The 55,820-nt window shown below is 70.5% G+C and carries 54 protein-coding genes (2 of these 54 cut by a window edge); 25 read left to right on the top strand and 29 right to left on the bottom strand.

The window, feature by feature from the left end:
* Both JJ691_RS05025 and JJ691_RS05020 read left to right on the top strand, forming a co-directional pair.
* A protein-coding gene (locus JJ691_RS05025; protein WP_211767630.1) for an ArsR/SmtB family transcription factor crosses the window boundary here: on the top strand, positions 1-84 show its 3' end. Its footprint begins 906 nt before the window's first position; the window shows 84 of its 990 coding nt (coding positions 907-990); the start codon falls outside the window, past its left edge; the stop codon is at positions 82-84.
* A gap of 58 nt (positions 85-142) precedes the next feature.
* Positions 143-1,573, top strand: a complete 1,431-nt coding sequence (locus JJ691_RS05020; protein WP_211767629.1) for a helix-turn-helix transcriptional regulator — start codon at positions 143-145, stop codon at positions 1,571-1,573.
* Between the two features lie 84 nt (positions 1,574-1,657).
* Here the strand turns inward: JJ691_RS05020 and JJ691_RS05015 are convergent, their stop codons facing one another.
* Genes JJ691_RS05015 through JJ691_RS05000 form a run of 4 tightly spaced genes read right to left on the bottom strand, consistent with a single transcriptional unit; the run spans position 1,658 to position 7,003 of the window.
* The gene (locus JJ691_RS05015) at positions 1,658-2,743 is read right to left on the bottom strand and encodes a hypothetical protein (RefSeq protein ID WP_211767628.1); all 1,086 of its coding nucleotides are present in this window, start codon (positions 2,741-2,743) and stop codon (positions 1,658-1,660) included.
* A gap of 19 nt (positions 2,744-2,762) precedes the next feature.
* Complete coding sequence (locus tag JJ691_RS05010) at positions 2,763-4,202, bottom strand: dynamin family protein (protein ID WP_211767627.1); 1,440 nt, start codon at positions 4,200-4,202, stop codon at positions 2,763-2,765.
* Positions 4,199-5,968 carry a dynamin family protein gene (locus JJ691_RS05005; RefSeq protein WP_211767626.1) on the bottom strand — a complete coding sequence of 590 codons (1,770 nt, stop codon included), beginning with the start codon at positions 5,966-5,968 and terminating at the stop codon, positions 4,199-4,201. Before JJ691_RS05005 ends, JJ691_RS05010 begins: the two co-directional genes overlap by 4 nt.
* A 15-nt stretch (positions 5,969-5,983) precedes the next feature.
* A complete protein-coding gene (locus tag JJ691_RS05000; RefSeq protein ID WP_211767625.1) occupies positions 5,984-7,003 on the bottom strand; it encodes an IniB N-terminal domain-containing protein in 1,020 nt (339 codons plus the stop codon).
* A gap of 107 nt (positions 7,004-7,110) precedes the next feature.
* Between JJ691_RS05000 and JJ691_RS04995 the strand changes: the two genes are divergently transcribed.
* Entirely contained in the window at positions 7,111-8,919 is a 1,809-nt protein-coding gene (locus JJ691_RS04995) for an Hsp70 family protein (protein WP_249227689.1), read from the top strand.
* Here the strand turns inward: JJ691_RS04995 and JJ691_RS04990 are convergent.
* Positions 8,876-11,128 (bottom strand): XRE family transcriptional regulator, encoded by a 2,253-nt coding sequence (locus tag JJ691_RS04990; RefSeq protein ID WP_211767623.1) that lies wholly within the window; start codon positions 11,126-11,128, stop codon positions 8,876-8,878. The two genes, JJ691_RS04995 and JJ691_RS04990, sit on opposite strands and share 44 nt — an antisense overlap.
* A gap of 192 nt (positions 11,129-11,320) precedes the next feature.
* Between JJ691_RS04990 and JJ691_RS04985 the strand changes: the two genes are divergently transcribed.
* Complete coding sequence (locus JJ691_RS04985) at positions 11,321-11,599, top strand: hypothetical protein (RefSeq protein WP_211767622.1); 279 nt, start codon at positions 11,321-11,323, stop codon at positions 11,597-11,599.
* Positions 11,600-11,606: 7 nt separating this feature from the next.
* The gene (locus JJ691_RS04980; protein ID WP_211767621.1) at positions 11,607-12,422 is read left to right on the top strand and encodes a hypothetical protein; all 816 of its coding nucleotides are present in this window, start codon (positions 11,607-11,609) and stop codon (positions 12,420-12,422) included.
* Between the two features lies 1 nt (position 12,423).
* Here JJ691_RS04980 and JJ691_RS04975 read toward each other — a convergent pair whose 3' ends face one another.
* Positions 12,424-12,783 carry a hypothetical protein gene (locus JJ691_RS04975; protein WP_211767620.1) on the bottom strand — a complete coding sequence of 120 codons (360 nt, stop codon included), beginning with the start codon at positions 12,781-12,783 and terminating at the stop codon, positions 12,424-12,426.
* Between the two features lie 71 nt (positions 12,784-12,854).
* Here JJ691_RS04975 and JJ691_RS04970 point away from each other — a divergent pair, with 71 nt between their 5' ends.
* From JJ691_RS04970 to JJ691_RS04960, 3 genes are all read left to right on the top strand, one after another.
* A complete protein-coding gene (locus JJ691_RS04970; protein WP_249228188.1) occupies positions 12,855-13,625 on the top strand; it encodes an enoyl-CoA hydratase/isomerase family protein in 771 nt (256 codons plus the stop codon).
* A 70-nt stretch (positions 13,626-13,695) separates the two neighbouring features.
* Positions 13,696-14,469 (top strand): phosphotransferase family protein, encoded by a 774-nt coding sequence (locus tag JJ691_RS04965; RefSeq protein ID WP_211767618.1) that lies wholly within the window; start codon positions 13,696-13,698, stop codon positions 14,467-14,469.
* A complete protein-coding gene (locus JJ691_RS04960) occupies positions 14,466-14,759 on the top strand; it encodes a TFIIB-type zinc ribbon-containing protein (protein ID WP_211767617.1) in 294 nt (97 codons plus the stop codon). Before JJ691_RS04965 ends, JJ691_RS04960 begins: the two co-directional genes overlap by 4 nt.
* A 108-nt stretch (positions 14,760-14,867) precedes the next feature.
* Here JJ691_RS04960 and JJ691_RS04955 read toward each other — a convergent pair whose 3' ends face one another.
* From JJ691_RS04955 to JJ691_RS04945, 3 genes are all read right to left on the bottom strand, one after another.
* The gene (locus JJ691_RS04955) at positions 14,868-15,308 is read right to left on the bottom strand and encodes a hypothetical protein (protein WP_211767616.1); all 441 of its coding nucleotides are present in this window, start codon (positions 15,306-15,308) and stop codon (positions 14,868-14,870) included.
* Between the two features lie 135 nt (positions 15,309-15,443).
* Positions 15,444-16,169, bottom strand: a complete 726-nt coding sequence (locus JJ691_RS04950; RefSeq protein ID WP_211767615.1) for a hypothetical protein — start codon at positions 16,167-16,169, stop codon at positions 15,444-15,446.
* Positions 16,170-16,224: 55 nt separating this feature from the next.
* Positions 16,225-16,881 (bottom strand): HAD family hydrolase, encoded by a 657-nt coding sequence (locus tag JJ691_RS04945; protein ID WP_211767614.1) that lies wholly within the window; start codon positions 16,879-16,881, stop codon positions 16,225-16,227.
* Positions 16,882-17,022: 141 nt separating this feature from the next.
* Between JJ691_RS04945 and JJ691_RS04940 the strand changes: the two genes are divergently transcribed.
* On the top strand, positions 17,023-18,417 hold the full coding sequence (locus JJ691_RS04940; RefSeq protein ID WP_211767613.1) for a hypothetical protein: 1,395 nt from the start codon (positions 17,023-17,025) through the stop codon (positions 18,415-18,417).
* A gap of 55 nt (positions 18,418-18,472) precedes the next feature.
* Here JJ691_RS04940 and JJ691_RS04935 read toward each other — a convergent pair whose 3' ends face one another.
* Together JJ691_RS04935 and JJ691_RS04930 are read right to left on the bottom strand one after the other, a co-directional pair.
* Positions 18,473-19,234: a sulfite exporter TauE/SafE family protein gene (locus tag JJ691_RS04935; RefSeq protein ID WP_211767612.1), complete on the bottom strand. Its 762-nt coding sequence runs from the start codon at positions 19,232-19,234 to the stop codon at positions 18,473-18,475.
* 64 nt (positions 19,235-19,298) lie between these two features.
* A complete protein-coding gene (locus tag JJ691_RS04930) occupies positions 19,299-19,751 on the bottom strand; it encodes a molybdopterin-binding protein (protein ID WP_211767611.1) in 453 nt (150 codons plus the stop codon).
* A 90-nt stretch (positions 19,752-19,841) separates the two neighbouring features.
* Between JJ691_RS04930 and JJ691_RS04925 the strand changes: the two genes are divergently transcribed.
* Entirely contained in the window at positions 19,842-21,008 is a 1,167-nt protein-coding gene (locus JJ691_RS04925) for an alpha/beta hydrolase (protein WP_211767610.1), read from the top strand.
* Here the strand turns inward: JJ691_RS04925 and JJ691_RS04920 are convergent.
* Together JJ691_RS04920 and JJ691_RS04915 are read right to left on the bottom strand one after the other, a co-directional pair.
* Positions 20,959-21,450 (bottom strand): GNAT family N-acetyltransferase, encoded by a 492-nt coding sequence (locus tag JJ691_RS04920; protein ID WP_211767609.1) that lies wholly within the window; start codon positions 21,448-21,450, stop codon positions 20,959-20,961. The genes JJ691_RS04925 and JJ691_RS04920 overlap by 50 nt on opposite strands.
* Entirely contained in the window at positions 21,450-21,944 is a 495-nt protein-coding gene (locus tag JJ691_RS04915) for a histidine phosphatase family protein (RefSeq protein ID WP_211767608.1), read from the bottom strand. The genes JJ691_RS04920 and JJ691_RS04915 overlap by 1 nt, the downstream gene beginning before the upstream one ends.
* A gap of 112 nt (positions 21,945-22,056) precedes the next feature.
* On the opposite strand from JJ691_RS04915, the gene JJ691_RS04910 reads away from it, so the two are divergent.
* Complete coding sequence (locus tag JJ691_RS04910; RefSeq protein WP_249227688.1) at positions 22,057-23,556, top strand: glycoside hydrolase family 76 protein; 1,500 nt, start codon at positions 22,057-22,059, stop codon at positions 23,554-23,556.
* Between the two features lie 54 nt (positions 23,557-23,610).
* On the opposite strand, the gene JJ691_RS04905 is transcribed toward JJ691_RS04910, so the two are convergent.
* From JJ691_RS04905 to JJ691_RS04895, 3 genes are all read right to left on the bottom strand, one after another.
* Positions 23,611-23,814: a hypothetical protein gene (locus JJ691_RS04905; RefSeq protein WP_211767607.1), complete on the bottom strand. Its 204-nt coding sequence runs from the start codon at positions 23,812-23,814 to the stop codon at positions 23,611-23,613.
* 14 nt (positions 23,815-23,828) lie between these two features.
* Entirely contained in the window at positions 23,829-24,959 is a 1,131-nt protein-coding gene (locus tag JJ691_RS04900; RefSeq protein WP_211767606.1) for an inorganic phosphate transporter, read from the bottom strand.
* Positions 24,960-25,561: 602 nt separating this feature from the next.
* Positions 25,562-26,047: a hypothetical protein gene (locus JJ691_RS04895; RefSeq protein ID WP_211767605.1), complete on the bottom strand. Its 486-nt coding sequence runs from the start codon at positions 26,045-26,047 to the stop codon at positions 25,562-25,564.
* 137 nt (positions 26,048-26,184) lie between these two features.
* On the opposite strand from JJ691_RS04895, the gene JJ691_RS04890 reads away from it, so the two are divergent.
* Together JJ691_RS04890 and JJ691_RS04885 are read left to right on the top strand one after the other, a co-directional pair.
* Positions 26,185-27,078 carry a hypothetical protein gene (locus JJ691_RS04890; protein WP_211767604.1) on the top strand — a complete coding sequence of 298 codons (894 nt, stop codon included), beginning with the start codon at positions 26,185-26,187 and terminating at the stop codon, positions 27,076-27,078.
* Positions 27,079-27,328: 250 nt separating this feature from the next.
* Positions 27,329-28,474 carry a DUF222 domain-containing protein gene (locus JJ691_RS04885; RefSeq protein WP_211767603.1) on the top strand — a complete coding sequence of 382 codons (1,146 nt, stop codon included), beginning with the start codon at positions 27,329-27,331 and terminating at the stop codon, positions 28,472-28,474.
* A gap of 265 nt (positions 28,475-28,739) precedes the next feature.
* Here the strand turns inward: JJ691_RS04885 and JJ691_RS04880 are convergent, their stop codons facing one another.
* Positions 28,740-29,087 (bottom strand): hypothetical protein, encoded by a 348-nt coding sequence (locus JJ691_RS04880; RefSeq protein ID WP_211767602.1) that lies wholly within the window; start codon positions 29,085-29,087, stop codon positions 28,740-28,742.
* A 163-nt stretch (positions 29,088-29,250) separates the two neighbouring features.
* Between JJ691_RS04880 and JJ691_RS04875 the strand changes: the two genes are divergently transcribed.
* The 3 genes from JJ691_RS04875 to JJ691_RS04865 all read left to right on the top strand — a co-directional run bounded on the left by JJ691_RS04875 (position 29,251) and on the right by JJ691_RS04865 (position 35,577).
* On the top strand, positions 29,251-32,280 hold the full coding sequence (locus JJ691_RS04875; protein WP_249227687.1) for a type 2 lanthipeptide synthetase LanM family protein: 3,030 nt from the start codon (positions 29,251-29,253) through the stop codon (positions 32,278-32,280).
* Positions 32,281-32,314: 34 nt separating this feature from the next.
* Complete coding sequence (locus JJ691_RS04870) at positions 32,315-32,521, top strand: hypothetical protein (RefSeq protein ID WP_211767600.1); 207 nt, start codon at positions 32,315-32,317, stop codon at positions 32,519-32,521.
* A gap of 140 nt (positions 32,522-32,661) precedes the next feature.
* Positions 32,662-35,577, top strand: coding sequence for a helix-turn-helix transcriptional regulator (locus tag JJ691_RS04865; protein ID WP_211767599.1), 2,916 nt, complete (start codon positions 32,662-32,664; stop codon positions 35,575-35,577).
* Between the two features lie 3 nt (positions 35,578-35,580).
* Here JJ691_RS04865 and JJ691_RS04860 read toward each other — a convergent pair whose 3' ends face one another.
* Positions 35,581-36,543 carry a helix-turn-helix transcriptional regulator gene (locus JJ691_RS04860; RefSeq protein WP_211767598.1) on the bottom strand — a complete coding sequence of 321 codons (963 nt, stop codon included), beginning with the start codon at positions 36,541-36,543 and terminating at the stop codon, positions 35,581-35,583.
* A gap of 87 nt (positions 36,544-36,630) precedes the next feature.
* Here JJ691_RS04860 and JJ691_RS04855 point away from each other — a divergent pair, with 87 nt between their 5' ends.
* Positions 36,631-37,029 (top strand): VOC family protein, encoded by a 399-nt coding sequence (locus JJ691_RS04855; RefSeq protein WP_211767597.1) that lies wholly within the window; start codon positions 36,631-36,633, stop codon positions 37,027-37,029.
* A 202-nt stretch (positions 37,030-37,231) separates the two neighbouring features.
* Here JJ691_RS04855 and JJ691_RS04850 read toward each other — a convergent pair whose 3' ends face one another.
* Positions 37,232-38,092 carry an SDR family oxidoreductase gene (locus JJ691_RS04850; RefSeq protein ID WP_249227686.1) on the bottom strand — a complete coding sequence of 287 codons (861 nt, stop codon included), beginning with the start codon at positions 38,090-38,092 and terminating at the stop codon, positions 37,232-37,234.
* A 52-nt stretch (positions 38,093-38,144) separates the two neighbouring features.
* Here JJ691_RS04850 and JJ691_RS04845 point away from each other — a divergent pair, with 52 nt between their 5' ends.
* Entirely contained in the window at positions 38,145-38,798 is a 654-nt protein-coding gene (locus JJ691_RS04845) for a TetR/AcrR family transcriptional regulator (protein ID WP_211767595.1), read from the top strand.
* Here the strand turns inward: JJ691_RS04845 and JJ691_RS04840 are convergent.
* From JJ691_RS04840 to JJ691_RS04810, 7 genes are all read right to left on the bottom strand, one after another.
* On the bottom strand, positions 38,716-39,732 hold the full coding sequence (locus tag JJ691_RS04840; protein WP_211767594.1) for a phenylacetaldoxime dehydratase family protein: 1,017 nt from the start codon (positions 39,730-39,732) through the stop codon (positions 38,716-38,718). The genes JJ691_RS04845 and JJ691_RS04840 overlap by 83 nt on opposite strands.
* A gap of 4 nt (positions 39,733-39,736) precedes the next feature.
* Positions 39,737-40,741 (bottom strand): carbon-nitrogen hydrolase family protein, encoded by a 1,005-nt coding sequence (locus JJ691_RS04835; RefSeq protein ID WP_211767593.1) that lies wholly within the window; start codon positions 40,739-40,741, stop codon positions 39,737-39,739.
* Between the two features lie 82 nt (positions 40,742-40,823).
* On the bottom strand, positions 40,824-41,783 hold the full coding sequence (locus JJ691_RS04830; RefSeq protein WP_211767592.1) for an AraC family transcriptional regulator: 960 nt from the start codon (positions 41,781-41,783) through the stop codon (positions 40,824-40,826).
* Positions 41,784-41,876: 93 nt separating this feature from the next.
* Positions 41,877-43,178, bottom strand: coding sequence for a glucosaminidase domain-containing protein (locus JJ691_RS04825; RefSeq protein ID WP_211767591.1), 1,302 nt, complete (start codon positions 43,176-43,178; stop codon positions 41,877-41,879).
* Positions 43,179-43,260: 82 nt separating this feature from the next.
* A complete protein-coding gene (locus JJ691_RS04820) occupies positions 43,261-44,277 on the bottom strand; it encodes a family 43 glycosylhydrolase (protein WP_211767590.1) in 1,017 nt (338 codons plus the stop codon).
* Positions 44,278-44,449: 172 nt separating this feature from the next.
* A complete protein-coding gene (locus tag JJ691_RS04815) occupies positions 44,450-46,150 on the bottom strand; it encodes an AfsR/SARP family transcriptional regulator (RefSeq protein WP_211767589.1) in 1,701 nt (566 codons plus the stop codon).
* 24 nt (positions 46,151-46,174) lie between these two features.
* Complete coding sequence (locus JJ691_RS04810; protein WP_249228187.1) at positions 46,175-47,050, bottom strand: MurR/RpiR family transcriptional regulator; 876 nt, start codon at positions 47,048-47,050, stop codon at positions 46,175-46,177.
* A 108-nt stretch (positions 47,051-47,158) separates the two neighbouring features.
* On the opposite strand from JJ691_RS04810, the gene JJ691_RS04805 reads away from it, so the two are divergent.
* The 5 genes from JJ691_RS04805 to JJ691_RS04785 all read left to right on the top strand — a co-directional run bounded on the left by JJ691_RS04805 (position 47,159) and on the right by JJ691_RS04785 (position 50,721).
* Positions 47,159-47,923: a crotonase/enoyl-CoA hydratase family protein gene (locus tag JJ691_RS04805; protein ID WP_211767587.1), complete on the top strand. Its 765-nt coding sequence runs from the start codon at positions 47,159-47,161 to the stop codon at positions 47,921-47,923.
* Between the two features lie 156 nt (positions 47,924-48,079).
* Positions 48,080-48,925, top strand: a complete 846-nt coding sequence (locus tag JJ691_RS04800; RefSeq protein WP_211767586.1) for an NmrA family NAD(P)-binding protein — start codon at positions 48,080-48,082, stop codon at positions 48,923-48,925.
* Positions 48,922-49,290 (top strand): nuclear transport factor 2 family protein, encoded by a 369-nt coding sequence (locus JJ691_RS04795; RefSeq protein ID WP_211767585.1) that lies wholly within the window; start codon positions 48,922-48,924, stop codon positions 49,288-49,290. Before JJ691_RS04800 ends, JJ691_RS04795 begins: the two co-directional genes overlap by 4 nt.
* 10 nt (positions 49,291-49,300) lie before the next feature.
* A complete protein-coding gene (locus tag JJ691_RS04790; RefSeq protein ID WP_211767584.1) occupies positions 49,301-49,741 on the top strand; it encodes a MarR family winged helix-turn-helix transcriptional regulator in 441 nt (146 codons plus the stop codon).
* A gap of 104 nt (positions 49,742-49,845) precedes the next feature.
* On the top strand, positions 49,846-50,721 hold the full coding sequence (locus tag JJ691_RS04785; protein WP_442912767.1) for an acyl-CoA desaturase: 876 nt from the start codon (positions 49,846-49,848) through the stop codon (positions 50,719-50,721).
* Here JJ691_RS04785 and JJ691_RS04780 read toward each other — a convergent pair.
* Together JJ691_RS04780 and JJ691_RS04775 are read right to left on the bottom strand one after the other, a co-directional pair.
* Complete coding sequence (locus tag JJ691_RS04780) at positions 50,711-51,745, bottom strand: zinc-dependent alcohol dehydrogenase family protein (protein ID WP_211767582.1); 1,035 nt, start codon at positions 51,743-51,745, stop codon at positions 50,711-50,713. The two genes, JJ691_RS04785 and JJ691_RS04780, sit on opposite strands and share 11 nt — an antisense overlap.
* A 105-nt stretch (positions 51,746-51,850) precedes the next feature.
* Positions 51,851-52,267: a nitroreductase/quinone reductase family protein gene (locus JJ691_RS04775; protein ID WP_211767581.1), complete on the bottom strand. Its 417-nt coding sequence runs from the start codon at positions 52,265-52,267 to the stop codon at positions 51,851-51,853.
* A gap of 76 nt (positions 52,268-52,343) precedes the next feature.
* Here JJ691_RS04775 and JJ691_RS04770 point away from each other — a divergent pair, with 76 nt between their 5' ends.
* Positions 52,344-52,988, top strand: coding sequence for a TetR/AcrR family transcriptional regulator C-terminal domain-containing protein (locus tag JJ691_RS04770; RefSeq protein ID WP_211767580.1), 645 nt, complete (start codon positions 52,344-52,346; stop codon positions 52,986-52,988).
* A 37-nt stretch (positions 52,989-53,025) separates the two neighbouring features.
* On the opposite strand, the gene JJ691_RS04765 is transcribed toward JJ691_RS04770, so the two are convergent.
* Positions 53,026-54,252 (bottom strand): serine hydrolase domain-containing protein, encoded by a 1,227-nt coding sequence (locus tag JJ691_RS04765; RefSeq protein WP_211771274.1) that lies wholly within the window; start codon positions 54,250-54,252, stop codon positions 53,026-53,028.
* A 321-nt stretch (positions 54,253-54,573) separates the two neighbouring features.
* On the opposite strand from JJ691_RS04765, the gene gltB reads away from it, so the two are divergent.
* Positions 54,574-55,820, top strand: the beginning of a protein-coding gene (gene gltB, locus JJ691_RS04760; protein WP_211767579.1) for a glutamate synthase large subunit. Its footprint extends 3,253 nt past the window's final position; 1,247 of the gene's 4,500 nt are visible here — the first part of the coding sequence; its start codon is at positions 54,574-54,576; its stop codon lies beyond the right edge, outside the window.

The raw sequence follows: 55,820 nt of genomic DNA, 5'->3' as shown, positions 1-55,820 counted from the left end.
GGCTTCGTGGCCAGCCGCCGGGACGGACAGGCAGTGCGCCACTCCGTCACCCGAAAGGGTAGAGCCCTACTGGAGTCGAACTAACGAATCCGCCCGGCGGTACGACTATGCGTAGGTCCCAAAAGACAACGCCGGGAGAGAGATGACCCACGTGGTCGACGACGCCGTGGAGACCGCAACACTGTCCGGGCGGGCCGAGTCGGCGGCGCTCGACGGGGACCTGGACGCCGCTTCCCTACTCGCCGACCAGGCGATCCTCGAGGGAGACAAGCGGGGGGCGGAGGTCGCGGCAGCGGTGTTGGCGCAGCGCGGAATGCTCGGCGACAGCGTCGCGCTGTACCGGTGGGCGGAGAGTGTGGACGGTTCCGTCTCCGGTTTCGCGGTGGCGGCGCTGCTCGGCGTCGGCGATCTGTCGCAGGCTCAGGCCCAGTTGGCCGCCTTCGACACCGCGGTGCGCACGCCCACTTCGCTGTCCACTGTCGAATCCCTTGTGGCGCACGCGTTGTGCGAGTCGGTGACCGGATCACCGGTGGCCGCGCTGTCGCAGCTGGTGCAGGCCACCGCGGTGCTGGAACCCCACGCCGGCAAGGTGTTGCTGCCGGACACCCCGTCGGCGCTGGCCTGTCTGATCGCACTGCACCTGGGACAGCTGGACATGGCCGAGTCGGCCGTCGGCGACGACTCCATGCGTCACGCTCTGTTGCGGGCCTGGATTTCCTTGCAGCGTGGCGATCTCGCCGCCGCCGACGTGCCGACGCAGTGCCCGCGGCCCCGGGACGAGCTGTTCGCGGCGGCGATCGAGATCGGCGTGGCCCGACGGCGTTCCGACCTGGCTGCTCTGCTCGACGCGTGGCCACGGGCCCGGGACGCGGTGATCGCGCATCCGGTCGATCTGTTCGTGCTGCAAGCAGTTGGGGAGATCGCCGTCGCCGCCGCGCGCCTGCACGAGGACGAGTGGCTGGCGCCCAAGCTGGCCGAGGCCGACGAACTGCTGGCCCGGCTGGACCGGCCGGCGCTGTGGTCGGTGCCCTTGCACTGGTTCGGGTTGCAGGCCGCCGTCGCGGCCGAATCCCCCTCGGCCGCCGCGAAGCACGCCGCCGCCCTGTCCACGATGGCCCGCAGCTCTCGCTACGCCGCCGCGCTGGCCGGCTGCGCGCGGGCGTGGCTGCGGGTGCTGGCCGGCGACGTGCAGGTGGACCAGGTGGTGGCGGCCGCGCGGGAGCTGCGGGCGGTCGGGCTGGGCTGGGACGGCGCCCGACTGGCCGGGCAGGCCGCCATCCGCACCGCCGACCGCAACGAGATGACCAGCCTGCTCACCTGCGCCCGAGCGCTGCACGGGGTCCCGTACAGCGCCGACGAGTCCCCGGCGCCCCAGCTGTCGGCCCGCGAGATCGAGGTGGCCGAGCTGCTGGTCGGCGGCATGACGTACAAGCAGATCGGGGAACGCCTGTTCATCTCGGCCAAGACCGTCGAGCACCACGTGGCCCGGATTCGGCAACGCCTCGGCTCGACCTCCCGCCGCGAGCTGCTGGTCCGGCTGCGGGCCCTGGTCAGCGGGCTGCCGGACCGCTGAGCTCCCGGGCCGCCGCGCCGGTGGCGCCGAAGACAACACATCGCATGCCTTCGAGGGTGCTCCGGCGCCGCCGGTCTCGCAGCGCTACGCCACCATCGCGAAGCTGGAGTAGAACTCGGCGTTCTTGTCGCGGGCGGTGTTTCCCCGGGACGGGCTGACCTCGGCCCCGACCCAGCCCTGGAGCGCGCCGGAGTCGTCGATCACCTGCAACAACGGCCGCACATGGCTGTTGCCGGCGTAGCACTGGTCGTAGGACAGGCACTCGCACCACAACTCGATGCTGTTGCGCCGGCCGCCGCCCACGCCGGTCAGGTAGTAGAACCGCCGGTCCCCGGTGTCCTTGATCTTCTTGACGCAGGCGTCGTAGTTGGCGTCCTTGCGGCAGCAGGAGGTCGGGCTGCAACTGAACTTGGTCGGATCCGGATTGGTCTGCACGTAGCCGAGGCAGGAGCCGTCGTCGCAGGCGTTCCAGGCCGGGCCGACGGTGAAGGGGCCGCTGAGCGGGATGATCTGCCGCTGGTTCCACTCCTGGCCCTCGAGCCGATAGGTCCGCTGGGTGGCGCGGACCGTGCTCATCGGGACCTTGCTGGTCACGGCCAGCGAGGCGGTGCTGCCGTAGCCGATGCCGCTGGTGATCGAGTAGTTGTCAGCCACCAGCGCCATCCGGCCGAGGCCGGTCCCGTGCTCCGAGACCGCCCACGTCTCGACCAGGTTCACCGCCGTCGTGGTTCCGTTGACGGTGCTGCTGGTCCAGGTGATGACCACCTGGCCGCTGGCCGCGTTGTAGGCGTACTTGCCGGTGAAATGGCCGTTCGGGTCGCCCGTGAAGCCGGCCGCGGTGTGGATCGGGCACTTGTTTCGCGGATTCCCGGCCGCGTGCGAACAGTCGTAGACGTCGCCGCTGTTGACCGGCAGCGGGTAGTCCGTCTGGCTCCAGGTCCAGAAATTGTGCTGCACGGCGTCGCTGGCCGGGTCGAAGACCAGGTAGCCCAGCCGCATGTAGTTGTTGTAGTTGGCGGTGGTGTTGAAGCCGGCCAGGCTGACCACCCAGTTCTGCCGGCCCAGTGGCGTGGCCGCGTACGCGGAGCCGCCGAGCACGAGCGTCGAGGCCAGGACGGACAGGACAACGGCTGCGAATGCCGCCAAGCGGCGCAAAACCCCCATCTGCATGGTGGCAGGGTAGCGCCGTTCAGGCCAGTTCGGCGGCCATTCCCTCACAGGTGCGGACCACGACACGGGCGATGTCGGTGGTGGCCTTGCGGGACAGGGGGTTCTCGGCCTGGCGCTGCCAGCGAAACAGGGCGTCCAGGACGGCGGCGTGTTGTTCGGGACGGCCGGCGTCGGGGGTGAGGCCGAGGCGCGACCAGGGTTGGGCGCCGCCGGCGCCGAGGAGGCGTTCGGCCTCGTCGATGGCGGGCTCGCTGAGGTCGGCGAGGCCGGAGCGCAGGGCGCCGAGGACGCGGAGCTCGGTGAACTCGTGGGCCCCGGCCAGAATACGTTCGACCTCGTCGCGTAGGAGCTCGGTGCCAGGGCGATGGTCCTTGCGCAGCAAGGCGTCCACGGCGAGCAGGGCGGAGCGGGACTTGAGCAGGTCGCGGCGCTGGGTGAACTGGGCGGCGAAGACGGCCCGCAGTTCGTCGATGCCGCTGCGCCGGATGAGCTCGGCGGCGAGGCGGCCGGGATCGCCGAAGCCCTGGCGAATCAGGGCCAGCGACAGCCGCACGCCGAACAGCCCGAACCGTTCCAGGAGGCCGAACCCGCCGGCGTACTGGGCGAACCGGTCAGCCGAGAGCAGGGCCGACTCGACCTCGGCGCGGGGCTTCAGAGCCATGCCGGCCAGCAGGTCGAACTCATGCTGGTGCAGGGATCGGGCCGTCTCGGCGAGCAGTCCGGCGACCGGCACCACGCCCTGGCACAGCCGCCGCAGCCGCGGGTCGGTCCGGTACCGGCGGGCGATCCTGGTGGCCGACATGAGCGCGTCCACCCGGCCGACGCCGATCTCGTCGGCCCGGGACAGCACGGCGATGGTGTTGACCGGGTTGGCCCGGGCGATCCCGTTGTCGTGGAACGACTCCAGCAGTCGCAGGTCGGCGCTGTGCAGGTGCCGCATCAGGTACACCACGGCATCGGCCTCGCTGGGCTCGTCCTCGGGCACCAGGAAACCGTTGGCCCGCGCCGAAACGTCAGTGGACAGCGAGGCGATGCCGGGGGTGTCGATGAGGATGGTGTCGGCCAGGCCCCGGGTCGGCCAGTCCACGACCAGCCGCTCGACGTGCGCGGGGTTCAGGCCCTCCAGGTCGATGCGCAGCGCCCCGCCCTCGCGGTCGATGCGCAGCTGGCGCGGGCCGCCGGCCTGCGGATACGCGGAGACCCGAGGCCGGTGCCCCTGCCGGTACCAGGTGACGATCCGGGTGCACTCGCCGGCGTCGGTCGGGGCCAGCCGCTCCCCCACCAACGCGTTGAGCAGCGTGGACTTGCCGGCCTTGATCTGACCGGCGATCGCCACCCGCAGCGGCCCGTCGAGCCGGTCGAGGTGGTCCCGCAACGACTGCGCGATGTCCGGCGTCTCGCGGAAGACCTCGACGGCGTCCCGGAGCAGTGTGCGGACCTGCCCGCCGAGCCGGCTCATCGGGCCAGCTCCCGGGCCAGCGACGCCAGGTGCTCCACCCGGGCCAGCTCGGCCGTCACGTCCTTGATCCGGCCCTCGCGGCCGCCGGAGTCGGCCTTCACGGCCTGTTGCGCGGCGGCCAGCGCCTCCTGCACCGATCGGGACAGCTCCTGGGCGTGGGCGGTGAAGTGGTCCCGCAGGGTGCGCTGCAACTCCCGCAGCAGGTCCCGGGATTCCTTGCCCACCTGGAAGATCAGGTCGTCCACGAATCGTCGCGCGGCCGCCTTGGCCTCGCTCTGCCGCCGCTGCACCTGGCGCTTGCGCTCGTCCTTCACGGTCTTGCGGCCCAGCAGCACGCCGGCCGCCACCGACACCGGGTTGAGCAGGGTGAGCCCGGCGACGGTGCTCAGCATGCCGATCATGATCGTGCCGCCGTAGCCGCCGCGCATGCCGGTGATCACCTTCTGCCCCAGGCCGAAGTGCTCGGCTGTCGGCATCTCGAAGGTGCTGCTCGCGGTGGGGGCGCGCAGGCTCAGGTCGGGCAGGGCCTGGTCGCCGGCGTCGCCGAAGTGCTCGGCCACCTGCCGGGCCAGCCACTGGGCCCGCTGGTGGGTCCACACGAAGTTGGCCGACGCGGCGGCGGCGCCGCGCTGGTGCAGCCACAGCGTGAACTCATCGTCCACAGTGGCCGGATCGACCAGCTCCAGCTCCTCCTCGGCCTCCCGCATCAGGTGCCGCATCCGGTCGCGCAGGTCGTACTCGATGTCGGCGATCAGATCGCTGACGCCGTCGTTCAGCGTCTGCTGCCAGCGGGCGGATCTCTCCTTGAGCGCGTCGGCCCGGGCCCGGGCCCGGGTCAGCTCGGCGATCAGGTCGCCGGCGCGGTTGGGGTCGCGGTGGGCGGCCAGCTCGGCCTGCATCGAGGCGGACAGCTGGGTGGTCACCGAGAGCACGTCGTTGGCCACCGAACGATCGGCCAGCTCGGCCGCCGCGCCGAGAATGCCGTCACGCAGCCGGACGATCAACTCCGGGAAGCCGGACTCCTCGTTCAAGGCCGCGTCCTGGGTGCGAACGGCGTGCTGGCGCAGGGTCGAGGAGACGGGGATCAGGTCGGCGTCCACGTCGGCCGCGGCCAAGTGCCCGCGGTTGAGCTCGGCGATCCGCCGCCACTGCGGGTAGAGGTCCGTCTTGGTCAGTACACAAAGGACGTTCGGGCACATCTTCATGGCCTGCCGTAGGAAGTCCAGTTCCGGCTCGGTGTACTCCTGGGCCGCGTCGGACACCAGGATGACCGCGTCGGCGGTGGGCAGCACGGCCATGGTGCTGGCCCCGTGGGCCGAGTCCAGCCCGCCGACGCCGGGCGTGTCCACCAGGCAGAGACCGCCGGACAGCACACTGCGAGGAACCCCGACCTCCGCGTAGCGCAGGCGCTCGCGGTTGCCGGGGTTCCCCGCCTCCGAGACATGGTGTGCCAGCTGGTCGATCGGCACCGTCCGGCGCTGGTGCTCGTCGTCGCCGACGAGCACGACCGAAGGCTCCGGCGCGAACCGGACCAGGGTGGGCACCGCGGTCGCCAGGGCGTCGTCGACCGGGCAGACCGGGGCGTCCACCAGTGAGTTCACCAGCAGGCTCTTGCCCTGCTTGAACTCGCCGACCACGAGCACCCGGACCTCCGGGTCCCGCAGCCGGCGTTGCGCCAGCGCCAACCGCTCGCCGAGGTCCTCCCTGCGGTAGGCCGTGGTGGCCCGGATCGCGAGGGTGAGCAACTCGGCGGCGGTCGGCGGCATGGCGGCGGCTCCAGATCAGATGTGCAGCAGGTGGTCGTGCGTGTCGAGGTCGTTGTGGGACGCGATGTCGTTGTCCGAGGCGACCGTGGTGGTGTCGTGCGAGTCCAACTCGTTCAGGCTCGTGTTGTGCGAGTCGTTGCCCGAGCCGACCGCGGTGTTGTTGTCCGACGCCACCGTGTCGTGCGAGTCGGTGGTGTCGTGCGAGTCGGTCGGGTTGTTGGAGTCGGTCGTGTCGTGGGAGTCGTTCCCGGACCCGATCGCGGTGTTGTTGTGCGAGTCGTTGTGGGAGTCGGTGGTGTCGTGCGAGTCGTTGCCGGAGTCCACCGCGGTGTTGTTGTTGGACGCCGTGGTGTTGCCGGAGGCGATCGTGTCGTGCGAGTCAGTCGTGTTGTGGCTGTCGGTGGAGTTGTGGCTGTCCGTGCTGTTGTGCGAGTCGGTCTGCCCGGTGGTGCTGCCGTTGCTGGCCACGGCCACGTTGCCGCTGCCGTAGGCGTGCACGTCGGTGGAGTAGTCGTCGGCCGAGCCCGTGGCGCTACCTCCGACCGCCACCGCGCCGCCGTGGTCGGCGGTCACGTTGCCGTTGGTGACGTCGTTGCCGTCGCCCACGACGTTGTGGTCGCCGGTGGTGACGGTGGAGTGGTTGTCGAAGCTCTGGAAGACGTCGCGGGCCCAGATGTTCTGGTTCACCGAGTTGTCGACCACGGCGTTGTGGCTGTCCACGGTGCTCGTGTACGAGTAGTTCTGCGTGATGTAGCGGATCTGCTCGATGGCGTGCTCGACCCCGCCGTCGGCGTGCACCGGCGGGGGCGGCGGCGGGGTCACCACGTGGCTCGGGCCGCCCCCGTCGTAGGTTCGGTCGAACGACTGCGCGGCGTCGATCACCAGCGGAATCGCGTCGTGCACGTCCGCCGCGCACAGGTGGCTGAAGCCGTGGTCATCCAGCGACTGCTGGGGGTGGGCCTCGAACTGGTCGCGAGCGCCCTGGTCGCCCAGCAACTCCATGATGAAGTCCAGCAGGCTGATTCCGGTCGCCATCGGATCTCCTCCTCGGTTGGCGTGATGGCCATGACGCTAGGTAGCGATCACCGGTGGGGACATCGGGTGCGCTCCCCGGTCCTCGATCCCCGGCGTTGGGGGATTCGATGCGGGGGTCGATTGGGGGATTATTGGGGGATTCGAGCGCTAATGACCACGGACAGTGTGCCGATGCTTCTCGCGTGGGTTATCTGCTCGGCTTGGATCTCGGGACCACGTTCACCGCGGCTGCCATACGGCGTCGGGGCGGACCACCGGAAATGGTCACTCTCGGTAATAAGAGCACGTGTGTGCCCTCGGTGCTGCACATCGGCCGGGACGGCGCCATGCTCGTCGGCGACGCGGCCGAGCGGCGGGCCGCCGGCGACCCGTCGGGGGTGGCGCGGGAGTTCAAGCGGCGTATCGGCGACGAGACGCCGATCCTGCTGGGCGACGGCGGGCACACCGCGCACGAGCTGACCGCGAGGCTGGCCCGCTGGGTCGTGGACCTGGTGCGGTCCCGCGAGGGCGATGAGCCGGAGCAGATCTCCGTCACACACCCGGCCGGCTGGGGCGGGCACAAGACTTCCTTGCTGGGCACGGCATTGGCCGAGGTCGGCCTCGGTGACTCCCTGCTGCTCAGCGAGCCCGCCGCGGCGGCGATCGCCTACGCCGCGACCGAGCGGCTGGCCCCCGGCGCCACCGTCGGCGTCTACGACCTGGGCGGCGGCACCGTGGACATCGCGGTGCTGCGCAAGGATTCCATCGGCTCGTTCGAGCTGGTCGGCGAGCCGTCCGGGGACGACCACTTCGGCGGCGTGGACTTCGACGAGCTGCTGTTCGAACGGATCCGCAACCAGTTCCCGGAGCTGATGGCGAGTCTGCGGTCCGACGACATGCTGGCGTTGAGCGCGGTGGCCCGGCTGCGGCGGGAGATCACCGAGGCCAAGGAGGCCCTGTCGCTGGACACCGAGGCCGACATCCCGGTGCTGCTGCCGTCCGGGCAGCGGCAGTCCCGGCTGATCCGCGCCGAGTTCGAGGCGATGATCCGGCCGGCGCTGGAGGAGACCGTCGACCTGATGCGCCGGACCATCCACTCGGCCGGGCTGACCGAGGCCGATCTGGCGGCGGTGCTGCTGGTCGGCGGCTCGTCGCGGATTCCGCTGGTCACCGAACTGTTGTCGGCCGGGTTGGGCCGGCCGGTGGCGGTGGACGCCGATCCGAAGGCGACGGTGGCCATCGGCGCGGCGCTGTCGGCGTCGCTGGACACCGTGGTCGAGCCGGTGCCGGCCATGGTGGCCAGGACCGTGGTCGACATGACCGCCCCGCCGTCACGGCCGTCCGAGCCGGACATCCCGCTGCACCTGCCGATCCCGGCCGGCCGGCAGCGCCGGATCGTGCGGCCGAAGATGTTCGCCGGGGCGGCCGGGCTGGCCGTGGCCGCGATGGCCGGCGGCGCGCTGTTCTACAGCGCCCAGACCTCCGACCTCGGCCCTTCCCCGGCGCAGGCCGCGACGCCCGGCACCTCGCCGACGGTTGCCCAGCCGCCGGCCGCGGGCGGTCACGCGACGTCGTCGCACAAGCCGACCAAGACCACCGGGCGCAGCAGCACGACGACGCCCACCTCGAAGGCGTCCGGCGCCTCGTCCTCCACCGGCCCGGCCCCGACCCAGTCCTCCGGCCCGACGACCACGACCGACGGCGCCCGCGCCGGCGGGCCGATGATCGCGCCGTCCACCCCCGACTCGTCGCCGGCCGCCAGCACACCGCCGCCAACCGATTCGTCCACCACCGCGGCGAATCCGAAGAACGGTCCGCCGGCCGACCAACCGCCGGACACCACCGTGTCCTCGGCCCCGGCCGATCCGACGACGACGTCGTTCAGCGGGACGCTCACGGAGACGAGCGCCCCGGCCCCGACGGCGACCAACGTCTGACCTCACCGCCGAACGCCTCGCCGAGGTGGTCTTTCAGCCGGGCGTGCCGGAACTGGTAGACCGCCCCGGCCTGGCGCAGCACTCCCCGCTGGTAGGCGTCCCGTAGGAAGGTGACCGTGGCCCACGGCAGGCGGCCGGTCAGCGGCAGCCACACCCGGGACAGCACCACCCACTGCCCCCAGGCCGTGAACGCGAGGGCGTAGGACAGGGCTCCGCTGAGCCCGCCGACGATGCCGATGATCAGCGCGGCGTTCAGCGGCCACAGCAGCGGCCCCAGCGACGACTGGAGCAGGTCGACGACCACCGCGCCACCGAAGATGATCGTGACCGCGATCATCGGGGCCAGCATCAGCACCTGGCGGACCACGGTGGCGCGGTTGGTGTTCAGCAAACCGATCGGGGTCGCCGCGGAGCCGATGTCCAGCGGGGCCTCCAGCACCGCCATCAGCCCCAGCACCAGCGCCGCCGCCAGGCCGAAGACGATGCCCAGCACCACCGCGTTGACCAGCGTGACCCGCACCGCCACCAGCCCGCTGTACTGCGGATACAGGATCATCCGCTCCAGCGTGGTGGCGGAGGCGTAGCCGAGGCCGACCGCGAACCCGCCGAGCAGGCCGGCGGCGCATCGGGCGACCACGGTGCGGGCCAGCCGGTAGCCGGTGGTGCTGCGGTGGCCGAACAGCCGCAGCTGCACCCGTGACGGCTCGAACTCCAGGCCGCCGAACACGATCATCAGCCCGTAGAGCAGGCCGAACGCCAGGCCGACCACCGAACCGATGAGCAGGCCGTCCAGCAGCCAGCCGCCGAACCCGATCCCGGCCAGCTCACCGAACAGGTACAGCGGGGAGACGGTCAGCCAGTTGCACACCGCGGTGACCAGGGCGGCCGCCAGCAGCACGATCAGGATCCGCGACGACCGGCTCATCGAGTCGCCCAGCCGCCACCACGCCAGGTCCTGGCCGTCCTGGTCGTCGTGCTGGTCGACGTGCACGGCGAGGTAGCCCAGCCACCGCTGCACCCGCTCCGGATCCCAGCTGCGCCGCCAGGGCTGACGCCGGTAGACCGCCGGCACGAAGCTGGCCAGCAGGTGGTCCTCGATGGCGGCCGGCGTAGGGAACCGGTCGGCGTCCAGCAACTGGGCCGGATCCTGGTCGCGGTAGACCGTCCGCGCCAGCACCGCCATCAGCGGCGTGCGCAGCGCCTCGGCGACGGCGGCCGGCAGGCGTTTCAGGACCGGCAGCCAGCGCTGGCCCCGGGCCAGGTAGTCGACCAGGTCGGACGGCGTGAGATCGACGAGTTCGACGGCCGCCGCCCGGCTCAGCACACCGGGTTTCCTTACGGCAGCGCCGTATTCCTCGCACCGGCTGGTCAGCACCAACGGCTGCTCGGTCCGGTTCAGGGCGGTCAGCGCCGCCTCGTGCAGGCTCGGGGCGATCTCGTCGAAACCGTCCAGGACCGGCAGCACCCGGCCGGTGTTGATCAGCGCCGCGGCCAGTGTCGTCCCGCCGTGGGCCAGCGCGGCCAGGCCCGGGGAGTCGGGGAAGTCGCGCTGCAGCCGGTCGATCAGCCACTCCCGCAGCGTGCTGGCGTCCGGGTTCCACGAGCCCACACTGAAGATCACCGGCACCGGGTCGTCGCTGGTCCGGGTGCGCAGGTAGTCCAGCACGAACCGAAGGGTCAGCACCGTCTTGCCGGAGCCGGCCCGGCCCAGCACCACCAGCCGCCCGGCCGGGATCCGCCGGTAGACCTCGGCGATGTCGGCCAGCTCGCCGGACAGGTCCGCCGGGTCGTCGGCCAGCCCCACCGGCGCCGGCCGCCAGCGCACGGGCAGCGGCACCGGATCCTGGATCCCGCGCTGCTCCTCCTCGTCCAGCCAGCGGTCGTGCACCGCCTGGGCGAACTCGTCGGCCGCCCCGGCCAGCGCGTCCCAGGCCGGCGGTCGGGCCCGCCGCGGCGGCGGTGGGTCGGCGACCGTCTTGCCGCTGAAGGCGTCCAGCAGCCGCTGGCCGTCCTCGGCCGTGACCACCGGAGACTCGGCCAGGGCATCGGCCAGCGCGTGCACCGTGTCCACCCGCGGCTTGAACGGCTTGCCGGTCTCCAGCCGCCGAATCGTGCTCACGCTGACGCCCGCTCTGTGCGCCAGTTCTTCCTGCGTCCAGTCCGCTCGTTCCCTCAGCACGGACAGCAACTGCCCGAGCGGGCTCACCACCGCAGTTCCCCCTCACCACGGACGATCCCCCCTTGAGTGACGGTATCTCTCCCACCGGTCAGAAGTGACCGCTTTCCTGGCCTGGACCCCTGACCTGCGCCGACGCCACGATCAAAGCCATGGAGATCCGGTTCCGGTCAGGCCGTGCGAGGGGCGGCCCGACCGACAACCGTGACCAGGAGGGAAACGACCATGGCAGCCAACTACCGGTACTGGTGCGGGGAGTGCCACTACCGAACCTCATGGCTCACCGAATCGCAGGGAGCCGACCAGCAGGACCGGCACTACGCCGAGCGCCACCCGGGCATCGAGCCCGGCGGCCGGGTCGAGGTGCGCCGGGGATCGGGTGGCGGCCTGGGCTGTCTGGCCCTGGTCGGGCTGTTGTTCCTGGTGCTGCTGCTCGCCGCCACCTGCCAGGACAGCCAGTCCTCCGGCGCGCCCGCGCCCACCGCGACGTACCGCGCGCTTTGAGCGAGCCGTGGCGGAGCGGGAGAAGGAGACCCGGTGGGGCGTGATCGCCGGGGTGGTGGCCCCGGTGCTCAGCGTGCTCGCGTTCTTCGGGATCCACAATTCCGTGGAACTCGGGCACGCCCTGGGCTTCGACTCGCCGACGACCACAACTCCGTTCGCGCCGACGCGTCCGGCGCCACCGATCGTGCCGGAGCCGACAACGGCTGAGACGACCACGACGGTGGAGACGACCACTGCCACGACAACCGAGGAGACCACGCCAGCGTTCGACCCGCGCACCTTGGACAGCGCGGCCACCGATCGCACGCCGTTCACCGCGGCCGCGCTGTTGGCCCCGGGGTTCACCAGCAGCACATCGACCAAATTCGCGCTGGTCGCCTCCGGCGCGCATCCGTGCGGCCAGGCCTACGGCACGGACGGGACTGTCCACAGTGTACTGGTCGGTCACGGCTGCGGGGCCACCATGACCGGCGCGTACCTGGTGAACAGCCCGACGATCACCGCGACCAGCAATGTGCTGGTGTCGGTGCAGGTCATCCCGTTCGACACCGCAGCCGCGGCGACCGCGGCGTCGAACGACCTGCGAGCCAACCGGTCATGGGACTTCGGGATCTGGTGCCCGACCCAGGGCGCCGGGCAGAACACCTGCGGACCCGGCTACGCCAAGGCCCGCAAGTACGAGACCGAACGGCCGTGGCACCGGTACCTGATCGAGGCCACCGCCCTGTACGTCGACCAGGCCGCCGACCCCCGGGCCGACCAGTGGATCACCCCGGCCGCCCAGGAGGCCGGCCGGGTCTGCGGGCCGTCCGAGCAGCAGTGAGTCAGAGCTCGTCGACCTCTTCGGGGGCTTCCTCGATCTGCTCGGTGGCGCCGTAGACCGTGTGGATCTCCACCGAGCCCAGGCCGATGGTCACCAGGTACTCGCGGACCTGGGGCTCGGTGGCTCCGGCGAAGATCAGGTGCGTGGTCCAGGCCGGCCGGCCCGGCTGCTCGTCGAACTGGATGTAGTGCAGGATCCCGTGCGGCACCTCGCCGCGCTCGATCACCTGCCCCGACCGGCCGTACTCGGCCAGCAGCAGTTCCTCGTACTGCCCCTCGCCCCCGCCCAGCTGTGTGAACAGGACCGGATCGAGCAGTTTGACCTGCGGGTGCTCGCCGTTCCACGACGCTAACTCGGACACCCCGCAATGATGGGCGTGAGAGGGTGCGTAAAGCAAAGATCACGATGGACGGGAGCCGTGACGTGGAACTGCTGCGACTGGACCGGGAGGACGCCGGCCTGGCCGTGCTGACCATCGCCGCGCCGCCGCTGAACCTCTACACCGCCACCATGCAGGCGGAACTGGGCGAGGCGATCGGGCTGGTGGAGCGGGACCAGCCGCGGGCCCTGCTGGTCCGCGCCGAGGGCCGGGTGGTCAGCGGGGGCGTGGACGTTGCCCTTTTCGACGCCCAGCCGACCGCGGCGGCGGCCAAGGAGCTGTTCGACCAGATGCTGACCATCCCGGACCGCATCGCCGCGCTGCCGTTCCCGACCGTGTTCGCCGCGCACGCCCTGTGCCTGACCTGGGCCTTCGAGATCGCGGTGGCCTGCGACGTGCTGCTGGCCGCCGATCGGGCCTCGTTCGGGCTGGTGGAGAACGTGATCGGGCTGACCCCGACGATGGGCGGCACGCAGCGGCTGGCCGCCCGGGCCGGCGTCGGGCGGGCCAAGGAGTTCGTGATGACCGGCGACCGCTACTCGGCGGCCACCCTGGAACGCTGGAACGTGGTCAACAAGGTGCTGCCGGACGACGGGTTCGCCGAGGCGGCGCTGGCCTACGCGCGGCGGCTGGCCGCCGGCCCGACCCGGGCCCACGCCGCCACCAAGCAGGTGCTGCGGCACTTCGAGCACGGCGGCGTGCCCGAGGCCAACGCGCACGTCACCACCATCGCCGCCGACCTGTTCGACACCGAGGACCTGCGCTCGGCGGTGCGCTCGTTCCTGACCGACGGACCGGGCAAGGCCACTTTCTCAGGTCATTGACAGGTTTCCCGGGAACCCATCGTCCATTACCGACCGTTTACCCAGTGTTGGTGAGCGGAGGAGGTGGGAGATGGGGTCCGGGGTTGTCGTCAGCACCGTCGACGAAGTCGTCAAGGCGCATCACCACGGCGCCGACGGCCGTGCCCTCGCCGACCGGATGCGCCTGGCCGCGCATCCGGATCTGCGGGGAATCCTCTTGTCCCCCAAGGAATCCACGCCGACCGCGGTCGGCGACCGGTGGGTCAGCGTGTGGCCTCGGGGCCGTCCCGTCGCCGCCGACCCGCGGACCGCGCCGTGGGCCGAGGCCGGCGGCCTGCTGGCCCGGCTGCACCGGGTCGACCCGTCCCGGCTCGGCCCCATCCCGGTGGCCGGCACCCCGGCCCGGCTGGCCCGGGCCATCGCCCTGATGCCGGAAAATCCCGACGCCGCACCGGTTCTCGCCGCGTGGCGGACCGTGCCGGCGCTCGAACCCGGCTACCACCTCGTGCACGGCGACTGGCATCTCGGCCAGCTCGTGCACCATGAGGGCCGGTGGCAGCTGATCGACGTGGACGATCTCGGGCTCGGGGACCCGCGGTGGGACCTCGGGCGCATCGCCGCCGGCTACGCGATCGGGCTGATTCCCCAGCGGGGCTGGGAAAAGTTCCTGGCCGGCTACCGCGCCGGGCACGGGCCGGCCGTGCCCCGCGACGCCGATCCGTGGCCCGCCCTCGACGCCGTGGCCCGCGCCTTCGCGGTTTACACCGCCGCCGTGGCGCTGACCGCCGACCGACCGATGGACGACGTGGACCGGGCCATGCTCGCCGCGTGCCGCCGAATGACCGAACGTGAGGAGACCCGATGAACTGCCCCAAGTGCCCCGGCTCGATGCGCAGCTACGAACGCAACGGCGTGCACGTCGACCAGTGCGACACCTGCCGCGGCATCTTCCTGGACCACGGCGAACTGGAGGCGCTGACCCGCGCCGAGGCCCAGTGGTCCCAACAGCAACAGCAGCCGCGCTACGCGCCCGACCACGGCGGCTACGGCGGCGGTCATCACGGCGGTGGCTACGGCGGCCACCAGGGCGGCCCGGGCTGGGGCGACCGCCGCCAGCGCAAGGGCGGCTTCGGCCGTTTCCTCTTCTCGTCCTGACGAAACGGGTTGGGCTGATCGCCGCCAAGGTCCGACTCACGCCGTGAAAGCGGCCGAGGAAAAGTCCGGGCGTTTCCCGGCAGGCGCGTCACGCCTGCCGGGAAACAATCAAGCGGTGACCAGGGCGTCGCGGACAGCGACAAACGCCTCGTACTCGGCCTTCTGGTCGACCGGCAGCTGGTAAGCGGCGGCCATCAGCTTCGGCACCGACGGGATGACCAGGAGCTTGAACGTCTGGCCGTCGGTCGTCTTGATCACGGTGCGCCCCTGGAGGTCGCGCTTCTTCACGGACGCGCGGTTGGCGTCGGTGATGGTCAACGGGGCGCCGGCGGTGACCGCCCCGTTGTGCTCGTCGAGCGGCACGATGACCAGGTCGGTCCGCCCCGGCTTGAAGCCGACGGCGAAATTGCTGACGGTGGTCGTGCGGAACACCAGGTAGTTCTTCTGCTTGATTTCCGCGGCGTACACCTTGGTGTAGCCGGCCCCGTCAGCGACCACCGACTCGAAAGCCGAGTGGATGGCGGCCTTCAGCTCTTCCTTGCTTGGCACTGCTACCCCTCCGAAACATTTCGCTACCGCATTCGCGGCAGGTAATGAATACGGAGTGGCGGCCCCCGGCATCAAGGCACACAAGGGCAGGGCGACCAGGCAGAAGTCACGACCGGAATGTGGGTGATTCGACCGTCACGCCCGCACGACGGGCCCGAACGACGGCAGGTGCATGGGCACGGTGTCGGCGAACTCCAGGCGGGGCAGCACGGCGGTGTCGGACTCGCTCGCCAGTTCCTCCGGGGTTCGCCACACCTTGGCCTGCTGCCGGTAGGAGCTGACGGCGCGCAGCACGGAGCCGGGCTCGGTGAGGTCGTCGTCGTAGAGGTAGGGGCGGCGGAACCAGCCGGAGATCGGGTCGGTGCTCTCCTGCTCGGGCGGCGCCTCGGGCAGGGCGCTGAGCTGCTCCAGGTTGAACTCGGCGGCGCCGAATCCGTAGCCGCCGATCACGTCCACGTTGAACAGCGGGAGGTTCTCCTCGGGCGGCTCGACCGTGCTGATCAACCACTGCCGCACCTCGTCCTCGGTCATCTCGGCCCCGAGGGAGGCCAGCACCCGGCTCCACACGGTCTCGACCGAGTCGCCGAACGCGGAGATCACGTGGTCCAGCACCGCGCACGAGGCTGCCCGGCGGCCGCCGGGCAGCACCCGGCGCGGCTCGCGGCAGCGGGTGCAGCGGCCGTGCTCGTCGACCTCGTGCTCGTGCAACAGCGCGAGCAGGGCGGCGCACATGCGCAGCATCCAGTCACGCTCGTCACCGCTGCCGAACGCCCGCACGCTGTCGACCGCGCCGGTCTCCAGCCAGGCGACGACCCGGTCGAGCTCCATGATGGCGTGCTCACGCAGGGTCAACTTCCGCAAGCGGCCAGAATAGGGCCTCGGCGCGAGGAGTCGGGATAGGCCAACAGTCTAATTGTCACAGCGCTGACAAAAGATCAAGAATCACCGGCAGCTCACGCACGCCGGTGATCACTCTCGCGGCCCGGGCCACCACCGCCGGGTCCGGCGGGAAGTGCTCGTTGGGCACGGCCACCACGATCATGCCGGCGTTCAGCGCCGACCTGATCCCGTTGGTCGAGTCCTCCACGGCCACGCACCGCGCCGGGTCGACGCCCAGATCCTTGGCAGCGGCCAGATACACGTCCGGCGCGGGCTTGCCGGCCCCGGTCAGCTCACTGGACAGGGCGACCTTGACGACGTCGTCGAGGCCGGTGACCCGCAGCACCTCGGCGATCAACGCCGGCGGCGAGGAGCTGGCGATCGCCACCGGGCACCGCTGCGCGGTCGCCCGCACCGCCTCGACCGCGCCGGGCAGCAGGGGCGGGCCCTCGGCGTAGCGGCGGACCATGCCGTCGACCACCAGTTGGGCGATCTTGTCGGGCGACAGCCGCACGCCACGGTCCGTCGCCAGGTACTCCGCCCACTCCGGCGTGCTCATGCCCATCAGCGCCCGGGTGGTGTGCTCCCCGTCCCAGGTGCCGCCGTGCTCGGCCGTCACCGACCGGCGCACCTCGTCCCAGGTCCGCTCGGAGTCGACCAGCACGCCGTCGAGATCAAAAACCACCGCGTCCACATCGCCAGGGTATCGACCCGGGCGGTCCGGACCAGCCAGTGACGTCTCGGTGAAGTCAACATTGAATCGTTGATCCGGCTGCCGCAGCGGGGGATCCTCGTCCGGCGACATCCCCGAACCCTGCACCGGAGGTACGCGCCCATGCGCCCGCTCCCCGCGGCGGCGATCGCCGCCGCCCTGACCGCGGCCGTCTTACCCGGCCTCGCCGCGGTCTCGCACGCCGCCACCACGCACCGCGTGCTGTTCGACGCCAGCAAGGCCGAGACCGCCGGCAACGCGGACTGGATCATCAGCACCAGCCAGCCCGATCCGCTCAAGCAGAACGCGTCCCCCAGCAGCGACAAGGACTGGACCGGCGCGCTGTCCTCGTGGGGCATCGCCCTGCAGAAGACCGGCCAGTACACCCTGGACACGCTGCCGGCCGGCAACACCATCACCTACGGCACGTCCAGCGCGCTGGACCTGAAGAACTTCGACGAGTTCGTGCTGCCCGAGCCCAACATCCGCCTGTCCAGCGCCGAGAAGACGGCGCTGCTGACCTTCGTGCAGAACGGCGGCGGCCTGTTCCTGGTGTCCGACCACACCGGCAGCGACCGCAACAACGACGGCTGGGACTCGCCGAAGATCATCAACGACATCCTGACCAGCAACGGCGTCGACAACAACGACCCGTTCGGCTTCTCGGTGGACCTGAAGAACATCAGCTCCGACCACCCGGTGGCGATCAGCGACCCGTCCAACCCGGTGCTGAACGGCTCGTTCGGCAGCGTCAAGCACAGCCTGATCGCCAACGGCACCACGTTCACGCTCAAGCCGGCCGACAATCCCAACGTCAAGGGCCTGCTGTACCTGAGCACGGCGTCGCCGGGCAACAGCAACGCCTTCTTCGTGACCAGCACGTTCGGCCAGGGCCGGGTGGCGATCTGGGGCGACAGCTCCACCATCGACGACGGCACCGGCGAGTCCGGCAAGACCCTGTACAACGGCTGGACCGACCCGACCGCCGACAACGCCGCCCTGGCGTTGAACGCCACCGCGTGGCTGGCCCAGGGCTCCTCCGGCGGCGGGGGCGGTGGCGGCGGCGGGAACTGCGCCGCGCCCGGTCAGTTGCTGGCCAACCCCGGATTCGAGAGCGGCACCACGTCCTGGTCCGGCAACGCCACCATCGGCACCGGCCAGACCCCGCACTCCGGCACCCGGGACGCCGCCTTCGACGGCACCGGCACCACGACCACCAACACCCTGAGCCAGACCGTGTCCGTCCCGTCCGGCTGCTCGGCCAGCCTGAGCTTCTGGCTGCGCGTCTCCACCGCCGAGACCACCACCACCAGCAAGTACGACACCTTCACTGTGGCCGTCGGTGCCAGCACCGTGGCCAGCTTCTCCAACCTCGACGCCAGCTCCGGCTACGTCCAGCACACCGTCGACCTGTCGGCGTATGCCGGCCAGTCCGTGACGCTCAAGTTCACCGGGGCCGAGGACTACGAGAAGCAGACCACCTTCGTCCTCGACGACACCGCTCTGACCGCTTCCTGAGGCACGACGAAGGGGCCATTCCACGGCGGAATGGCCCCTTCGCTTTCCGCGGACCTCAGCCCCGCGCCGCGACGAACAGCAGCCACGCCGCCAGCCCGAATCCCGCGGCAGCGATAAGCACCCGCAGCTTCGCCACCGGGAGTCGCCGTACCACGGCCGGGCCGATGGCCCCGCCGACCAGAAATCCGATGGCCAGTGGGATCACCGCGCCCCACGGAACCGATCCGAACACGATGAAGCCGATGGCCACCACCACTTCCCCGGCGGCGAGCAGCACATTCTTGATGGCATTCGCGCGCGGCAGGTCGCCTTCGAGGGTGAAAATCAGCAACGCCAGCATCATGATTCCCGACCCGGCGCCGAAGTATCCGTTGTAGCCGGCCACCGCGAACAGCCCGAACCTCAGCACCGCATCGCGGTCCGACACCAGGTGCGCATGGCTGACGGACAGCTTCGGCTGCAGCAGGAGCGCGAGCGCGCCGCCCGCGATCAAGAACGGCACTATCCACTCGAAGATGCCGTTCGGCGTGATGAGCAGCAACGCCGCCCCCGTCGCCGCACCGACGGCCGCCACCACCGACAGCTTCCACAGCTGCCGGCCCGAGCCCTTGAGCTCAGGTCGCGAGGCCGGCGTGGATCCCACCCCGATGGCCACCGCCGCCACCGAGTTCGCGATGTTGGCCGGCACCGCGGGCAACCCAATAGCCAATAGCGCTGGATACGATATCAGCGAAGCGATGGCACCGGCCGATCCAGCCGTTCCGGCGACAATCCCCGCGACGAGAAGAAACAAACCCTGAACAACCTGCGACCCCATGATCGGATCCTACCGGCAAGGCGAGTCCACGGTCTTTTCTTTATTTCGCGAATGCGCAGATCCGTCAGAAGGTCTGGGCGGCCACGGGATGGACGACGTGGAGGCGGTGGACCTGGCGGACGAAGCGGCTGGCGCGGCGGTCGGCCGGCATGACGAGGGTGGGGCGGGCCAGGAGTTGGCCGTTGTGCCAGGTGGCGAGCAGTGCGCCACAGTCGCCGAACTCGGGGTGCAGCTCGGCGTACGAGACGAGAACGCCGTAGCCGTCGGCGCCCTCGGCGAGGACAGCGAGGCTGAGGTGGTCCATCTTGCGGGCGGGGTCGAGGGCGAGGCCGGCAGCGGCGAGGGCTTCGTAGAGGGTGACACCACGGACCTCGTGGCGTTCGGTGCGGCGCAGGGTCACGTAGTCGACAGTGATGGGCCGGCAGGCGCGGGCGTGCAGCGCCGAGGTGCACCACACCGTGCCCGGCGTGGCGACCTCGCCGGTGATGACCAGCTCATCGGGCCGCAGCGGCGTCACATCCGCCAGGATAGATCCGCATCTGCGGTTGTGTGATCGGTTTCACTCCTCAGCAGCAGCGTTCGCCGGAGTTTGCTTCGTTGAGTGATCGTGACGAGGACGGGGATCGCTCTGGCGGTGGCCGCGGGTGTCGGCGGCGTGGCGTTGAACGTGTTCGCGAGGCGAACGCCGTGGCGGCGGGCCCCGTGGCATCTGGCCGGCATGGCGGCGGGCGTGGTCGCCACCGAGCTGTCGGTGCCGGTGGCGGCGGCGCAACTGGGAGCAACCGGCGTGGCGGCGGCATTGGGGGCGGGCCGCAGCAAGATCGGCGCGGCGGCGCTGGCGGTGTCGGCCGGCGCGGCGGTGGGGCTGGCAGCGTTGCAGCGACCGGCGGCGGAGACAGGCCGGCATCTCCAGGGAGCGTTGGACGAGGTGCTCGGCCACGGCACGGTGACGCTGAACGCCCCGACCCCCGCGTGGCCGGGCAAGTTCCGGCGCGGGGAGTTCATCGCCGCCGAGGGCGTGGGCTACGGCAACGACCAGGTGCTGGACGTGTGGCGCAAGCCGGGGGTCACCGGCGCGCCGGTGCTGATCCAGGTGCACGGCGGCGCGTGGACCTCGGGCGACCGCCGGCAGCAGAACCTGCCGCTGCTGGCCCACCTCGCCGATCGCGGCTGGGTGTGCGTGGCCATCGACTACCGGTTGGGCCCGAAGAACCGCTGGCCGGCGCAGATCGTGGACGTGAAGCGGGCCATCGCCTGGGTCCGCGCCAACATCGAGCGCTACGGCGGCGACCCGTCGTTCATCGCGATCACCGGCGGCTCCGCCGGCGGGCACCTGGCCGCGCTGGCCGCGGTCACCGGCAACGATCCCGCCTTCCAGCCCGGTTTCGAGGACGCCGACACCTCGATCCAGGCCGGCGTGCCGCTGTACGGGGTCTACGACCTGGACGCCCGCAACGAGGACGGCTCCAGCGGGCTGCGCGACCACGTCCGCCGGGTGATGATCGACGAGGAGCGGGACGTCGCGGCGGCCTCCCCGATCCACCGGATAACCCCGGATTCGCCGCCGCTGCTGGTGGTGCACGGCAACCGGGACGAGGTCGTCTCGGTCAACCAGGCGCGCGAGTTCGCCACCCGGGCCCGGGAGCTCGGCGCGCCTATCGGCTACGCCGAGCTGCCCTACGCCCACCACGCCTTCGACTCGCTGCCCAGCGCCCGCACCGCGGCTACCGCGCACGCGGTGGAGCTGTTCCTGTCCCAGCTGGCCAAACACTGATCTCGTACTCCACCTCCCCGTGCTCGGAGCCGGGCAGCGGGTTCTCCCAGTCCACATGGAACGTTCGCACGTGCCGCAGGCCGAGCTTCTCCAGCACGCGGCGCGATCCCGTGTTGACGGCCATGGTCTGGGCGGTGACCCGCTCCCGGCCCTCGGCGAAGGCCTTGTCCAGCAGGGCCTTCGCCCCCTCGGTGGCGTAGCCCCGGCCCCACTTGTCGCGGCGGATCCGGTAGCCGAGCTCGTCGGCCAGCCCGAACCAGCCGACGAAGTCCCCACTGGCGCGCTCGATTCCCACCCAGTAGTCGGTCCGCCCGATCAGTTCCACCGAGCTCGCGCCGTCCGTGCCGAGGAAGCGCATCACCTCGGGGTCCGCGTCCAGCGCCCGCAGATCGTCCACATCGGACGGTTCGGCCGGGCGCAGCAGCAGGCGTTCGGTCTCCATCAGGTCAGATTGAGGGACACCAGCCGCCACCCGCCACTGAATTGCCACTCGGTCACGGAGGCGAAGTCGAAGTCGACGCGGGCGCCGGTGCCGGGACGCGGCACGCCGAACAAGGTCATGAACACCCACACCATGAAGCCGGCGTGGGTCACCGCCATGACCGTCTGACCGGCGTAGCGCTCCGGCCAGGTGGTCAGGACGTTGTCCACCCGAGACAGAAATCCGTTCCATGGCTCGTCGATGTCCACTTCGGCCAGGTCGCGGTCGATCTCCGTGCGCGGCGGCCGCAGCGCCGCGATCAGCTCGTCGGCGGTCTGCCGGGCCCGCGTCACCGGGCTGCGCACCAGCACATCGGGCCGGACATCGAGTCGTCGGCCCAGCTCACGGGCCTGGTCGAAGCCAACTGACGTGAGGCCGGGGCAATTGTCGTTGCTGACCGTCAGGTTGCGGGTCATGGCGAGGGACTCGGCGTGCCGAACGAGCAGCAGTCGCATACGTCAAAGCGTAATCGTTGACGGCAAGCTCACACGGACCTTACATTCGCCTTCGAGAGCGCTCTCACCAGCACGTTCCGACCGGTAAAACCCCTGCTGTCCGGGAGGTTCCATGCTCAGAGCCGCCGCTTTGTGCGCGCTCGTTCTCACCGTCGTGCTCGCTCCGGTCGCCGCCGCGTCGACCGGAGCGCCGCCGACGCCGGCGCCGACCACCGCCGCTCCTCCCCCGTCGACCGGCAACACCGTGAAGCCGATGGCCACCATCTGCGACAAGTACTGCGACGGCCGCGATCCGGCCCTGGCGCAGCAGAGCCGGCAAGGGACTGTGACGGCGGCCGGCAGCCGCCAGCTCTCGCTGTACCTCGACGACAACGACGACATGGGCTACGCGGCGATCACCAACAGCTCCCCCGGCGACGAACTGTGGATGGACCGGTCCTTCGACGCCGGCCGCAGCTGGGCGTCGGGTTCCAAGATCGGCGACACCCGCACGCCGTCCGGCTATCCGGGCTGGCGCACGCTGATGTTCAACGTCGACGACTGGAACAACAACGGCATCGGCCTGCTGCGGGCCTGCGCGCTGCCGGCCGGTTCCTCGACGATCACGTGCACCGACTGGCGCCGCACCACGTGGAACTCCTACGACCGGCGCACCGCCGCCGCCACCGCGTTGATGGAGGACTACAACAACACCACCGGCCTGTTCGACACGACCGGCTGGTGGAACTCGGCCAACGCGCTGACCGCCGTCATCGACAACATCCGGGTGGCCGGCATGGGCAGCTACGCCTACACCATCGCCAACACGTACAACAAGAATCTCTCGGCCCAGGGCGGCAACTTCACCAACCCGTACAACGACGACACACTCTGGTGGGGCCTGGCCTGGGTCGAGGCCTACGACCTGACCGGCGACAGCCGCTACCTCACCACCGCCCGCTTCGACGCCGACCACGTCTTCGCCTACTGGGACTCCACCTGCGGCGGCGGAGTGTGGTGGAGTTCGGCCAAGACGTACAAGAACGCCATCCCCAACTCGCTCTACATCGAGCTGAACGCCGCCCTGCACAACAGGATCCCCGGCGACACCACGTACCTGCAACGGGCGCAGGCCGGCTGGACCTGGTTCCGGAACAGCGGGATGATCAACGGGCAGAACCTGGTCAACGACGGACTGACCAGCACCTGCGCCAACAACAACCAGCCGACCTGGAGCTACAACCAGGGCGTGCCGCTGGCGGCGCTGACCGAGCTCTACCGGGCCACCGGCAACGGCTCCTACCTCACCCAGGCCCGCACCCTGGCCGACGCCTCGACGACCAGCGTTTCCCTCAACCCCAACGGAATCCTGCACGACCCGGGCGACCAGCCCGGTGGCGGCGGCGCGGACGGCCCGACCTTCAAGGGCGTCTACGCCCGGGGTCTGTCGGCGTTGAACGCGGCCCTGTCGGACCACCCGTACAGCACGTACCTGAACCGCCAGGCCGATTCGGCGTACGCCAGTGACCGCAACGGATTCGACCAGTACGGCCTGGTGTGGTCGGGCCCGTTCGACCAGTCCGACGCGGCCCGCCAGCAGAGCGCGCTGGACCTGATGAACGCGGCCGGCTGACATGACTGTGGCCCCCTTCGCGAAGAAAAGCGAAGGGGGCCACGGCTTTCGGCCTTACTTGTGGGCGATGGCGAAGATGCCGTAGCCGATGATCACGGCGCACAGCACGAAGCACCCGATCGCCAGCACGTTGTTCAGCACGGCCTCGCCGCGCCGGGTCCACGCGCCGATGCCGACCGAGAACAGGCCGACAAAAAGCACCGAGGCCACAATGGCGACGACGAAGACCTCGCCCAGGCCACCCCAATTGATGGTCATGGAGTTCTCCCTGCTCAGGCCGACGCGGTCGCCGGGGCGCTGGTGGACGGCATCTCGTTGACGTTGCCGGCGGACACCGGCTGCCGCCGGGACAGCAGGTAGGCGCCGACGGCCACGACCACCGCGGCGACAGCCACGATGACGGTGCCGACGTTGCCCAGCGACGCGGTCCGGCCGGCGATGGCGCCGACGATGGCCGCGGCCGGCAGGGTGAACAGCCACGCCAGGGCCATCCGGCCGGCGACGCCCCAGCGGACCTCGGACAGCCGCTTGCCGACGCCGGAGCCGATGATCGCGCCGGTGGCCACGTGCGTGGTGGACAGCGCGAAGCCGACCTGGGTGGAGGCCAGGATGGTGGCCGTGGCGCTGGCCTCGGCGGCGAAGCCCTGCGGGGTCTCGATCTCGGTCAGGCCCTTACCCAGGGTGCGGATGATCCGCCAGCCGCCGAGGAAGGTGCCCAGCGAGATGGCCAGGCCGGAGCCCAGGATGACCAGCAGCGGGGGGTTGGAGCCGGCCGGCAGCGTGCCGGCGGCGATCAGGGTCAGCGTGATCACGCCCATCGTCTTCTGCGCGTCGTTGGTGCCGTGGGCCAGCGAGACCAGCGAGGCCGACAGGATCTGGCCGGCCTTGAAGCCCTTGGCCCGCTCCGTTTTGTCGGATTTCTCGGTGATCTTGTAGGCGACCCAGGTGGCCAGGGTGGCGACCACGCCGGCGATGATCGGCGAGGCGAGGGCCGGCACGATCACCTTCTCGAGGACCGTCTCGAAGTGCACCGCGTCGGAGCCGGCGGCGATCCAGGTGGCCCCGATCAGGCCGCCGAACAGCGCGTGCGACGAGCTGGAGGGCAAGCCCAGCAGCCACGTCAGCAGGTTCCAGACGATGGCGCCGACCAGGCCGCCGAAGATGATGGCACTGTTGATCTTGGCCTCGTCCACGATGCCGCTGGAGATGGTCTTGGCCACCTGCACAGACAGGAACGCGCCGACGAGATTGAACACGGCCGAGACGCCGACCGCGACCCGAGGGCTGAGCGCCCCGGTGGCGATCGAAGTGGCCATGGCGTTGGCCGTGTCGTGGAAACCATTGGTGAAGTCGAAGGCCAGCGCGGTCACGATGACCACGATGACCAGGAGCGAGAGATCCATCCGCGCCTCCTGCCGCATCGGAGGACCGCAAGGTAAACGGTGTAGGCAAACGGGAGGTGAACCGAATCAGACCAACGTCAACTTGTGCCAGACAAGGTGCCGCAGAGGCCCGACTTCCTCCCGAACCGATGCGCGCTGGTCCGCGCGCCAACGGACGTCGGCCGCGACGGAAGACGTCGCCGACGAGGAATTCCGCAATAGCCCATTCGTTCGGGCGTGCGGCCAGACCTGGCCGACCGGCGGGATGAGACGTACGGCGATCGGATGCTCACGCGCCCGTTTGGCATAGATATGTCGGTGACCGAGGTATCGATGCCAAGCCGCCGGTAAATGCCGGCGGCGAAGATGAAGGCGACAATCTCGGCGGCCAACTCGTCCAGCGGCAGGAATGACCGCTCCGACCGGAACAGCGCCGCACCTTCACCCCTGCGACACGGTCAAGCTGCGGCGAGAATTCCCGGCACAGGCGGGGAGGTTCCACAGACCGCGACGGATGCTCACATAGGAACACCCACAAACACAGCCCCCGCCGGGAACTTCGCAAATCTGACCAGCTGATTTCCCGGGGACGGTTGTCGTCCCCATTCTCGTCTCCGCGGATCTCAGCCCCGGATGCCCATCTCCCGCACCCGGTCCACGACCCGGCCGGGGCCGTCGACCGGGACGACGGACTCGAAGTGGAGCTCGCCGAGGCCGCGGGCGGCGATCACCAGGCCGGCGTGCGAGGACTGGTGCGTGAACAGGTCCTCCAACCAGTCGGTCTCCTCCGGCTGGCCGGAGGTGCGCACGGCGGTCACCGCGGACAGCGGCAGCCCGAACGCGCCGCCGCTGCCGGGCAGGATCTTGCGCACCTCACCGAGGTGACGGGTCTCCGGCATGAAGATGAAGCGCTCTCCGGTGAGCACGAGTCCACATGCGACAGTCGCGCCGAAGGACCGGCGGGCGTGCACCACTTCCAGCAGACTCTCATCGTCGTCCAGGTAGCCGGCCAGCCGGGCGCCGTGCTCCAGCGCGATGGTGTCGGGCGGATACTTGAACCGGGACAGCTCCAGCAGCCGGTCGCCGAGCTCGGAGGCACGTCGGAACACCACGGGAGGCATATCGCGGACAGCCCATGTCCGTTACCGGACAGGAATCGCCTGCGCCACAACGATTACGCCGATTGCTCTGGCACCATGGTCCGGCCGCCACGATTCCACCCGCCGCTACGAACGGGGTTGACATCGTGCTCAGAACCTCCGCAGTTGTCCTGCTCGCCGCCCTGTCCCTACTGGTCCCGACCGTCCCCGCGCACGCGACCACGGCCACCGCCACGAACACGAAGTCGGCCGCCGCGCTGGACTCCTACTGGACTCCACAGCGTTTGGCCGCGGCCAAACCGATGCCGGCCCCGACGGCCGCGCGGAGCACCACCCAGGAGCAGGTGGGTGAGCCGAAGTTCGTCCACAGCACAGCACCGATTTCTTCAGGCCCATCCCGGTTTCAGCCCATGAGCAGCGTCTGGTCGACGATTGGCCGACTCGTGTTCTCGGTGCCGGGCAAGGGCGACTACCTGTGCACGGCCAACGTGGTGACCAGCAACAACCGCGATGTGATCGCCACCGCCCGGCACTGCGTGATGGACATCAGCACCGGCCAGACCTACAACAACTTCCGGTTCGCGCCCTCGTACAACCAGGGCAACGCCCCCTACGGCTGGTGGAACTGGCGCTCCATGGGCTGGCGTGTCGACGACACCAGCCCCGGCGGTGACAACGCGTTCATCGTGCTGAGCACCGGCGGCAACAACAACTCACACGTGCAGGACGCCATCGGCAGCTCCGGCATCGGCTTCAACCAGCCCAGCAACAGCTACGCGCACGGCATCGGCATCCCGGCCGACAAGGACTACGCCGTCTGGTGCGAGGGGCAGCCGTATGACGGGCCGCAGGGCGGCGTGCAGATCCCCAACTGCAACGGCCTGTCCGGCGGGGCCAGTGGCGGGGCGTTCATCGTGAACTATCAGGGTGATGGGACGGCGATGCAGACGGGGAGCTTCTTCGGGAGCTGGGGGGACTCTTACTTTGCTTACTATCGGGATGCGGCTTGGCAGGTTTACAACGGGGCACAGAATGCTTAGGGGTTAGCGGGTAGGTTTTTGGGTTGCTCCGGGTGGATTTTGCGTGGAGCCTCTGGGCGATGGCATCGAGGCAAAGAAGCGGGCAGGCTGCGCCCGCCTCGATCGCCGACAGCTTATGCCATCGCCCCCCTCCACGCAAAATCCACCCTCCGAGGTAAGGGGCGAGGGTCCTTGGGGTGAGCCGGTTAAGCCTGCCGAATTCACCCATTAGTGAGTCGAGTTCGATCATGTTTGCGAGTATTGTGGAGACATGAAGGAAATCGCCCGAGAGTTGGAGTCCATGGAACCCTCAGGGGTCATGGTGGACCTGCTCCTGGGTGTGGACGTGGAGAGTCTTACCGATGATCAGAAGCTCACTCTGCTTATCGTGACCCGTAAGGTGATGGCGGCTCTGCACTACGTTGAGCTCAGCCTGGTTCGGGGGATCGAGGACACGGCCGAGATCGCCATGGCGGTTCATGATCCGGAGCAGTCGGTGGTCCGTCAGAAGGAATACAGCGACGTCCTGGACCGCCTCCCCCAATGCGCGGAACTGCTACGGCGGGGCGAGATCGACCCCCGCCGGCTCAAGACCATTGACGACCGAGTGGTTCACCTGACCGACCCCGAGCTGGTCGCCCAAGTGGATGAGACCCTGGCGGAAGTAGCCCCTGGCCTGACTCGCACTCAACTGGCCCGCCGCGCCACCAAAGCAGTCGCCGAAGCCAACCCACTCGGCTACGACCAACGCCGCCTGAAAGCCCGGGAAGATCGACGGGTCGAGTTCACTCCCCTGCCCGATGGCATGGCCCAGCTCAGCATCATCCTGCCGGCCATCGACGCCCGCCAGGCCTACGACCTGCTCACGCAAGATGCCCGGGCTCTAGTCAAGGATGACCGCACCACCGACCAGAAACGCGCCGACGCCTTCCTTGACCGGTTCCTGGGCTACGGCGTCGACCGCACCGTCCAGGTCCACGTCACCATCCCGGTGGAGACCTTGATGGGATTGACCGAGGACCCCGGCCTTCTGGACGGCTACGGCCCCATCGCCGCCGACTCCGCCCGCGAACTGGCCATGCACGGCCCCTGGCGCGGCATCCTCCTCGACAACCGCCGCCACGCCGACGCCATGACCACCCACAAATACCGGGCCGACACCCGGACCCGCGAGTTCATCAAAGTCCGCGACGGCGGCACCTGCACCGCCCCCGGCTGCACCACCCCCATCCAAGAACTCGACCACACCACCCCCTGGCCGGTCGGCAAAACCACCGCCACCCAACTCAAGGGCTACTGCGCCCACCATCACCACCTCAAACACCGCGACTACACGGCAACCCTCGACGAAGACGGAACCCTGCACTGGCACACCCCGCAAGGCCGCCATTACACGACTCAGCCCCACCAGTACTGAGCGCCGGTTCTTTGACAACTCCACAGCGAAGCCAACACGGAATTCCCGAAGCATCCCTCACCCAAAACCTCGGAGGGTGGATTTTGCGTGGAGGGGGGCGATGGCATAAGCTGTCGGCGATCGAGGCAGGCGCAGCCTGCCCGCTTCTTTGCCTCGACTGCCATCACCCAGAGGCTCCACGCAAAATCCACCCGGAGAAACCTAAAAAATCCCACCCAAAAATCGCACCCCAAAGCCCACCCCCGGCCGAATTCCCCAAACCCCTCTAGAACTTGATCTCCTCACAAGCCCGCCCCATGGAGTTCAGCCGCCCCCCAGCATGTTCCCACCCCTCAGCGCACACCACCGCCCGATTCGGCAGATCCCGACCAACCCCCACCTTGTACACCTGGTGATACCCCCAAAACCCGGTGCCACTGTTCTGGTCGATCCCCCCACCCCAAATATGAAAGTGCCCGCTGAAGTCCCCGTTCCACGTCGTCGAGGCCGCGATGTAGTTGACGTGCAGCCCGCTGCCGTCGACCTCGACGCAGGTCCGTTTGTTGCAGCCGCGCGCCCCGCCGAATGCCGCCGGGGCACCGCCCGCCGCCAGCACCGCCACCGCGAGTGCCACGATCCCAGCCCGGATCACGTTTCCTCCCGCTGCTCCGTTTGCCCCATCGTCGCCCTCCCGCAACCCGTCCGCCCCCGCTGCCACCCCTCTGTGTGACGGCCTGGGAAATATGGGGGCCGTGCCCCCATGTGGCTGGGTGGGGTGCGGTGGCACGGTTCCGGCCGTGACCAAGTCGGCGACGTTCTGGTGGGCAGGGGGCCTGACCCTGCACGAGCGGCTGCCCCGCACGTCGCCGCAGCCGCGGACGGCGCAGCTGCTCGGCGGCACGGCGACCGCGCTGGCGCGGCTGGAGCGGTGGCGGCGGGCGCACGAGGAGCTGGCCCCGGACTGGTTCGAGCGGCGACTCGCGGCGGTGGGACTGGACGAGAAGCTGTTGACGGGCCTGCTGGCCGAGGCCCCGGACGCGCTGGCGCGGCGGGTGGCCCGGCCGGGTTGGGCCGACTTCGTGGACTCGGCGCTGACCACGCCCAGCGGCCGCCGCAAGGCGTTCGGCGACGACTGGATCGGCGTGCTGGCCGCGGGTTTGCGGCCGCTGGTGTCGGTGGCGGAAGAGGCAGTTGCCAGTGCCGCGTGCCCCGAGGTGACTGCCGGTTTCGCGCACCGGCTGGGCCGTCGGCTGGCCCGGCTGGCCGCCCGAACGCTGGTGCTGGAGCTGAATCTGGCCCGAACTCGGGGTGGGTTGGCCGGCCGCACCCCGCAGGAGCGGTTCGCGGAGTTCGCCGTCCGCCCCGACCTTGACGCGCTGTTCGCCGAATACCCGGTGTTGGCCCGCCTGCTGGCGCAGGCCTGCCAGCAGGCGGTGCTGGCCCACCTGGAGTTGTTGGAGCGCCTGGCATCCGACCGGGACACGATCATCGAGACGCTGCTCGACGGTCGTGACCCGGGAATGCTGGCCGCCATCGAGTCCACCGAGGGAGACGCCCATCAGCACGGGCGCTCGGTTGCCCTGCTGACGTTCGCCGACGGGCGCACCGTCGTCTACAAGCCGCGTCCACTGGACCTGCACGCCCACTTCAACGACATGCTGGACTGGCTCAACGGCCGCGTGCCGAGCCTCGGCCTGCGCAAGGTCACGCTGTTGGGCCGGGAGGGCTACGGCTGGCAGGAGTTCGTGGCCGCCGTTCCGTGTGACGAGGTGACCGGGCTGAGCCGGTTCTACCGTCGGCAGGGCGCGCTGCTGGCCCTGCTGTACGCCGTCGACGGCAGCGACATGCACTACGAGAACCTGATCGCCCACGGCGACCAGCCGGTGCTGATCGACGTGGAGACGCTGTGCCATCCGACGATGCGGGTGGACACCGCGGCCGGGCCCGACCCGGCCGCCCAGGAACTGGTGCGCTCGGTGTTCCGCACAGCCCTGCTGCCGCAGGTGATGCTGGGCGAGAACGGCTCGCTCGACATCTCCGGCCTGGGCGGTGACCAGGGCGTCTTCCCCACCGATGGGGTGGGTTGGGACGGCGCCGGCACCGACTCCATGCGGCTGGTGCGCCGGCCGGTGGCGATGCGAGGCGGGCGAAACCGGCCGCGGCTCGGCAGGCGGGAGGCCGAGCCGCGGGATTACCAGGCGGCGCTGCTGACCGGGTTCCAGGCGGGCTACGACGCGATCGTCGAGCACCGGGGCGAGCTGGTGGCCCTGCTGCGCGCGTGCGCCGACGACGAGCTGCGCTTCGTGGCCCGCCCGACCCAGCTGTATGCGACGCTGCTGGACGAGTCGACGCACCCGGACGTCCTGCGGGACGCGCTGGACCGGGACAGCGTGTTCGATCTGCTGTGGACGGACTCGCTGGACGACCCGATGCGCCGCCGTCTGGTGCCGCATGAGATCGCCGACCTGTGGGCCGGCGACGTGCCGATGTTCACCACCCGGGTGGGGACCCGGGATGTCTGGTCGGCCAACGGGGTTCGGCTGTCCGGGCTGCTCGCGGAGTCCGGTCTCGCCGCCGTGGAGGCGAAGCTGGCCGACATGGGCGAGGTGGACCGGCACAACCAGGAATGGCTGATCCGGGCTTCGTTCGCGACCCGGCCGCAGCCGGTCACGCACCGGGGCGCGGCCGTGCTGCCGGGGGCGGTGGCCTCGGTCGTGCCGGATCCGCAGCGGCTGGTGGCGGCGGCCTGCGGCATCGCCGACGAGCTCGTCGGCCGGGCCGTGCCGGGCCTTGACCGGACCAACTGGCTCGGTCTCGAACTCGTGGACGACCGGCAGTGGACGGTGCTGCCGATGGGCGCGGGACTGGCCAACGGCTATCCGGGGCTGGCGCTGTTCCTGGCCCAGTTGGCCGAGCTGACCGGCGCGCCCCGCTACGGCGACCTGGCGCGGCGGGCGATCCGGCCGATTCCGCGGCTGCTCGACGCGCTGGGCGACGACCTGGCGCTGGCCATGGACGTCGGCTCCGGCGGTTTCCACGGCCTGGGCGGCATCTGCTACGCGCTGGCCCGGCTGCACCGCCTGCTCGACGATGACGCCGAGGTGCTGGGCTGGCTGGCCCGGGCGGTCCGGTTGGCCACGGCGCTGGAGACCGAGGCCGGCGACGAGCCGGCCGACATCGCCGGTGGCCTGGCCGGCGGGCTGGCGGCGATGCTCGCCGTGCACGCCGAGACCGGCCTGGCCAGCGCCGGCACGCTGGCCATCCGCTACGCGGACCGGCTGGCCACCGGCCGGCACGCCACCACCGACACGGTCGGTTTCGCCCGCGGCCCGGCGGGCGTGGGGTGGGCGCTGCTGCGGCTGGCGTCGGCGATCGGCAGCGACCGGCACGAGGCCGTTGGCCTGGACTACCTTGCGGCGGAAGGGGATCCGGCCGCTCCGGGGGATTTCGGTTGGTGTGCCGGCCTTCCCGGGTCGATGCTGGCGCGGATCGGCCGTACGGACGAGCGCCTTGCCGGCTGGGTGGACGCCCTCGCGGGACGTTCTCCGCTGCGGGACCTGAGTCTGTGCCACGGTGAGCTCGGCGCGATGGAGGCGCTCATCGTGCTCGGCCGGGCCGGGGACGAGCGGGCCGCTGCGGCCGTCGTCCGCCGTGCCGGCCTCGTGCTCGGCTCGCTCGACCAGTACGGGGCGCGCTGCGGCACGCCCGGCGAGGTGCCCACGCCCGGCCTGCTCAGCGGGCTGGCCGGCATCGGCTACGGCCTGCTGCGGCTGGGTCTGCCCGGCCGGGTGCCGTCGGTGCTGCTGCTCGAACCGTCGGGCCACTGAATTTTCCGTTGTGCCACTGAGGGGAGTCACCGAAATGACCGAGATGACCGCACCCGAGAACGACGTCGAGTCCGCCACCGCCAGTGGCGAGAACCCGGCGGGGCAGATCGTGGTGAACGCAAGAACGCGTGCGGGGGCGCGAGCGCGGGCTCTGGCCGGCCTGACGTTGGGGATGAGCGCCTTCATGGCGATCACCGCCGTTCCGTCCACCACGGTCAGCGCGCCCGGTCAGTTGTTCTGACCGCGTGTCGGCCGGTTCCCTCATCCGGTGTGCCCGGATGGGGGAACCGGTCGACCCCTAGGGGCAGACCAGCCCGGTATTCGGCCATACCCGGGCACTTCTCATGGAATTCCGAGCGACCCGGCATAGGGTCTGGCACCATGCAGACCCGCGCGCCGCTCCTGGTCGGCCGGGATGCCGAGCTGGTCGAGCTGACGCGGGCGCTGTCGGGTGCGCGGGCCGGCCGGGGTGGGTCGGCGAACCTGGTCGGCGAGGCCGGCATCGGCAAGTCACGGCTGGCCGCGATGATCGCGGGCCGGGCGTTCGACACCGGCATGCGGGTGCTGCGCGGGCGGGGCAGCGCGATCGGGCCGATGGTGCCGTTCCGGCCGCTGGCCGAGGCCCTGCTATCGCTGTTCCGCGGCGGGGAGTCCTTTGCGGACAGTGAGCTCGGGCCGTACCGACCGGCGCTGGGCCGGCTGATCCCGGAGTGGGGCGGGGACGCGCCGGCCTCGCCGGCCTCGCTGGTGGTGCTGGCCGAGGCGGTGCTGCGACTGCTCGCGGTGGCCGGCCGCGACCGGGGATGCCTGCTGGTGCTGGAGGATCTGCACGACGCCGACGCCGAGACCCTGGCGGTCGTCGAGTACCTGACCGACAATCTGGAATTTCAGCCCATCATGCTGCTGGCCACCATTCGCAGCGAACCGGGCGCGGCGCTGGACCTGGCCCGGGCCGGCGAGCAGCGGCGCACCAGCCGGCTGCTGGAGCTGCGCCGGCTGGACCGGACCCAGGTGCGCGCGATGGCCGCTTCCTGCCTGGAGATTCCCGCACCCGACGTCGTCGACGACGTCGTGCAGCGGCTGTGGGCCGACAGCGCCGGCAACCCGTTCGTGGTCGAGGAACTGTTGCACGGCATGGTGAACAGCGGCCTGCTGGTGCCCAGTGAGGAAGGCTGGCAGGTGGTCGGCGCGCTGCGCACCGAGGTGCCGGCCGCGGTGGCCCGCAGCATCGCCAACCGGACGGATCGCCTTGGCCCGCAAGGGCGAATGGTGCTGTCGGTGGCCGCCGTGCTGGGGCACCGGTTCCCGCTCTCGGTGGTGCGCGAGGTCGCCGACATCGACGACCGCGGGCTGCTTTCCCATCTGCACGCCGGCGTGGCCGCCCAGCTGGTCACGCCGGACGAGCCGGCCCCGGACTGGTACGCGTTCCGACATCCGCTCACCGCCGAGGCCCTGCTGAGCCAGCTCACTCCGCTCGACCGGGCCGAGCTGTCGTCGAAGGCCGCGGATGCCGTGCTGGAGCTGCATCCTGAGCTGCCCGGACACTGGTGTCAGCTGGTGGCGTCGCTGCGGCTGGACGCCGGCGAGGACGCCGCCGCCGGGCGGCTGTTCGCCGAGGCCGGCCGGCGGGCGCTGCGCGACGGGGCCGCCGGGTCGGCGATCACGTTGCTGGACAAGGCCAACCGGCTGCTGACCCGACGGCTGGACGCCGGCATCCGGGCCGACATCCTGGAGTCGCTGCTGCCGGCACTGGCCGAGGCCGGGCACTTCGACCGGGCCTTCCAGCTCGCCGGCAAGCTGGCCGATCTCGACGGCGACGGCCTGGACGCGCGCCGGCGGGCAGCCCTGCACACCCGGCTGGCCAAGGTCGCCTACCTGGCCGGGCGGTCGGCCGACGGGGCCGAGCAGGTCGCGGCCGCGCGTGCGCTGCTCGGCCCGCTTCCGTCCGATGAGGACACTGCCCGGGTGGATGTCGTTGCGGCGTATGTGGAAATGGACATGCCCAGGCCCGATCGCCTCATCCGGGCCGAGGAGCTGGCCCTGCGGGCGGTGGCCGCCGCCGAGCGGTCCGAGCAGCCCGTCGTCGCCTGCGAGGCGTGGGAACTGCTCGGCATCATCACCCGTGAGCACGACATCTCGCGGGCTGTCGAATGTCTGGAGCGGGCCCGGCAGCTCGGCGAGCAGCACCAGCTTCCCCTGCAGCGGGCCTATGCCGTGATGCGGCTGGCCGGGATCGACTGGCTGTCCACTTCGGACACTCTGAGCCTGGAGCGGGCCCGCGAGGAGGCCTTGCGGATCGGCGCGATCACCATGGCCTACAACGCCGACGCCATTCTCGCCCTGCACACCGTGCTCGGCGGCGACTTCAGCCTGGCCGCCGAACGGATCGACGCCTGCGCCGAGTCCGCCACCCGGCTCCAGCTCGGATCGATGGTCCGGTACACCCTGATGGCCAAGGCCACCCTGGCCGGGCACCAGGGCCGTCGGCGGGAGATGGACGACGCGCTGGCCGAATTCCGCCAGTGGGGCGGGGAGAAGTCCCAGGAGATGCCGCTTTCCGTCGGCTTGGCCCGGGTCTTCTGCGCCCTGCTCGAGGAGAACCGGCCGCTGGCCCTGCGGGAGCTGGCCGAGGCGCTGGCCTTCGAGACCGCCACCCCCACCACCTTCCACCTCGCCGGCCGCCACGGTCTCGACCTCCTGCTCGGGGTGCTCGACCGCCGCTACGACTGGTCGCACTACCGGGAAGTCGCCGACACTCCCGCCGGCCGCATGCGCTGGAACCTGCAGTTCACCGAGCTCGCCGCCGCCGTCCTGCACGGCCGTGACGGCGACTCCGCCCAGGCCTGCGACGCCATGGCCAGTGCCCAACAGGCCGGTGCCGCCTTCCCGCTGGCCCGCCATCTCGGGCTCCGGCTCGTCGCCGAGTCCGCCCACGCCGACCGGTGGGGCGATCCCGTCGCTTGGCTGCGCCGGGCCGAGGAGTACTTCCACCACAACACCATCACCGGCGCCGCCAGCGCCTGCCGGGCCCTGCTCCGCCAGGTCGGTGTCTCCGTCCAGCAACGCCGCGTCGGCGCCGAGCAGGTCCCCACCGCGCTGCGTTCCCTCGGCGTCACCGTGCGGGAGTACGACGTCTTCCGTCTGCTCGTCGACCGCCTCGGCAACAAAGCCATCGCCACCCGCCTGCACATTTCCCCGCGCACGGTGGAAAAACACGTCGCCAGCCTCATCGCCAAGACCCAGCAGCCCGACCGCGAAGCCCTCAGCACCTACGCCAGCGCCATCCTCGCCCCGTAGGCCTCAGGCCTCGGCGTGGGCGGCCAGTCGAGTGGCCAGCGCCCGCACCAGATCGCGGAGGTCGTCGGGTCGTTCGATGACAAACGGCCGGTCGAGGGCGGCGAGCAGGGGTGCTATCCAGTCGAGCCGTTCGGCCCGGATCCGGGCCCGTACCCAGGAAGTGCCGGTGATCTCGGTCAGAACCGCCACGGAAGGCGGGAACGTGGCACGGATCTGATCGGGTGTCGCTTCAATGCGCACGGACACGTCGTGCTGGTGCGGCGCCTCGGCCAGCGCGGTGAGGACGTGCGGGCCGGGCGCGAAACCCGTTGGCACGTCGAAGGTTCCGGTGAGCGTCCGGACGGCGGTGATCCGGTCGATGCGGAACGTGCGCACCTGTCCGCTGATGGAGTCGAGGCCGGTCACGTACCAGCGTCCGGAATGGGCCACGACCCCGTACGGATGGACAACGCGTTCACTCGCGCCGCCGTGGCCGGCGAGGTAGGCGAGCTCGACGGGACGCCGGTCCCTTGCCGCTTCGGCCACGGTGAGCAGCACTTCGGCCTCCGCCGTGAGCGTCGACCGTGCCGGCGCAGTGAAGTCGGCGATCTCCAGCAACGCGTCGAGTCGGCGGCCCAGGTCCTCGGGCAGCACCCGCCGGACCTTCGCCACCGCGCTCTCGGCGGCCGCCACCGACGTGGTGACCAGCCCCGCGCGCCGGCCGGCGACCAGACCGAGCAGGACGGCCAGGGCCTCGTCGCCGGTGAGCATCAGCGGGGGCATCCGGTAGCCCGGAGCCAGGCGGTACCCGCCGTACCGGCCGCGCACCGAGCGGACCGGGATCTCGAGGTCAAGGAGGTGTTCGACGTAGCGGCGCACCGTGCGCTCGTCCACGTCCAGCCGCCCGGCGAGCTCCGCGACCGTCCGGGTGCCACCGCCCTGGAGGATCTCCAGCAGGGTCAGCACACGGGCGATCGGACGGGTCACGGAAAGATCGTGCCAATACCGGGCGGATCCTGTCCACTATTGCCCCTAGCGTGGCCGGCGTCCCCTCCAGAACCGGAAGGATCCGCCATGCGTTTCGCCTCAGTCCGCGTCATCACCGACGACGTCGCCCGCCTCGTCACGTTCTACGAGCAGGCCACTGGTCTCCAGGCCCGCTGGGCCACCGAGCAGTTCGCCGAGTTCGTCACCCCCTCCTGCACCCTGGCCATCGGCAGCGTCCAGACAATGGCCCTGTTCAGCCCGGGCGCAGCCGTACCCGAGGCCAACCGGACCGCGATCCTCGAGTTCCTCGTCGACGACGTCGACCGCGAGCACGACCGCCTGACCGGCCTCGCCCCCGAGATCGTGCAGCCGCCGACCACCATGCCGTGGGGCAACCGCTCCTTGCTGTTCCGCGACCCCGACGGCAACCTGGTCAACTTCTTCACCCCGGTCACGGAGCAGGCCCGCGCGAGGCTGGACCACTAGGCTGGCGTCCATGGGAATCGGGGGGTTCTTGAGGACCGCCTGAGGTCGATCACGATCCCGACGCTGGTCCTGGTGGCCGGCCGAAGCGTGATGCACGACCCGAAGGCCGCACATGCCCGCGCCCAAGCCCTGATCCCGCATGTCCAAGCCGAATTGTGGCCGGCGGCAACGCATTCGCTGCCGGTGGAGTCGCCGGACGAGGTCAACGACCAGCTGCTGCGCTTTGTCGGTAGTGGGGCCGAAGGCTGGCCGTGAGCATACGGTCCAGTAGCCGGTCGGGCAGCAGCCGTGAGAGACGGGTGATCAGGGCGGCGTCGCGGCCGATGGTGTAGCGGGTGCGAGGCCGACGGGCAGTGACGGCGGTGGCGATGACCTGGGCGGCGTCGGCGGCGGAGACGCCGTTGGGGGTGTGGGCGGCGGACTGGGCGTTGATGGCCCGGATCAGGTTGCCGTAGCGGTCACGGTGTTCGGGGGACATGGCGGCGGCGGCCTGGTTGGTGGCGGCGACAACGCGGGACGCCATGTCGGTGCGGATGGCGCCTGGCTCGATGACAACGACCGGCACGCCCAGCGGGGCGAGTTCCCGGCGCAGGGAGTCGCTGACGGCTTCGAGGGCGAACTTGGTACCGGCGTAGGGACCGTAGGTGGGCATGGCGACCCGCCCGCCGACGGAGCTGATGTTGATCACGCGGCCGGCGTGGCGCAGCAGCGCCGGCAGCAGGGCCTGGGTGACGGCGATGTGCCCGAACAGGTTGACCTCGAACAGCCGCCGCCACTCGTCCAGCGGCAGCGCCTCGACGGGGGCGTTGGTCTGCACGGCGGCGTTGTTGACCAGCGCCCGGAGCGGCGAGTCGATGCGGGCGGTCAGCGCGGCAATGTGGTCGGGCTCGGTGATGTCGAGGATGACGGGCTCGATGCGGTCGCCGCGAAGGGCGTCGGCGTCCCGGTCGCGGCGGACGCCGGCCAGGACGTGGAGGCCGCGGCGGGCCAGCTCGCGGGCGGTCGCCGCGCCGATGCCGGTCGAGGCCCCGGTCACGACGACGGTTTCGGATGACAATGTCACCTGAACGACGGTAGGCAGCTCAGATGACACTGTCAACTGTAAGCTCGCCGGCATGACCAGCCGCGCCGAATCAGCCGCCGCCACGCGACGGGCCCTGCTGGACGCGGCCGCCGACCTGCTGGACGGCGGCGGCCCGGACGCGGTGACGCTGCGCGAGGTCGGGGCGCGGGCGGGCGTCACCCGAGGTGCGCCCTACCGGCACTTCCCCGACAAGGACAGCCTGCTGACCACCATCGCCGCCGAGGCCCTGGACCGGCTCGCCGACCAGGTCCGGGCCATTCCCAAGACATCTCCGGCCGACATGCTGCGCCACGCCCTGGACGCCCTGATGACGATCGGCCGCCGCCAGCCGCACCTGTACCGGCTGATGTTCACCTACCCGGCCGGCGACCCGGCCGCGATCGACGCCGCCGCCCGGGCCGGCGACCGCGCCCAGGGCGAGTTCCTGGCCATCATCAGCGAACTGGTCGGTCCCGAGCACGCTCGTCGTTACGGCGCACTGCTGTTGACCAGCGCGCACGGGATCGCCGACATGGAGGTCAACGGACACCTGGCCCCGGACAAGTGGGACGTCACCGCCGAAGAACTCGTCACGATGCTGGTGTCCATGATCGACCGACAGGTCAACCCAGTGCCCGCAACAGCCCCGTCCTCGGATGGCAACCGACGTACTCGAACCGGGTCTGGTCCGGCTCCACGACGGTGACCTCGTGGTACAACCGCAGCCGCGCCGCCGGCCCCATGGTGGACAGATACTTCAACGCAGCACGGAAAATCGCGACGTGCGTGGGATGGGACTCGGACCACGTCTCAAGATCCTCCAGGCCGCGCCACCAGCTGAGCCCGAAGCTCTTGTCGGTGACGCCGCCGTCGGCGGCCAGCACCCGGAGGTAGCGGTTCGCATAGCAGCCGACGGAAAGCCCGTCGTCACGGAGAAAATCCATGCCGGCTCGGAGCACCGGCTCGACTTCCGTGAGGTACATCTGGCGCTCGTCACCGGCGGTCTCGGTCCACTCCTGGCCGGAGCGAATCAGGCACAGGTTGCCGTTGGGCACCACGGTCACGAGATCGCCGACAGTCCGCGCCGACACGTCACCGATCGGGGCGAGTAAATCGTTCTGGGCCAGGGGAATCCGGTCGCGGGCCCCGCCCCAGTAGCCGTGCTCCTGGATCTCGCCGCTCAACCCGTCGGCGGCGACGGCGACGCCCTCCAGACGGTCGTTGGAGAACAGGGTCTCGAACCGGGGCACGGTCGGCCGCACAACCTCCAGGAAGAAGCCGGCATCGGGAACGGCCGGCCAGGCGGTCCAGAAGTCGTTGTCCGCCAACCAGGACGAAAACTCGGCCGGGTCGGTCCAGTACCGAATCTCCACCGTGGTGTGGTATCCGGCCTCATCGACGTACTGCGCACGCTCACGGTTCACGCCACCACCAACAGAAGCCAGGTGTGCCAAAGCTTCCGAAACCACCGGCGGCGGGGTCGCCGATCGGTGCTGCACGCCGAAGTAGGCCATGACCACCTGCCGCACCGACGGGTCGAACCGGGCCGAGAAGGACGGATAGGGCGGCCGGAACGAGGTCGACTTGCGGGCCGGTCTGGTCCGCTCGACCGTCAGGTGCGCGGGAATCGCCGACTCCACGGCGTCACGCCCCGTCGGCGACGAGCTCGACGGCCTCGAACTCGGGCTCGGGCTGGCGCGCCGAACCGTGCACGATGCGCGGGTTGGCGCCGAGATTGACGTGCAGGCGGAAAACGTCGGGCCGCGAGTAGTGGCCGACTGGGTCGGCGGCGGACTTGGCGATGGCGATAAGCGAGAAGTCCAGGTCCGCGAACAGCAGTCCCTCCTCGGTCTCAGCCAGCGGCGTCGCCAGCTCACTGCCCTCGGGACCGTAGACCCGGGCGAAACCCCCGCCCCGCAACAGAAGCTGCTTCTTCACGTCGTCGTCGCAGAACACCGCCTGGGCCGCCTCGCCGACCACACCGCACGGCGCGAGCACAAAGGTCTGGCCCTCCACGGCGTACACGAGGCTGGCGGCGGTGTTGACCTCCGGGCCCAGGGCCTGAGCGCCACCGCGGTAGACCGAGAAGCTGGGCCACGAGCCGACGTGGATCTGCTCGCCCAGGCTGTACATCGTGTACTTGGTCAACGGCTGGAAGTGCTCCCAGCAGTTCAGCCCGCCGATGCGGCCGATGCTGGTCTCGTGCACCTGGAGGTCGCTGCCGTCGCCCTCGCCGAACACACTGCGCTCGACGTGGGTCGGCTTCAGCTTGCGGCGCACGGAGATCACGCGGCCGGTGTCGTCGATGAACGCCTGCGCCATGTACAGGCTGCCGCCGTCGTTCTCGCTGAAGCCGAGGACCACGTGCACGCCGTGCTCGGCCGCCGCGGCGGCGATCCGGGTCATCTCCGCGCCGTCGCGGGTCATCGAGTTCTGGGCGTAGCGAGGCACGAACTGCATGCCCCAGGCCGGCGAGCCGAGCCAGATCCACCACGGGTAGCCCGGCAGGAAGGTCTCCGGGAACGCCACCAGCCGGGCCCCGCCGGCGGCGGCGTCGGCGATCAGGCCGACCACCTGGTCGACCCCGGCCGCCAGGTCCAGCCACTTGGGCTCGACCTGGACAACGGCAACGCGAACCTGCTCTGTCATCGCACGCCTCCGCAGTGAGTCCTGACTACCGCCCCACTATCGGACGCTCACCACACGGCCCGGACCGACAGCGCGTGCCGCCTCACTGACCAGGCGTGCCACGGAACTGGCCGGGCGTCAGGCCGGTCTCCTGCCGGAACACCCGGTAGAACTGGCGCTCCCCGGCGAACCCACAGGCCAGCGCCACCGAGTCGTGCGGACGACCAGGATCGTTGCGTAGCAAGGCTTTCGCGTGCTCCACCCGGATACTCCGCAGCAGCGAGCCCACTCCGCCCGGGATGCCGTCGAACAGCCGGTACAGCGTCCGCCTGGAGATCAGGAACGCCTGGGCGACGTCGTCGACGCTCAACGCCGGGTCACCGTGATGGGTCCGTAGGAAGGCCTGGACGCGTTGCCGCGTAAGGACTTCGCTGTGCGGGACGCGGCCGGCGGCCAGGCTCAGCGCGGACGCCATCAGCCCCCGGCCCTGGGGTGCCAGCGCGGCCGCGCCGAGCGGATCCGTCTGCTGGAGACGGGAAAGGCTGTGGAAGAACTGGGCCACCACACCGGCGGTGCTGTTCGCGCCGAGCTTCACCGCCGTCACGGTCCGCGCGTCGCGCAGGCCCGTCTCGGCCAGCATCGCCCCCAGCGGCATCTGCACCACGACCTGCTCGAACGCGTCGTCGAAATGCAGGGTGTACGGACGGGTGCTGTCGTAGAGGGCCATCTCGCCCGGGCCCAGCTCGGCCACCCCGCCGCCCTGCTCAATCCGGCCGTGGCCGCGGGTCTGGATGCTGGCGAGCAGGTACTCCTCGTGCGTGCGGGCGATCAGCCGGGAGGTGCGGCGGACCCGCTGGCCGCCGGCGTGCACCGTCGTCACCTCGAAGTCCCCGAGATCGGCGTGCACCAGCCGGCCCTCGAACCGCCGCGAGGTCGTCGGCGTCGCCGAGAGCTGCACGAACGTGTCGCAGATCAGGTCCCGCCAGTACTCGAACGCGCGCGTCTCATCAACGGCCGAGGTGGACAGGACTTCGGCCGGACCGGCGGGCCCCGAGCCGCTCATCGCGTCATAGTGCGCCGACGCGGGTCAGCCGCGCAACGGCTGCGCGCGGAAAGGCGGCCCGCTCCCGGAGGAACGGGCCGCCCATGGTCACGGTCACTCGAAGTGGCCGACCACCGGGAGGTCGCCGCTGGCGCCGAAGAACACCTGCGTCAGCAGGCTGCCGTCCGACTTGCGGATGTAGTAGCTGGAGTTGGACGGCCGGTAGACGCCCAGGTTGTCGTAGCCGCTGTTCTCGAAGTGTCCGACCATCGGGATGTCGCCCTGCGCGCCGAACACGACCTGGGTCAGCAGGCTGCCGTCGGACTTGCGGATGTAGAAGGTGCTGTTGGACGGCCGGTACACCGCGAGGTTGTCGTACGCGCTGTCCTCGAAGTGCCCCACGACCGGGATGTCACCGGACGCGCCGAACACCACCTGGGTCAGCAGGCTGCCGTCGGACTTGCGGATGTAGAAGGTGCTGTTGGACGGCCGGTACACGGCCAGGTTGTCGTAGTTGCTGTTCTCGAAGTGGCCAACCAGCGGCAGGTCGCCGGTCTGCCCGAAGAACACCTGCGTCAACAGGGTGCCGTCGGCGGCCCGGATGTAGAAGCTGGCGTCGGACGGCCGCCACACGGCCAGGTTGTCGTACGCGCTGTCCTGGAAGTGGCCGGCCAGCGGGACGTCGCCCTGCGCGCCGAAGGCCTGCTGGGTGAGCACCGAGCCGTCGCTGTCCTTGCGCACGTAGAAGCTGGCGTTGGACGGCCGGTAGACCGCGTAGCTGGAGAACGGGTTGCTGATGGTGTTGAACCGGTAGAGGTTGTTGCTCTGCATGATGCTGATGACGGTGCTCGCGTAGTTCGGGTCGGTCGCGTAACCGGCGGCCGCGATCTCCTGGACGAACTGGTCGGCGTTGTTGGTGTAGCTGAAGGCGTTGTTGTAGCGGCTGTTCGTGCGCAGGAACAGGCCGTGGTCGCGGAACGAGTCGGTCATCGAGGCATAGGTGCGGAACGAGGCGATCACGGTGTGGCAGTCCGGCGTGCACTCGGTGGTGGGCAGGTCGGCGCAGCCGTTGGCGATCGGGCCGTGGTCGCCGCCCGAGCACTTGATGCCGAAGTAGTTGTTGTTCGGGGCCGCCGAGCCCCACGCCGACTCCACGATGGCCTGGGCGACGGTGACCGAGGCGGGCACGCCGTAGTCGGTCTGCGACCGCTGGGCGGCCGGGCCGGCGGCGTTGATGAAGTCGTCGTGGGTCTGCGTCGTGTCCGGGTGAATGGCGCCGGCCTTCACCGCGTCGGCGATGGACGACTGGCCGCTGGCCGCCGCGACCGCGTCGACCTGGTTCACGCCGGCGAGCACGACGCCGAGCGCGGTCAGCGCGGCCACGCCGAACCGTCGCGCCGATGAGATCCCGTTCATTGTTTCCCTTCCCCCTGCTCTCATTGGAATCAGCCGGCGACCGACGGGTCGCCGGTCTTGCGGATGGTGCGGCTGACCTCGGTCAACACGTCAGCGTGGGCAGCCCGGCGGCGCCGGTCGCGTTCATCGGTTCGAGGTGAATGGGCGCGTTGGTCTGGTTGTGCGCGCCGTCGGGACGCCACTGGTCGATCCATTCCACGAATCGCCCGTCAACAATGGAGAGGCTGCGCGGCTGGCCGGCGCAACTGGTGGTCGAGAGCTTGCCGCCCCGATACCAGGTGCCGAGCATGCCGTTGGTCGAGTAGAGATAACTGGTGCCCGTTCCCGAGCAGTAGCCGCAGTTCGGATCCGAATAGGTCAGATAGAGGTAGCCGCCGGAGCGGAACACCGCGGGCGCCTCGACGTCGCCGAGGCCGCCGATCGTGCTCAGGCCCTGCCCGACGCCATTGGTCCACCACTGGTCGAGCTGTTCGATGCGCATGGTCTGATTGGCCATCGTGCACGCGATGTACGCGGTTCCGCCGTCCTCGACGATGGAGAAGTCGCCGTTTCCGGAGCAGATCGACAGGGCCGGCTTGTGGGTGGTGCCGCCCGCGTACTGGTCGCCGCACGGGCCGGCCGGGCCGCGGCAGCCCAGCGCGTAGTAGGCGTTCGCGCCGGTCCGGCGGAAATCGTCGGGCGCGTTGAACCACAGGATCCAGACGCCGTCGCCGCGCTGTGTCATCCGCGGGTTGAAGCAGCCGCCGCCGAACACCGAAACGCAGGTGGCCTGCCAGCTCTCGCCCCGCCACGAATTGGTTCCGTTCGGGTCGAACAGCGGCGTCGGCGCGGACCAGTGCACCTTGTCGGTCGAGGTCCGCACGTCGAAGCCGCAGAACCGGGTGCTCGGATCCAGCCAGGAGAAACCGCAGGCGTACTCCGTGCCGTAGAGATAGTAGGTCGAGCCGACCTGGGTGATCATCCCGTCGTGCAGGTCCAGGCCGGAAATCGTCTGAGCAGTGGCCGGCGCCTCGGCGTCGGCCGGACCCGAAACCGCGAGCATCGAGAGCGCCGCCAGCACCACGGCCAGCAGCACACCGAACAACCGTGCCCGTTTCATCCGTTTCCCCCTCGTACTTCGTGACGAGGAAACAATGACACCTACCCCTTGAGAAAACCTCGGCGGCGGTTTTCAGGCCGTTTCCAGGTTTTTCAGGTTTTTTTGAGGAGCCGGCTCGCGAAAAAAGGGCGGCCCCACCGTTCGGTGGAGCCGCCCCGTGCGTCGCGGGAAATCAGGCGCTGACCGCGTGCCCGCGCCGGCCGGACAGGAAGACCCGCACGAGATGGCCGATGTGCCCGCCCGAGGCGGCCGCCTCCAGCAGGTGCCCGTCGGCGAGCCGATCCATCAGGTCCTCGGCCTCGAACCGCCGCAGCCCCAGCAGGGACGCGACCTTGGTCGGCGTCAGCGCGGTGTCGCCGATCGCGGCCAGCCGGGCCAGCGCCTGCCGGTCCGCCGCCGCCACCTGCCCGTACGACCAGTCGATGCCGTCAGCCACGGTGAGATCGCCGGCGACCAGTTCGGCCAGCGCCGACTCGGGCTCCCGCAGGCGCTCGGCCAGGCCGACCAGCCGCAGCAGCGGCCGGGCGACCAGCCGAGCGCCGGCGATCCGCACGGCCAGCGGCGAGCCACCGCACAGCCGGACGATCTCCAGGGCGGACTCCGGCTCGGCCCGAACCCGGTCCGGGCCGGCCACCCGGGCCAGCAGCTCGACGCCCGCGGGCGGGTCGAACGGGCGCACCGACAGCCGTCGCGCCGCGTACAGGCCGGCCAGCGGCGACCGGCTCGTCACCAGCACGGCGCTGCCCGGCCGGCCCGGCAGCAGGGGCCGCACCTGGCGCTCGCTCACCACGTCGTCCAGCACCACCAGCACCGGCCGGTCGGCGAGCACGCTGCGGTACAACCGGGCTCTCTCCTCGGCTTCGGCCGGAACGGGCACACCGAGCGCGCGTAGGAAACCGGCGAGCACGTCCGCCGGATCGGCGTCACCGACCCGCGCGTACAACTGGCCACCGGCGAACCGCGCCGACGCCCGGTGCGCCGCCCGCACCGCCAGGCACGACTTGCCGACGCCGGGCCGTCCCGTGATCAGCCCGACCGGCATCTCCTCGTCGGACCGCTCCAGCCAGGCGGCCAGCCGTCCGAGCTCCCCGGACCGGCCGGTGAAGTCGGCGAGGTCGGCCGGCAGCTGCCGGGGCCGGGGCAGCCCGCCCGACGGGCTGGCGCGCACTGTGTCCCGGGCAGCGCGCAGCCCGGCCCCGGGCGTGATGCCCAGCCGGTCGGCGAGATCGCCGCTGACCCGGTCGTAATAGGCCAGCGCCTCGTCCGACCGGCCGGCCCGGTGCATGGCCAGCACCACCAGCGACTGCAGGCGTTCGCGGGTCGGATGGGCGTCCGCGACCGCGGCCAGCTCGGGCAGCGCCACGGGCGCGTCGCCGGCGTCCAGCTCGGCGGCGAGCCGGTCCTCGAGGACCGCGAGCCGAAGCTCCTCGAACTCCTGCCGACGCCCACGGGCCCAGCTGCCGTCCAGGCCGCCGAGCCCGTCGCCCCGCCACAGCGCCAGCGCGGCGGCGAACCGGTCCGCTGCCGCGCGGTGGTCGCCGGCCGCGGCCAGGCGGCGGCCGTCCCGCGCGAGGTCGTTGAACGCGTGCACGTCGACCTCGCCGCGGTCCAGCGACAGCCGGTAGCCCGCGCCGCTGCGCACGATCGCCTCCGGCCGCAGCGCCCGGCGTAACGCGGAGATGTAGGTGTACAGGTTCTCCCGCCACTTCACCGGCGGTCTGTCCGCCCACACGACGTCGACCAGCTCATCGACGGCCACCGGGTCGCCAAGCCGCACCGCCAGCATCGCGGCGACCGCGAACACCTTGCGCCCCACCGGTTTGCTGCCGCCGGGCGAGGCCACGTCGATCGGGCCGAGCACGCGGATCCGCATATGTCTTCCCCCTGTGACAAGTGGTCAGCGCGCGTTGCTCCGCCGGGTCCGGACCGCGTCGGCGGTCACTTCCATGGACCGGGTGGTGCGGTCCAGCGCTGTGCGGGCCACCGTGATGTAGATCAGGTCCACGACCGCGAGCTGGGCGTGCCGCGCCAGCACGGCCTCGTGCTGGAAGCCGAGCTGGGACACACCGGTGACCAGCGCGATGTCGGCCAGTTCGGCCAGCGGCGAGCTGGGGTCGTTGGTGACGGCGATGGTGGTGGCCGGGCGCTTGCGGGCCTCGGTGGCCATCGCGACGGCTTCCTCGGTGCGGCCGCTGTGCGAGAACAGGATGAGCACGTCGCCGGGCTGGGACAGGGCGATGCCGGTGAGCGCCACGTGCGGGTCGGACCAGTCCCAGGCCGGCACGCCGATCCGGTACAGCCGCTGCTGGAGCTCGGAGGCGACCGTCGCGCTGCCGCCCACCCCGGAGACCAGGACCCGGCCGGCCGAGCCGGTCAGCTTGGCCGCCCGCTCCACGTCGGTGAGATCGAGATGGGCGATGGCCTCGGCGACGGTCCGGCCGATGTTGCGGGCGACCACCTCGGCGACGTGGTCGATGCCGTCCTCGGCGTCGATGCCGACCTCGCCGTCCCAGGTGCCGCGACGCGGGGCGTGTGGGTCGGAGGCCAGCGCGATGCGCAGCGCGGCGTACCCGCTCAGGCCCAACGCCCGGCACAACCGGGTGATACTCCCGGTGGAGACGCCGCAGCGTTCGGACAGGTCCAGGATCGTCGTCCTGGCGACCCCCGCTGGATCCACCAGGATGAGCTCCGCGAGCGTCCGCTGGGCCGCCGGCATGCCCGGCAACAGCTCCCTGATCCGCTCGACCGTCGACCCATCCCGCTGCCGCGGCATCCCCACCTGGCACCCCTCCCCGGCCTGCAAGGGTGAAATTATTCTCCGTTCACCACCCAGTCAAGGCACGAACGGCGACAAATTCTTCGCCCCCGTAGGGTGGAGATCATGTCCGACGTGGTGCTGACCGAGTTCACCGACGGCGTCGCCGTCATCACGATCAATCGCCCGACCGCGCGCAACGCCGTCGACCGGGCCGTCGCCGAGGGCCTGGCGGCCGCCGTCGACGAGCTGGACAGCCGTGACGACCTGGTCGTCGGCATCGTCACCGGGGCCGGCGGCACCTTCTGCGCCGGCATGGACCTCAAGGCGTTCGTGCGCGGCGAGTTCCCGGCCATCGAGGGCCGCGGCTTCGCCGGCATCACCCAGCGGCCGCCGCGCAAGCCGCTGATCGCCGCCGTCGAGGGCTACGCCCTGGCCGGTGGCATGGAGATCGCCCTGGCCTGCGACCTGGTGGTGGCCGCCAGCAACGCCCAGTTCGGCATCCCCGAGGTCAAGCGCGGCCTGGTCGCCGCCGGCGGCGGCGTGCTGCGACTGCCCGTTCGCCTGCCGTACCACGTCGCCATGGAGCTGGCCCTCACCGGCAACTTCCTCGACGCCGTCCGCGGCCACCACTTCGGCTTCGTCAACCGCCTCGCCTCTCCCGGCGAGGCCCTGACCGTCGCCCGCGAGCTGGCCGCCGAGATCGCCGCCAACGGTCCGCTGGCCGTACGGGCCACCAAGAAGGTCATCGTCGAGTCGGCCGACTGGCCCGCCGCCGAGGCCTTCGACCGCCAGCAGGCCATCACCGGCCCGGTCTTCTCCTCCGCCGACGCCCGCGAAGGCGCCCAGGCCTTCGCCGAGAAGCGCCCGCCCCGCTGGACTAGCCAGTAACCCCCGCCCCTCCCCTTCACCCCGCCTCCGCCCCACACCCCCGTTTTTCGCCACATGTGCGCCACAGTCGACTCCAGGAGCCACATGTGGACCACATGTAGCAAAAATAGGGGCAACACTTTGACATCTAACCCTTCGATGTCTAACCTTCACGGCATGATTCTGGTGACGGGAGCCACGGGGCATGTGGGGGCCGAGGTGGTGGCGCGGCTGGTGGCCCTCGGCCGGCCGGTGCGTGCCATGACGCGGAGGCCGGCGGCAGCGAGTGTTCCGGCCGAGGTCGAGGTGGTGGCCGGGGACTGTGACGAGCCGGCGAGTCTGGCGAAGGCGTTCGAGGGCGTGGAGCAGGCGTTCCTGATGACGGCACAGCCGACGGGGAGCCCGAACCTGCACACGGTGGTGCAGGTGGCGGCGGCGAAGGCAGCCGGCGTGAAACACCTGGTGAAGCTGTCGGTGGCGGACGGCGGTCGGCACGGCCATGAGCTGGTGGCGGCCTGGCATCAGCAGGACGAGGCAGCGGTGACGGAGAGCGGCATCGCCCACACGATGCTCAGGCCCGGGCGGTTCATGTCGAACACGTTGGCGTGGAAGCACATGCTGCGTCGAGGGGACACAGTGCAGGTGCCGTTCAGCACGAGGCGGACGTCGGCCATCGCGCCGGAGGACATCGCGGCGGTGGCGGTGGCGGCGTTCACCGATCCCCCGTCGACGAGCCGAACCCTGGAGCTGTCGGGGCCGGAAGCCCTTACGCCGGAACAGGAACTGGCGATCGTCGGGGAGATCCTGGGCCGCCGGCTCACCCTGGTGGAACCGACGACGGAGCAGACGATCGACGGCATGGCGCGCGGCGGCATGGACCGCGAGCTGGCGGCGAAGATGATCGAGCACGTGCTGGCCGGCGACTACGGCGCGGACATCTCCCCCGTGGTCGAACAGGTGTTGGGACGCAAGCCCACGACTTTCCGCGACTGGGCGGAGAAACACTTCAAGGAGGAGTCATGAGCACGATCCGAGAGCTGGAAACCCAATGGGCGCAGGCGGAGATCGCCGCCGACGTGTCCACACTGGACAAGCTGGCGACCGACGACTTCACGCTGGTCGGACCGTTCGGCTTCGTGCTGGACAAGGGGCAGTGGCTGGACCGCTACCGCAGCGGCGACCTCACGACGTCCGAACTGGACTGGCGCGACCTCCAGGTCCGGGAGATCGGCGACACCACACTGGTGATCGGCATCCACGATCAGAAGGCGGCCTACCGCGGCACGCCCTCGAACGGCCAGTTCCGCGCCACCCACATCTGGGTGCGCACGGCTGAGGGCTGGCGGCTGGCCGGCACGCAGCTCAGCCCCATCGGCCGCCCCGCCTAAGCTCACCGGCATGGGCCGACCACAGCAGCCACCGGTAGGACTCGCGGTCGCCCGCGTCGCGCGCACCCTGAGCCGGGCGTTCGAGGACGCGCTGGCGGCGGCCGGCGGCTCCCAGTCGGTGTGGCTCGTGCTGCTCCAGCTCAAGATCAACCCCGGCGCCACCCAGCGGGACCTGGCCGAGGCCCTGGAGCTGCGGGAGGCCACCATGACGCACCACCTGTCGGGCATGGAGCGGGACGGCCTGCTGACCCGCCGCCGGGACCCGGCCAACCGCCGGGTGCACCAGATCGAGCTGACCGAGCAAGGCGAGCAGGCCTTCCACCGGCTGCGCCGGGCGGCCACCGAGTTCGACGAGCGGCTGCGGGCCGGCATCCCACCCGAACGCCTCACCGAACTGGGTGACACGCTGGCGATGTTGGCGGCAAACGTGCAGCACGCGGCCAGCCATTAGACATCGCGACGTCACCATCAGCACTCACCCTCGGCGGCATGACGAGCCTGGCGAACGCCGAGGACACCCGTCGGATGACCACGCTGGTCGACGGCAAGCGCAAGATGCCGGCGCAAGTGGCCGTGTACATCTTCGCGATCGTGCCGGCGATCGCCCTGATCGCCGCGATCCCGGTGCTGTGGGGATGGGGTGTCGGCTGGGCCGACCTGATCTCCGCGGCGTTCTTCTACACGGTCAGTTGCCTCGGCGTGACCGTCGGGTTCCACCGCTACTTCACCCACGGCTCGTTCAAGGCCGGCCGGGCGATGCGGATCGCGCTGGCGGTGGCCGGCAGCCTCTCGGTGCAGGGTCCGATCCTGCACTGGGTCGCCGACCACCGCCGGCACCACGCCTTCTCCGACCGGGACGGCGACCCGCACTCCCCGTGGACGTTCGGCACCTCGCCGGCGGCGCTGCTGCGTGGTTTCTGGCACGCCCACATGGGCTGGATCTTCGACCGGGACCTGACCAACCGCCAGCGGTTCGCGCCGGACATGGACGCCGACCCGGACATGCGGCTGGTGCACCGCCTGTTCGGCCCGCTGACCCTGGCCACGCTGCTGCTGCCGGCGGTGGTCGGCGGCCTGGTCACCTGGTCCTGGTGGGGCGCGCTGACCGGATTCTTCTGGGCCGGGGTGGTGCGGGTGGCGTTCCTGCACCACGTGACGTGGTCGGTGAACTCGATCTGCCACATGATCGGCGAGCGGCCGTTCGCCGCCCGCGACCGGTCGGCCAACTTCTGGCCGCTGGCCATCCTCAGCATGGGTGAGGCCTGGCACAACCTGCACCACGCCGACCCGACCTCGGCGCGGCACGGGGTGCTGCCGGGGCAGGTCGACGTGTCGGCCCGGCTGATCTGGATCTTCGAGCGGTTGGGCTGGGTGCACGACGTGCGCTGGCCCAGCCCCCGCCGACTGACCCGGCTGCGCGCTACGGCTTGATCAGGACCTTGAGCGCCTGCCGGTCGTTCATCGCCCGGTAGGCCTCGGGGATCTCGGCCAGCGGCATGGTCCGGTCGAACACCCGGCCCGGCTGGACCGCCCCGGACAGGACGTCCGGCAGCAGCTCCTCGATGTAGGCCCGGGCCGGGGCGACGCCACCGGTGAGGGTGACGTTGCGTCCGAACAGGACTCGGCCGACCGGCCCGTCGGTGTACTGCGGCACGCCGACACGGCTGATCGCGCCGCCGGGCCGGACCACGCCCAGCGCCGTCTCGTACGCGCCCAACGTGCCCACGCACTCCAGCACGTGGAACGCGCCGTCGCCGTTGGTCAGCTCCTTGGCCTTGGCGATGGCCTCGTCGCCGCGCTCCGGCACCACGTCGGTGGCGCCGAACTCGAGGCCCAGGTCGGTGCGGGCCTTGTGCCGGCCCAGCAGCACGATCTGCTCGGCGCCCAGCCGCTTGGCCGCCAGCACCGCCGACAGGCCGACCGCGCCGTCGCCGATCACGATGACCGTGCTGCCCTTCTCCACCCGCGCCGTGCGGGCCGCGTGGTGGCCGGTGCTGAACACATCGGACAGCGTCAGCAGCGACGGCATCAGCTCGTCGTCCTCGCCGACCGGCAGCTTCACCAGCGTGCCGTCGGCCTGCGGCACACGCACCCACTCACCCTGGCCGCCGTCGACGCCGTTGAAACCCCAGCCGCCGCCGTTGCGGCAGGACGTGTTCAGGCCGGCCCGGCAGTAGTCACACGTGTTGTCGCACCACAGGAACGGGGCCACCACCACGTCGCCCTTGGCCAGGGTGGCCACGTCCGCGCCGGTCTCCTCGACCACGCCGATGAACTCGTGCCCGATCCGCCGCCCGGCCTCGACCTCCGGCGCGCTCTGGTACGGCCACAGGTCGCTGCCGCACACACAGGACCGGGTCACCCGGACCAGGACGTCGGTCGGCTGCTGGATCTTCGGGTCCGGCACCTCCTCGACGCGGATGTCGCCCTTTCCGTAGAGCAAGGTCGCTCGCATCGTCACCTCATGTTCGGGAAATTCGGGAACTCCCTGAATCTAGCTGTTCGACATGCGCGCTGTCGCATGCGTCCCGACCCTGGAGTTGGTCCAGCACCAGGGGTTTCACTCTCCCGTGGGTACCAGCCGCACCAAAGGAAACGTCCGGTCGGTGTTCTGTTCGTACTTGTCGCGGGCGTCCGGCCAGTATTCGACGAATCGGGAATAAAGCGCGTCGCGCTCGGCTCCCTCGCGCAGGACAACGGGTTTCGCGGTGATCGTGCGCTCCCCCACCTCGATCCGCACGGTGTCGGCCGCCTCGACGTTGCCGAACCACAGCGGCTCGCGCGGCGCCCCGCCGTTGGAGCCGAGCAGCACGTAGTCGTCGCCGTCGGCCAGGTAGAGCAGCGGCGTCACCAGGTCCCGGCCGGTGCGCCGGCCCTTCACGTGCAGCAGCAACACGGTGGCGTTGGCGAAGAAGCCGCCGACCACGCCCTTGTTGGCGCGGAACTCGGCGATGACGGCGTCGTTGAACTCGCTCATCGAGCCCCCTTGAACGGTAATCAGGGTTTCCTGAACATCGTTAAGGTTGGCCCGCACGGTGTTAAGCTGTCAAGCCGTGAGGCTGACCCCCGACCTGATCGCCAGGACGGCGCTGTCCGTGTTGGACGAGACCGGCCTGGACGGCCTGTCGATGCGACTGGTGGCGACCCGGCTGGACGTCCAGCCGGCCGCGCTGTACTGGCATCTCAAGAACAAGCAGCAGCTGCTGGCGGCGATGGCCGGCGTGATCTTCAACGCGGCGGTGGACGGACTGGAGGCGCCCCGCGCCGGCGAGAGCTGGCAGGACTGGCTCGCCGACTACGCGCGGGCGCTGCGCCGAGCCATGCTGGGATACCGGGACGGGGCGCTGGTGTTCGCCGGCAGCAACGTAAGTGAGCACAACCTGTTCCGTGCCACCGAATTGGCGCTGCGCACACTGCAGGACGCCGGCTTCGCGGTACGGCGGGCGGCCCGCAGCATGAGCGCCTTGGTGCACTACACCGTCGGCTTCACCGTCGAGGAGCAGGTGCACACCAGCGCCGGCGAGGCCGGGCACGTCGACGCGGCCCGGTTCCCGCTGACCGCCCAGGCCTACCTGGACGACAACCTCTTCGACCCGGACACCGACGACTGCTTCGAGTTCGGCCTCCAGATCATCCTCGCCGGCATGCACACGACCCGCGAGTCCCGCTCTCAGGCCACTGAAACACAAGTTCCGTAACCTGCATTTCGCTTGCCCGAGAGCGGGACTCGCGAGATTACGACACGAGGGCCTGGTAGGTGAGGGTGCGGAACTGGGGGCGCAGCGGGTAGGTGCTGGACGGCAGGAGCTGGGTGAAGAACATGGCGGTCAGCTCGTTGGCCGGGTCCACCCAGAACGCGGTGCTGGCCGCGCCGCCCCAGGCGAACTCCCCCGCCGCGCCGAGGGACTTGCCGGCGACCGGGTTCAGCTCCACCGAGAAGCCGAGCCCGAAGCCCACTCCCGCGTAGGACGTCTCGGAGAACAGCGGGCGGCCGAAGGCCTCCAGATCGGCGTTGCCGGGCAGGTGGTTGCTGGCCATCAGGTCGACGGTTCGCGGCGCCAGCAGCCGCACGCCGTCAAGTTCACCGCGGCGCAACAACATCTGCGTGAACCGGTGGTAGTCCCCGGCGGTGGACACGAGTCCGCCGCCGCCGGACAGGACCTTCGGCGGCTTGGTCGCCGCCGCGCCCATGAGGTCGTTGCGCAGCAGCCGACCCGTGCCGGGCTCGGGTGAGTAGAGGGCGGCCAGCTCGGGGCTGTCGGTCCAGAAACCGGTGTCCGCCATGCCCAACGGCCCGAAGACGTGCTCGGCGAGGAAGGCGTCCAGCGACTGCCCGGAGACGACCTCGACCAGCCGGCCCAGCACATCGGTGGCCACGGAGTAGTTCCACTCGGCCCCGGGCTGGTGCACCAGCGGCATTGAGGCGTAGGCCTCGACGGTGCCGGCGAGGTCCACGTCGGACGGCCAGCCCCACTCGTAGCCGTTACGGCGGTAGATCTCGTCCACGGCGTGGGCATGGTGGAAGCCGTAGGTCAGGCCGGCGGTGTGGGTGAGCAGGTGCCAGACCCGGATCGGCTCGACCGCCGGCACGGTGCCGGGCGCGGTGGCGGCGCCCTTCACGTACACCCGCGGCGCGGCGAACTCGGGCAGCCAGCGGGAGATCGGGTCGGTCAGCTCGAACTCGCCCCGCTCGAACAGGATCATGGCGGCAACCGAGGTGACCGGCTTGGTCATGGAGTAGATCCGCCAGCGGGTGTCCGGCGTGACCGGGGCACCGGCCTCCACGTCGCGCTGGCCGCCGTGGCCGACGTGCACGACCTCGCCGCGCCGGGTGACGACCGCGAGATAGCCAGGCAGCTTGCCCTCGTCGACGTAGCGGTCGAAGCGGCGGTCGATCCGCGCCAGCCGATCGGCGGCGAAACCGACCTCGGCCGGGTCTGAAGTGATCTTGATGGACACCAGTGACCTCCCGGATGCTGAGATCATCAACACTAGTCCCCGGTACCGCCGACCAGGCGAAATGTGACTGGCTGCGCAACAATTGAGATGCAAATTGCTGTGGCGTGGAACACGGGTAGTGCGGATAACCCCATGTTCACATTATCGTCACAAGACCCCCGACCACCCCGGGGACCGCTTCGACCTGCCTCATGAGGGTCACAGGTCGGCGCACAGCGTCGTGCGTGTCACTTTACAAGCCCGTTCCCGGGCCATTTCGAGCACCCCCGCGTCAGACGCACGCCCCCGCGACAGGGCGTCCCACCACGGGAGGGCCGTACAGCCGTGATCCACCACCACCCCCATGTCGGGGGCCTGTACGACGAGCAGTTCGAGCACGACGCGTGCGGCGTGGCCTTCGTGGCCGATCTCGCCGGCCGCCGCAGTCACGACATCGTGCACAAGGCACTGACCGCGCTGCACAACCTGGAGCACCGCGGCGCCCGCGGCGCCGAGCCGGAGACCGGCGACGGCGCCGGCGTCCTGATCCAGGTACCGGACGCGTTCTTCCGCGAGGTGACCGACCTGCCGCTGCCGGCGGCCGGCGGCTACCTGGTCGGCACGGCTTTCCTGCCGGTCGACACCGCCGAACGAGCGGCCGCGGTCGCCGCTGTCGAGCGCATCGCCGCCGAGGAGGGCACAAGAGTGCTCGGCTGGCGGGAAGTGCCCGTAGACGCCGAGCACGTCGGCCCGACGGCGGCCACCACGATGCCGCACTTCGCCCAGCTGTTCCTCGCCCCGGTGGACGACGCGGTCCACGGCCTCGCGCTGGAGCGGATCGCCTTCTGCGTCCGCAAGCGCGCCGAGCACGACACCGACGTGTACTTCCCGAGCCTGTCCGGCCGCACCATCGTGTACAAGGGCATGCTCACCGAGCCGCAGCTGGCCCGGTTCTTCACCGACCTGGTCGACGAGCGGGTCACCAGCGCCATCGGCCTGGTGCACAGCCGCTTCTCCACCAACACCTTCCCGTCCTGGCCGCTGGCCCACCCGTACCGGTACATCGCGCACAACGGCGAGATCAACACGTTGCGCGGCAACCGGAACTGGATGGACGCCCGGGAGGCCATGCTGGCCTCGGAGCTGATCCCCGGCGAGCTGGAACGGCTGTTCCCGGTGATCACGCGGGGCGCCAGCGACTCGGCCTCCTTCGACGAGGTGCTGGAACTGCTGCACCTGGGCGGGCGGTCGCTGCCGCACGCGGTGCTGATGATGATCCCCGAGGCGTGGGAGAACCACACCGAGATGGATCCGGCCCGCCGCGCCTTCTACGAGTTCCACTCGGCCCTGATGGAGCCGTGGGACGGCCCGGCGCTGGTGTCGTTCACCGACGGCAGCCTGATCGGCGCGGTGCTGGACCGCAACGGCCTGCGGCCGGCCCGCTACTGGGTCACCGACGACGGCCTGGTCGTGCTGGGTAGCGAGGCCGGCGTGCTGGAGATCGACCCGGCGAAGGTGGTCCGCAAGGGACGGCTGGAGCCGGGCCGGATGTTCCTGGTGGACACCGCGGTCGGCCGCATCGTGGACGACGA

The sequence above is a fragment of the Kutzneria sp. CA-103260 genome (assembly GCF_018263855.1).
GTDB lineage: Bacteria > Actinomycetota > Actinomycetes > Mycobacteriales > Pseudonocardiaceae > Kutzneria.
This window is presented reverse-complemented; position numbering and strand designations above follow the sequence as displayed.

What these genes read in the sequence shown, in the direction of transcription:
- JJ691_RS04865 (WP_211767599.1), top strand. Translation starts at nt 32,662, where the DNA reads ATGCAGACCCGCGCGCCGCTCCTGGTCGGCCGGGATGCCGAGCTGGTC.
- JJ691_RS04900 (WP_211767606.1), bottom strand. Translation starts at nt 24,959, where the DNA reads ATGGATCTCTCGCTCCTGGTCATCGTGGTCATCGTGACCGCGCTGGCC.
- JJ691_RS04885 (WP_211767603.1), top strand. Translation starts at nt 27,329, where the DNA reads ATGAAGGAAATCGCCCGAGAGTTGGAGTCCATGGAACCCTCAGGGGTC.
- JJ691_RS04805 (WP_211767587.1), top strand. Translation starts at nt 47,159, where the DNA reads ATGTCCGACGTGGTGCTGACCGAGTTCACCGACGGCGTCGCCGTCATC.
- JJ691_RS04800 (WP_211767586.1), top strand. Translation starts at nt 48,080, where the DNA reads ATGATTCTGGTGACGGGAGCCACGGGGCATGTGGGGGCCGAGGTGGTG.
- JJ691_RS04830 (WP_211767592.1), bottom strand. Translation starts at nt 41,783, where the DNA reads ATGAGCGGCTCGGGGCCCGCCGGTCCGGCCGAAGTCCTGTCCACCTCG.
- JJ691_RS04815 (WP_211767589.1), bottom strand. Translation starts at nt 46,150, where the DNA reads ATGCGGATCCGCGTGCTCGGCCCGATCGACGTGGCCTCGCCCGGCGGC.
- JJ691_RS04820 (WP_211767590.1), bottom strand. Translation starts at nt 44,277, where the DNA reads ATGAAACGGGCACGGTTGTTCGGTGTGCTGCTGGCCGTGGTGCTGGCG.
- JJ691_RS04780 (WP_211767582.1), bottom strand. Translation starts at nt 51,745, where the DNA reads ATGCGAGCGACCTTGCTCTACGGAAAGGGCGACATCCGCGTCGAGGAG.
- JJ691_RS04915 (WP_211767608.1), bottom strand. Translation starts at nt 21,944, where the DNA reads ATGCGACTGCTGCTCGTTCGGCACGCCGAGTCCCTCGCCATGACCCGC.
- JJ691_RS04790 (WP_211767584.1), top strand. Translation starts at nt 49,301, where the DNA reads ATGGGCCGACCACAGCAGCCACCGGTAGGACTCGCGGTCGCCCGCGTC.
- JJ691_RS04940 (WP_211767613.1), top strand. Translation starts at nt 17,023, where the DNA reads ATGCGCCCGCTCCCCGCGGCGGCGATCGCCGCCGCCCTGACCGCGGCC.
- JJ691_RS04995 (WP_249227689.1), top strand. Translation starts at nt 7,111, where the DNA reads ATGCGGGGGTCGATTGGGGGATTATTGGGGGATTCGAGCGCTAATGAC.
- JJ691_RS04870 (WP_211767600.1), top strand. Translation starts at nt 32,315, where the DNA reads ATGACCGAGATGACCGCACCCGAGAACGACGTCGAGTCCGCCACCGCC.
- JJ691_RS05015 (WP_211767628.1), bottom strand. Translation starts at nt 2,743, where the DNA reads ATGCAGATGGGGGTTTTGCGCCGCTTGGCGGCATTCGCAGCCGTTGTC.
- JJ691_RS04795 (WP_211767585.1), top strand. Translation starts at nt 48,922, where the DNA reads ATGAGCACGATCCGAGAGCTGGAAACCCAATGGGCGCAGGCGGAGATC.
- JJ691_RS04775 (WP_211767581.1), bottom strand. Translation starts at nt 52,267, where the DNA reads ATGAGCGAGTTCAACGACGCCGTCATCGCCGAGTTCCGCGCCAACAAG.
- JJ691_RS04920 (WP_211767609.1), bottom strand. Translation starts at nt 21,450, where the DNA reads ATGGAGACCGAACGCCTGCTGCTGCGCCCGGCCGAACCGTCCGATGTG.
- JJ691_RS04960 (WP_211767617.1), top strand. Translation starts at nt 14,466, where the DNA reads ATGAACTGCCCCAAGTGCCCCGGCTCGATGCGCAGCTACGAACGCAAC.
- JJ691_RS05010 (WP_211767627.1), bottom strand. Translation starts at nt 4,202, where the DNA reads ATGAGCCGGCTCGGCGGGCAGGTCCGCACACTGCTCCGGGACGCCGTC.
- JJ691_RS05000 (WP_211767625.1), bottom strand. Translation starts at nt 7,003, where the DNA reads ATGGCGACCGGAATCAGCCTGCTGGACTTCATCATGGAGTTGCTGGGC.
- JJ691_RS04785 (WP_442912767.1), top strand. Translation starts at nt 49,846, where the DNA reads ATGCCGGCGCAAGTGGCCGTGTACATCTTCGCGATCGTGCCGGCGATC.
- JJ691_RS04825 (WP_211767591.1), bottom strand. Translation starts at nt 43,178, where the DNA reads ATGAACGGGATCTCATCGGCGCGACGGTTCGGCGTGGCCGCGCTGACC.
- JJ691_RS04845 (WP_211767595.1), top strand. Translation starts at nt 38,145, where the DNA reads ATGACCAGCCGCGCCGAATCAGCCGCCGCCACGCGACGGGCCCTGCTG.
- JJ691_RS04985 (WP_211767622.1), top strand. Translation starts at nt 11,321, where the DNA reads ATGGCAGCCAACTACCGGTACTGGTGCGGGGAGTGCCACTACCGAACC.
- JJ691_RS04910 (WP_249227688.1), top strand. Translation starts at nt 22,057, where the DNA reads ATGCTCAGAGCCGCCGCTTTGTGCGCGCTCGTTCTCACCGTCGTGCTC.
- JJ691_RS04855 (WP_211767597.1), top strand. Translation starts at nt 36,631, where the DNA reads ATGCGTTTCGCCTCAGTCCGCGTCATCACCGACGACGTCGCCCGCCTC.
- JJ691_RS04835 (WP_211767593.1), bottom strand. Translation starts at nt 40,741, where the DNA reads ATGACAGAGCAGGTTCGCGTTGCCGTTGTCCAGGTCGAGCCCAAGTGG.
- JJ691_RS04935 (WP_211767612.1), bottom strand. Translation starts at nt 19,234, where the DNA reads ATGGGGTCGCAGGTTGTTCAGGGTTTGTTTCTTCTCGTCGCGGGGATT.
- JJ691_RS05020 (WP_211767629.1), top strand. Translation starts at nt 143, where the DNA reads ATGACCCACGTGGTCGACGACGCCGTGGAGACCGCAACACTGTCCGGG.
- JJ691_RS04965 (WP_211767618.1), top strand. Translation starts at nt 13,696, where the DNA reads ATGGGGTCCGGGGTTGTCGTCAGCACCGTCGACGAAGTCGTCAAGGCG.
- JJ691_RS04905 (WP_211767607.1), bottom strand. Translation starts at nt 23,814, where the DNA reads ATGACCATCAATTGGGGTGGCCTGGGCGAGGTCTTCGTCGTCGCCATT.
- JJ691_RS04810 (WP_249228187.1), bottom strand. Translation starts at nt 47,050, where the DNA reads ATGCCGCGGCAGCGGGATGGGTCGACGGTCGAGCGGATCAGGGAGCTG.
- JJ691_RS05005 (WP_211767626.1), bottom strand. Translation starts at nt 5,968, where the DNA reads ATGCCGCCGACCGCCGCCGAGTTGCTCACCCTCGCGATCCGGGCCACC.